This window comes from Enterococcus sp. 6D12_DIV0197 (genome assembly GCF_002174385.1).
Classification (GTDB): domain Bacteria; phylum Bacillota; class Bacilli; order Lactobacillales; family Enterococcaceae; genus Enterococcus_D; species Enterococcus_D casseliflavus.
In genome coordinates, this window is record NZ_NIBN01000001.1 from 142,214 (window position 1) to 199,884 (window position 57,671).

At 44.3% G+C, this 57,671-nt stretch carries 56 protein-coding genes and 2 other annotated features (2 of these 58 running past the window's edge); of the genes, 34 read left to right on the forward strand and 22 right to left on the reverse strand.

The window, feature by feature from the left end; translation table 11 throughout:
* Window positions 1-468: 468 nt before the first annotated feature.
* From A5867_RS00665 to A5867_RS00680, 4 genes are all read left to right on the forward strand, one after another.
* Window positions 469-1,158: a response regulator transcription factor gene (locus tag A5867_RS00665; protein WP_008376963.1), complete on the forward strand. Its 690-nt coding sequence runs from the start codon at window positions 469-471 to the stop codon at window positions 1,156-1,158.
* Window positions 1,148-2,356: a HAMP domain-containing sensor histidine kinase gene (locus tag A5867_RS00670; protein WP_005226244.1), complete on the forward strand. Its 1,209-nt coding sequence runs from the start codon at window positions 1,148-1,150 to the stop codon at window positions 2,354-2,356. The genes A5867_RS00665 and A5867_RS00670 overlap by 11 nt, the downstream gene beginning before the upstream one ends.
* A 30-nt stretch (window positions 2,357-2,386) precedes the next feature.
* Window positions 2,387-2,590 (forward strand) — a binding site (T-box leader).
* A gap of 57 nt (window positions 2,591-2,647) precedes the next feature.
* A complete protein-coding gene (serS, locus tag A5867_RS00675) occupies window positions 2,648-3,925 on the forward strand; it encodes a serine--tRNA ligase (protein ID WP_074535542.1) in 1,278 nt (425 codons plus the stop codon).
* Window positions 3,926-4,215: 290 nt separating this feature from the next.
* Window positions 4,216-5,736: a polysaccharide deacetylase family protein gene (locus tag A5867_RS00680; protein ID WP_086338848.1), complete on the forward strand. Its 1,521-nt coding sequence runs from the start codon at window positions 4,216-4,218 to the stop codon at window positions 5,734-5,736.
* 71 nt (window positions 5,737-5,807) lie between these two features.
* Here A5867_RS00680 and A5867_RS00685 read toward each other — a convergent pair whose 3' ends face one another.
* Window positions 5,808-6,434 carry a TetR/AcrR family transcriptional regulator gene (locus A5867_RS00685; protein ID WP_016608906.1) on the reverse strand — a complete coding sequence of 209 codons (627 nt, stop codon included), beginning with the start codon at window positions 6,432-6,434 and terminating at the stop codon, window positions 5,808-5,810.
* Window positions 6,435-6,519: 85 nt separating this feature from the next.
* On the opposite strand from A5867_RS00685, the gene A5867_RS00690 reads away from it, so the two are divergent.
* A complete protein-coding gene (locus A5867_RS00690) occupies window positions 6,520-7,221 on the forward strand; it encodes an ABC transporter ATP-binding protein (protein WP_010748457.1) in 702 nt (233 codons plus the stop codon).
* A gap of 9 nt (window positions 7,222-7,230) precedes the next feature.
* The gene (locus A5867_RS00695; protein ID WP_087626674.1) at window positions 7,231-9,936 is read left to right on the forward strand and encodes an ABC transporter permease; all 2,706 of its coding nucleotides are present in this window, start codon (window positions 7,231-7,233) and stop codon (window positions 9,934-9,936) included.
* Between the two features lie 157 nt (window positions 9,937-10,093).
* On the opposite strand, the gene guaB is transcribed toward A5867_RS00695, so the two are convergent.
* The 11 genes from guaB to A5867_RS00750 form a co-directional block, all read right to left on the reverse strand.
* Window positions 10,094-11,578 carry an IMP dehydrogenase gene (guaB, locus tag A5867_RS00700; protein ID WP_087626675.1) on the reverse strand — a complete coding sequence of 495 codons (1,485 nt, stop codon included), beginning with the start codon at window positions 11,576-11,578 and terminating at the stop codon, window positions 10,094-10,096.
* A 202-nt stretch (window positions 11,579-11,780) separates the two neighbouring features.
* Window positions 11,781-12,473 (reverse strand): DUF1129 domain-containing protein, encoded by a 693-nt coding sequence (locus A5867_RS00705; RefSeq protein WP_005226251.1) that lies wholly within the window; start codon window positions 12,471-12,473, stop codon window positions 11,781-11,783.
* 71 nt (window positions 12,474-12,544) lie between these two features.
* Window positions 12,545-13,645, reverse strand: a complete 1,101-nt coding sequence (gene ychF, locus A5867_RS00710; protein WP_005226252.1) for a redox-regulated ATPase YchF — start codon at window positions 13,643-13,645, stop codon at window positions 12,545-12,547.
* An 8-nt stretch (window positions 13,646-13,653) separates the two neighbouring features.
* Window positions 13,654-13,842 carry a DUF951 domain-containing protein gene (locus A5867_RS00715; RefSeq protein WP_005226253.1) on the reverse strand — a complete coding sequence of 63 codons (189 nt, stop codon included), beginning with the start codon at window positions 13,840-13,842 and terminating at the stop codon, window positions 13,654-13,656.
* A 10-nt stretch (window positions 13,843-13,852) separates the two neighbouring features.
* Window positions 13,853-14,743, reverse strand: coding sequence for a ParB/RepB/Spo0J family partition protein (locus A5867_RS00720; protein ID WP_005226254.1), 891 nt, complete (start codon window positions 14,741-14,743; stop codon window positions 13,853-13,855).
* Complete coding sequence (locus A5867_RS00725; protein WP_005226255.1) at window positions 14,733-15,497, reverse strand: AAA family ATPase; 765 nt, start codon at window positions 15,495-15,497, stop codon at window positions 14,733-14,735. The genes A5867_RS00720 and A5867_RS00725 overlap by 11 nt, the downstream gene beginning before the upstream one ends.
* A gap of 11 nt (window positions 15,498-15,508) precedes the next feature.
* Window positions 15,509-16,225 (reverse strand): 16S rRNA (guanine(527)-N(7))-methyltransferase RsmG, encoded by a 717-nt coding sequence (gene rsmG / locus A5867_RS00730; protein WP_005226256.1) that lies wholly within the window; start codon window positions 16,223-16,225, stop codon window positions 15,509-15,511.
* A 297-nt stretch (window positions 16,226-16,522) separates the two neighbouring features.
* Complete coding sequence (locus tag A5867_RS00735; protein WP_010748461.1) at window positions 16,523-17,293, reverse strand: Asp23/Gls24 family envelope stress response protein; 771 nt, start codon at window positions 17,291-17,293, stop codon at window positions 16,523-16,525.
* A gap of 25 nt (window positions 17,294-17,318) precedes the next feature.
* Window positions 17,319-17,510, reverse strand: coding sequence for a DUF2273 domain-containing protein (locus A5867_RS00740; RefSeq protein WP_005226258.1), 192 nt, complete (start codon window positions 17,508-17,510; stop codon window positions 17,319-17,321).
* Between the two features lie 7 nt (window positions 17,511-17,517).
* A complete protein-coding gene (amaP, locus tag A5867_RS00745; protein ID WP_005226259.1) occupies window positions 17,518-18,087 on the reverse strand; it encodes an alkaline shock response membrane anchor protein AmaP in 570 nt (189 codons plus the stop codon).
* A gap of 37 nt (window positions 18,088-18,124) precedes the next feature.
* Window positions 18,125-19,018 carry an SDR family oxidoreductase gene (locus tag A5867_RS00750; RefSeq protein ID WP_087626676.1) on the reverse strand — a complete coding sequence of 298 codons (894 nt, stop codon included), beginning with the start codon at window positions 19,016-19,018 and terminating at the stop codon, window positions 18,125-18,127.
* Window positions 19,019-19,274: 256 nt separating this feature from the next.
* Between A5867_RS00750 and A5867_RS00755 the strand changes: the two genes are divergently transcribed.
* The 3 genes from A5867_RS00755 to A5867_RS00765 all read left to right on the forward strand — a co-directional run bounded on the left by A5867_RS00755 (window position 19,275) and on the right by A5867_RS00765 (window position 21,080).
* Entirely contained in the window at window positions 19,275-19,727 is a 453-nt protein-coding gene (locus tag A5867_RS00755; RefSeq protein ID WP_087626677.1) for a DUF2188 domain-containing protein, read from the forward strand.
* 350 nt (window positions 19,728-20,077) lie between these two features.
* Window positions 20,078-20,545: a DUF5626 family protein gene (locus tag A5867_RS00760; RefSeq protein ID WP_034695231.1), complete on the forward strand. Its 468-nt coding sequence runs from the start codon at window positions 20,078-20,080 to the stop codon at window positions 20,543-20,545.
* 16 nt (window positions 20,546-20,561) lie between these two features.
* Window positions 20,562-21,080 (forward strand): helix-turn-helix domain-containing protein, encoded by a 519-nt coding sequence (locus tag A5867_RS00765; RefSeq protein ID WP_005226263.1) that lies wholly within the window; start codon window positions 20,562-20,564, stop codon window positions 21,078-21,080.
* A gap of 106 nt (window positions 21,081-21,186) precedes the next feature.
* Here the strand turns inward: A5867_RS00765 and mnmG are convergent, their stop codons facing one another.
* Both mnmG and mnmE read right to left on the reverse strand, forming a co-directional pair.
* Window positions 21,187-23,079, reverse strand: coding sequence for a tRNA uridine-5-carboxymethylaminomethyl(34) synthesis enzyme MnmG (gene mnmG / locus A5867_RS00770; protein ID WP_087626678.1), 1,893 nt, complete (start codon window positions 23,077-23,079; stop codon window positions 21,187-21,189).
* A gap of 33 nt (window positions 23,080-23,112) precedes the next feature.
* Window positions 23,113-24,510: a tRNA uridine-5-carboxymethylaminomethyl(34) synthesis GTPase MnmE gene (mnmE, locus tag A5867_RS00775; protein WP_074535553.1), complete on the reverse strand. Its 1,398-nt coding sequence runs from the start codon at window positions 24,508-24,510 to the stop codon at window positions 23,113-23,115.
* Between the two features lie 238 nt (window positions 24,511-24,748).
* On the opposite strand from mnmE, the gene A5867_RS00780 reads away from it, so the two are divergent.
* Entirely contained in the window at window positions 24,749-25,078 is a 330-nt protein-coding gene (locus A5867_RS00780; RefSeq protein WP_016608917.1) for a heavy metal-binding domain-containing protein, read from the forward strand.
* Between the two features lie 204 nt (window positions 25,079-25,282).
* On the opposite strand, the gene jag is transcribed toward A5867_RS00780, so the two are convergent.
* The 4 genes from jag to rpmH all read right to left on the reverse strand — a co-directional run bounded on the left by jag (window position 25,283) and on the right by rpmH (window position 27,519).
* The gene (jag, locus tag A5867_RS00785) at window positions 25,283-26,041 is read right to left on the reverse strand and encodes an RNA-binding cell elongation regulator Jag/EloR (protein ID WP_087626679.1); all 759 of its coding nucleotides are present in this window, start codon (window positions 26,039-26,041) and stop codon (window positions 25,283-25,285) included.
* Window positions 26,042-26,058: 17 nt separating this feature from the next.
* Window positions 26,059-26,883, reverse strand: a complete 825-nt coding sequence (locus A5867_RS00790; RefSeq protein ID WP_010748469.1) for a YidC/Oxa1 family membrane protein insertase — start codon at window positions 26,881-26,883, stop codon at window positions 26,059-26,061.
* 18 nt (window positions 26,884-26,901) lie between these two features.
* On the reverse strand, window positions 26,902-27,237 hold the full coding sequence (gene rnpA, locus A5867_RS00795) for a ribonuclease P protein component (protein ID WP_015510644.1): 336 nt from the start codon (window positions 27,235-27,237) through the stop codon (window positions 26,902-26,904).
* A 147-nt stretch (window positions 27,238-27,384) separates the two neighbouring features.
* On the reverse strand, window positions 27,385-27,519 hold the full coding sequence (rpmH, locus tag A5867_RS00800) for a 50S ribosomal protein L34 (RefSeq protein ID WP_002356012.1): 135 nt from the start codon (window positions 27,517-27,519) through the stop codon (window positions 27,385-27,387).
* Window positions 27,520-28,030: 511 nt separating this feature from the next.
* Between rpmH and dnaA the strand changes: the two genes are divergently transcribed.
* The 14 genes from dnaA to A5867_RS00875 all read left to right on the forward strand — a co-directional run bounded on the left by dnaA (window position 28,031) and on the right by A5867_RS00875 (window position 44,306).
* Entirely contained in the window at window positions 28,031-29,368 is a 1,338-nt protein-coding gene (gene dnaA, locus A5867_RS00810) for a chromosomal replication initiator protein DnaA (protein ID WP_015508676.1), read from the forward strand.
* 159 nt (window positions 29,369-29,527) lie between these two features.
* Entirely contained in the window at window positions 29,528-30,658 is a 1,131-nt protein-coding gene (dnaN, locus tag A5867_RS00815) for a DNA polymerase III subunit beta (RefSeq protein WP_005226354.1), read from the forward strand.
* A gap of 222 nt (window positions 30,659-30,880) precedes the next feature.
* Window positions 30,881-31,120, forward strand: coding sequence for a S4 domain-containing protein YaaA (gene yaaA / locus A5867_RS00820; RefSeq protein ID WP_008376781.1), 240 nt, complete (start codon window positions 30,881-30,883; stop codon window positions 31,118-31,120).
* On the forward strand, window positions 31,107-32,219 hold the full coding sequence (gene recF / locus A5867_RS00825; RefSeq protein WP_005226357.1) for a DNA replication/repair protein RecF: 1,113 nt from the start codon (window positions 31,107-31,109) through the stop codon (window positions 32,217-32,219). The genes yaaA and recF overlap by 14 nt, the downstream gene beginning before the upstream one ends.
* Window positions 32,220-32,224: 5 nt before the next feature.
* Window positions 32,225-34,174, forward strand: a complete 1,950-nt coding sequence (gene gyrB / locus A5867_RS00830; protein WP_005226359.1) for a DNA topoisomerase (ATP-hydrolyzing) subunit B — start codon at window positions 32,225-32,227, stop codon at window positions 34,172-34,174.
* A 23-nt stretch (window positions 34,175-34,197) separates the two neighbouring features.
* Window positions 34,198-36,723, forward strand: coding sequence for a DNA gyrase subunit A (gene gyrA, locus A5867_RS00835; RefSeq protein WP_016608933.1), 2,526 nt, complete (start codon window positions 34,198-34,200; stop codon window positions 36,721-36,723).
* Window positions 36,724-36,986: 263 nt separating this feature from the next.
* Window positions 36,987-37,286 carry a 30S ribosomal protein S6 gene (gene rpsF, locus A5867_RS00840; RefSeq protein ID WP_005226363.1) on the forward strand — a complete coding sequence of 100 codons (300 nt, stop codon included), beginning with the start codon at window positions 36,987-36,989 and terminating at the stop codon, window positions 37,284-37,286.
* A gap of 43 nt (window positions 37,287-37,329) precedes the next feature.
* Window positions 37,330-37,854 carry a single-stranded DNA-binding protein gene (gene ssb / locus A5867_RS00845; RefSeq protein WP_005226365.1) on the forward strand — a complete coding sequence of 175 codons (525 nt, stop codon included), beginning with the start codon at window positions 37,330-37,332 and terminating at the stop codon, window positions 37,852-37,854.
* A gap of 23 nt (window positions 37,855-37,877) precedes the next feature.
* Window positions 37,878-38,114, forward strand: coding sequence for a 30S ribosomal protein S18 (rpsR, locus tag A5867_RS00850; RefSeq protein WP_005226367.1), 237 nt, complete (start codon window positions 37,878-37,880; stop codon window positions 38,112-38,114).
* Window positions 38,115-38,354: 240 nt separating this feature from the next.
* Window positions 38,355-39,803 carry a DHH family phosphoesterase gene (locus tag A5867_RS00855; protein ID WP_015508681.1) on the forward strand — a complete coding sequence of 483 codons (1,449 nt, stop codon included), beginning with the start codon at window positions 38,355-38,357 and terminating at the stop codon, window positions 39,801-39,803.
* A 15-nt stretch (window positions 39,804-39,818) separates the two neighbouring features.
* Window positions 39,819-40,271 (forward strand): 50S ribosomal protein L9, encoded by a 453-nt coding sequence (rplI, locus tag A5867_RS00860; RefSeq protein ID WP_005226371.1) that lies wholly within the window; start codon window positions 39,819-39,821, stop codon window positions 40,269-40,271.
* A 108-nt stretch (window positions 40,272-40,379) separates the two neighbouring features.
* Complete coding sequence (gene dnaB / locus A5867_RS00865) at window positions 40,380-41,750, forward strand: replicative DNA helicase (protein WP_005226374.1); 1,371 nt, start codon at window positions 40,380-40,382, stop codon at window positions 41,748-41,750.
* A gap of 247 nt (window positions 41,751-41,997) precedes the next feature.
* The gene (locus A5867_RS00870; protein ID WP_005232916.1) at window positions 41,998-43,290 is read left to right on the forward strand and encodes an adenylosuccinate synthase; all 1,293 of its coding nucleotides are present in this window, start codon (window positions 41,998-42,000) and stop codon (window positions 43,288-43,290) included.
* A 140-nt stretch (window positions 43,291-43,430) separates the two neighbouring features.
* Entirely contained in the window at window positions 43,431-44,306 is an 876-nt protein-coding gene (locus A5867_RS00875; protein WP_005226378.1) for a DegV family protein, read from the forward strand.
* A gap of 100 nt (window positions 44,307-44,406) precedes the next feature.
* Here A5867_RS00875 and A5867_RS00880 read toward each other — a convergent pair whose 3' ends face one another.
* Entirely contained in the window at window positions 44,407-46,029 is a 1,623-nt protein-coding gene (locus A5867_RS00880; protein ID WP_005226380.1) for an ATP-binding cassette domain-containing protein, read from the reverse strand.
* A gap of 208 nt (window positions 46,030-46,237) precedes the next feature.
* Between A5867_RS00880 and A5867_RS00885 the strand changes: the two genes are divergently transcribed.
* Entirely contained in the window at window positions 46,238-47,056 is an 819-nt protein-coding gene (locus A5867_RS00885) for a ZIP family metal transporter (protein ID WP_016608938.1), read from the forward strand.
* Window positions 47,057-47,111: 55 nt separating this feature from the next.
* On the opposite strand, the gene A5867_RS00890 is transcribed toward A5867_RS00885, so the two are convergent.
* Window positions 47,112-47,315, reverse strand: a complete 204-nt coding sequence (locus A5867_RS00890; RefSeq protein WP_010748476.1) for a hypothetical protein — start codon at window positions 47,313-47,315, stop codon at window positions 47,112-47,114.
* A 150-nt stretch (window positions 47,316-47,465) separates the two neighbouring features.
* Here A5867_RS00890 and A5867_RS00895 point away from each other — a divergent pair, with 150 nt between their 5' ends.
* Window positions 47,466-47,867 carry a DUF4809 family protein gene (locus A5867_RS00895; RefSeq protein ID WP_087626680.1) on the forward strand — a complete coding sequence of 134 codons (402 nt, stop codon included), beginning with the start codon at window positions 47,466-47,468 and terminating at the stop codon, window positions 47,865-47,867.
* 104 nt (window positions 47,868-47,971) lie between these two features.
* On the opposite strand, the gene A5867_RS00900 is transcribed toward A5867_RS00895, so the two are convergent.
* Complete coding sequence (locus A5867_RS00900; protein ID WP_077453230.1) at window positions 47,972-49,216, reverse strand: glutamate-5-semialdehyde dehydrogenase; 1,245 nt, start codon at window positions 49,214-49,216, stop codon at window positions 47,972-47,974.
* Entirely contained in the window at window positions 49,213-50,028 is an 816-nt protein-coding gene (proB, locus tag A5867_RS00905) for a glutamate 5-kinase (RefSeq protein WP_087626681.1), read from the reverse strand. Before proB ends, A5867_RS00900 begins: the two co-directional genes overlap by 4 nt.
* A gap of 189 nt (window positions 50,029-50,217) precedes the next feature.
* On the opposite strand from proB, the gene A5867_RS00910 reads away from it, so the two are divergent.
* The gene (locus A5867_RS00910; protein ID WP_010748479.1) at window positions 50,218-50,727 is read left to right on the forward strand and encodes a hypothetical protein; all 510 of its coding nucleotides are present in this window, start codon (window positions 50,218-50,220) and stop codon (window positions 50,725-50,727) included.
* 44 nt (window positions 50,728-50,771) lie between these two features.
* On the forward strand, window positions 50,772-52,142 hold the full coding sequence (gene radA, locus A5867_RS00915; RefSeq protein WP_005226394.1) for a DNA repair protein RadA: 1,371 nt from the start codon (window positions 50,772-50,774) through the stop codon (window positions 52,140-52,142).
* Between the two features lie 155 nt (window positions 52,143-52,297).
* Window positions 52,298-53,437: a PIN/TRAM domain-containing protein gene (locus A5867_RS00920; RefSeq protein ID WP_005226396.1), complete on the forward strand. Its 1,140-nt coding sequence runs from the start codon at window positions 52,298-52,300 to the stop codon at window positions 53,435-53,437.
* Window positions 53,438-53,606: 169 nt separating this feature from the next.
* On the forward strand, window positions 53,607-55,064 hold the full coding sequence (gene gltX / locus A5867_RS00925) for a glutamate--tRNA ligase (RefSeq protein ID WP_016608945.1): 1,458 nt from the start codon (window positions 53,607-53,609) through the stop codon (window positions 55,062-55,064).
* Window positions 55,061-55,259: a binding site (T-box leader), on the forward strand. Its footprint overlaps the gene before it by 4 nt.
* A gap of 65 nt (window positions 55,260-55,324) precedes the next feature.
* The gene (epsC, locus tag A5867_RS00930; RefSeq protein WP_026008130.1) at window positions 55,325-55,861 is read left to right on the forward strand and encodes a serine O-acetyltransferase EpsC; all 537 of its coding nucleotides are present in this window, start codon (window positions 55,325-55,327) and stop codon (window positions 55,859-55,861) included.
* Window positions 55,854-57,266 carry a cysteine--tRNA ligase gene (gene cysS, locus A5867_RS00935; RefSeq protein ID WP_016608947.1) on the forward strand — a complete coding sequence of 471 codons (1,413 nt, stop codon included), beginning with the start codon at window positions 55,854-55,856 and terminating at the stop codon, window positions 57,264-57,266. The genes epsC and cysS overlap by 8 nt, the downstream gene beginning before the upstream one ends.
* Window positions 57,263-57,671 carry the 5' portion of a Mini-ribonuclease 3 gene (locus A5867_RS00940; protein ID WP_005226405.1) on the forward strand. The gene runs 14 nt beyond the window's last position, so 409 of the gene's 423 nt are visible here — the first part of the coding sequence; its start codon is at window positions 57,263-57,265; the stop codon falls past the right edge of the window. Before cysS ends, A5867_RS00940 begins: the two co-directional genes overlap by 4 nt.
* On the forward strand, window positions 57,651-57,671 hold the beginning of the coding sequence (gene rlmB, locus A5867_RS00945; RefSeq protein WP_005226411.1) for a 23S rRNA (guanosine(2251)-2'-O)-methyltransferase RlmB. Its footprint extends 819 nt past the window's final position; the window shows 21 of its 840 coding nt (coding positions 1-21); the start codon lies at window positions 57,651-57,653; its stop codon lies off the right edge, out of view. Before A5867_RS00940 ends, rlmB begins: the two co-directional genes overlap by 35 nt.

A 57,671-nucleotide genomic window follows, 5' to 3' on the forward strand; every position in this document is an offset into this window, starting at 1 on the left:
CTCAGCGACTTAATTAGAATAACAAATGATTTGTTATTTGTCAACAACTTTTTTCAATTAATTTTGTTGATGTATCAACATCAATTAACTGTTTTAAAATTGCGACTTCGTTATAATATCATCTGTCGAGCTGTGCGTCAACTACTTTTTTCAATTCTTTTTAGGAATTCATTTAGTCATTTGGCACATGTAATAATATACCAAGACTTGTGCTATTCGTCAACCATAAAATGATTGATAGACCAACGTTTCTAGTTACTCCGTTTCCAAAGATGATTCGTGATTTTTAGTCCGTGATTTCCGCCTTTTTTAAGGACTTTTTCCGTTATTATTAGCCTATCGTTCGTCTTTTTCCTTTTTGTGTTTTCTTAATTCCTATCATTCTTATAAATTTAAGTATGATTTTATCTATTTTGTGGAATATTTGCTAAAATGGAGAAAAGAATATTGTTCCTAGGAGGACCCAGTATGAAAATACTTGTAGCAGATGATGACAAAGAGATCGTAGAACTATTAAGCATTTACTTACACAATGAAGGCTATGAATCGGTCAAAGCATACGATGGAAAAGAAGCACTGACCAAGATTCGCACCACTTCTGATATCGAGCTATTGATCTTAGATATCATGATGCCTGAAATGGACGGCATGCAAGTCGTCAAAGAATTGAGAAAAGAATCCCAAATCCCCATTATTATGTTGACCGCTAAAACAACCGATATGGATAAGATTCGTGGATTGGTCGCCGGTGCTGATGATTATGTCACTAAACCTTTCAATCCATTAGAAGTCATGGCACGGGTAAAATCGTTATTGAGAAGAACCAAGATGCAGGCTGCTTCAAATCAACCAGAGATTCTGGAAGTAAGCTCCCTTATCATCAACCGCGATTCCCATGAAGTAAAAACGGTGGATGGCAATGAGATCCAATTGACCGCATTAGAATTTGGCATCCTCTACTTACTAGCATCGCATCCGAACCGTGTCTTTAGCGCCGATGAGATTTTTGAACGAGTTTGGAAACAAGAAAGTGTCGTTTCTGCCAAAACAGTGATGGTCCATGTCAGTCACTTGCGAGATAAGATCGAAGAAGCCACGGATGGTGAAAAAGTCATCCAAACAGTATGGGGGGTCGGCTACAAAATAGATGCGAAGTAAACCAACTGAAAAAAAGCGCAACACACCAATCGAAAAAAAGAAACGGATCACGTTGACCTCAAAGGAAATCAGTGAGTTATTTGCGGAAGGAATTGTAACGATTGTTCTTTTACTTCTATTAAATGTCGCTATTTTGGTCATCTTGACCTCAATACGAGAAAACTCACCGGTTTTAGTCGAAGCGATCTATGAATCGAAGAATGCGTTCACGGCTGCCTTCAACACAGATATCTTCCGCAGTGGTCGCAACTTCATTCTACCGATGTTCTTCCTATTAGATGTGATCGTCTTATATTGGCGTTTGATTCGTCGTTACCATCAAATGCAGCTACGTCACATTATCAGCGAGCTGCACTTTATCGCAGAAGGCAACTACGATCATCGCATCCCCTTCGAGTTACGGGGCGATTTAAGTCGGATCGTTTCTAATATTAATGGCTTAGTCGACAGTACGGTGGCGGCGATCGAAGATGAACGGCGGATCGAGCAATCCAAAGATGAGCTGATCACCAATGTCAGTCATGACATTCGGACACCATTGACTTCGATCATCGGCTACTTAGGTCTAATCGAAGATCGACAATACCATTCGGAAGAAGAATTGCTGAAATATACTCATACGGCGTATGTCAAAGCCAAACAAATGAAATCCCTCGTCGATGATTTGTTTGAATACACGAAAGTGCGTCAGCCTAGCGTGCCCATTAATGTGATGGAATTTGATATGGCTCAGCTAGTGGAACAATTGGCGGCAGACTTTGAATTAGAAGCTAGTCGAAAAGGCATCAAGATCGAAACCTACACCCGTCCAGAGCATATCGAAATGGATGGCGATACCGAAAAACTGGTGCGAGTTTTCAACAACCTGCTGTCAAATGCCTTGAAATACGGCAAAGGCGCCGATAAGATCCGCATGGAGGTCGAGAAAGTCGGGACCGAAGCGATCTTAACCGTCAAAAACAATGGACAAATGATTCCTAAGCAAGCCCTTGATTCTCTATTCGACCGTTTCTACCGAGTGGAAGAATCCCGCTCTCAAGAAACAGGAGGAACTGGCTTAGGTCTAGCGATCGCTCAAAGCATCGTCGCCTTACATGGCGGCTATATCTATGCCAAATCAACGCCAGAATGGACGTCCTTTATTATTCATCTCCCGTTGAAGCGCAACAATTTGTCCAACACACAAACCTATGGTTGACGCCCCAACATTTTTTGGGTATGCTAAAGAAAATAATCAAGGCACAGAACCTAGTATATTTTTTTCATCTAGTAAAGAGAGCTGATGGTTGGTGAAAATCAGTGTTGGAAAAAATAGAATCCAGTTCTTTAACGTGTATTTTTCGAAAGAAAAATCGTTGGCTCACGATACGAGCAGCAAGGGCAGCGCAAGCTGAACTTGGGTGGCACCGCGAATGGTCATTTCGTCCCAAGCAACACGGGATCGGAATGGCCTTTTTTCTATGGAAAAATCAAAGGAGGATGTATCACTATGTTAGATGTAAAAATGATTCGCCAAAATTTTGCTGAAGTACAAAGCAAACTCGCAACACGAGGCGTGCAAAAAGAAGTATTGGACCGCTTTTTAACGCTTGACGAACGTCGCAGAGAACTCTTAGTCCAAACGGAAGAACGCAAGAAATTGCGCAACGATGTTTCTGGTGAGATCGCTGCCTTGAAACGGGCAAAAGAAGACGCGGCAGATAAAATTGCCCAAATGAAAGAAGTCGGCAGCCAAATCAAGCAATTGGATGAAGAGATTGCTCAAATTGATGAAGACATCAAAGAGATCGCCACGACATTGCCGAATTTGCCAAATGATTCTGTTCCAGTGGGCAAGGATGAAGACGACAATGTAGAAATCCGCCGCTGGGCAGAACCAAAAGCCTTTGCCTTTGAACCAAAACCCCATTGGGAGATCGCTGAAGAGTTGGGGATCCTCGACTTTGAGCGGGGCGCCAAAGTTTCTGGCAGCCGCTTTGTTTACTACAAAGGCTTAGGTGCTCGTTTGGAACGTGCCTTATACAACTTCATGCTGGATCAGCATGTCTATGAGCATGGCTATACCGAGATGATCACCCCTTATATCGTCAATAGCCAAGCAATGTTTGGCACGGGGCAATTTCCAAAGTTCAAAGAAGATGTTTTCCAATTGGCAGACACGGATTTGACTTTGATTCCAACTGCTGAAGTACCTTTGACCAATTACTATCAAGGGGAGATCTTAGAACAAGAACAGCTCCCTGCCTACTTCACTGCCTTGAGCCCATCATTTCGTTCAGAAGCTGGCAGCGCTGGTCGTGATACCCGCGGCTTGATTCGTCTGCACCAATTCAATAAAGTTGAAATGGTGAAATTCAGTGATGCTGACCATTCTTATGAAGAATTAGAAAAGATGACGGCTAATGCCGAAGATATTTTGCAAAAACTCAACTTACCTTACCGAGTGCTTAGCTTGTGTACAGGAGATATGGGCTTTTCTGCGGCGAAGACCTATGATTTAGAGGTATGGATCCCTGCTCAGGAAATGTATCGTGAGATCAGCTCTTGCTCAAACTGTGAAGATTTCCAAGCACGCCGTGCCATGATCCGTTACCGCGATCAAGAGGGCAAGATTCACTACATGCATACACTAAATGGTTCTGGTCTGGCTGTCGGTCGGACGGTAGCCGCAGTGCTTGAAAATTATCAAAACGAAGACGGCAGTGTAACGGTACCAGAAGTTCTGGTTCCTTACATGGGCGGACTGACAAAAATCGAAAAAGCCTAAGCCTTAGTACCCTTAATTGCACCCCCTTCGTAACAGTCACTCCACGTGATCTGTTACGAAGGGGTTTTCTAGTTCACCTAATAGATAGTGGTTGCAAAAGACCCCCTAACGCCCTTGATCATTTCTTGCAAGAGAAACAACGCAACAAGGCTGTAATTTTTAAATGAATAATTAGAAAAATCCCTTCATCTTTTTAAGTCTCTATCAGAAACCGGGCATGATCGTTGAAAGTACCTGTGACTTATGGTAACGTGGGCATAATTTAGGATGGAATGAAGGGAGCTTCACCAATGCCCGAACGAAAGACCTATGCCCGTCGGAGTGACTTGCACAAGAAACCAAACAATAATCAAAAACGAACAGCGTCAGCTGAAGAAAGACCGAAAGGACCACCCTCGAGAAAGAAGCCGTATCGAAAAGCAATTTTTTCCTTATTCGCCTTATTATTGATCGTTTTGATCGCGACGGCTGGCTCAGTCCTTTACACGTTACACCAGCAAGAAGTCGCAGCCCAAGAAAAATATGAGGCGGCTGCGGAGAAATTACTGGCATCAATCCAAGCAGAACAAAGTCAAAATGGGTTAAAAACAACGCCTGAAGTGCTCTCCAAAGGCGCAACCAAAGAATTGATCTACCGCCCGCAAGACCTTGATACGTTTCCCATCAAAGATATCAAAGAACGGTTGACACAAGCCGCTGATCACTTGCGTAAAAAACAAACGAAAAAAGAAGTCGTCACCGTTGCCCGCATCCAAGCACAAGCAGCGGCGTCAAAGGTGTCTACTTATTCATTGAAAGCCGACAGCTATGTGTGGAATCGAGAAACCGGACGTTTTGAAGATGCGGACAGCCTAACGGATGCACCGATCTTCGTATCAGAGAAGACGCAAACCGAATTGTCTTTGAAAGAACTGGTTCCTGATGAAGGCAGCTTATTAGGTATTCAACAAGTCATTCAGCAGAAACTGCTGGATCAAGCCAAAGAACCCGCCAAAATCATCGACGCCGTCTTGGCCATGGAGCGGATCACCTTCGATTCGAAATTTACTTACGATCCAGAGAAGCTGACCATCGAATTGCCAAAAAATCAGACGGGAGCGACGGAAATCACCCTGTCTTACAGCGAGATCGCCCCATTCATTGATCCTGATCTCGTGGCTGCTGACCAACTCAACAATGCCTTGCCAAGTTTAGACCCCAATAAAAAATACGTGGCATTGACCTTTGATGATGGACCCAACAGTACCTCCACCATGGATCTGTTGAACATCTTACAAGAAAATGACGTTAAAGCGACCTTCTTTATGCTGGGACAAATGGTAGAGCAATATCCGCAAGCTGCTAAAAAAGTCCAAGAAGCTGGACACGAGATCGCCAGTCATTCTTACTCTCATCCGCAGCTGAATACTCTTTCAGCGGAAGATTTGCAGGCAGAAGTCACAAAAACCAACAAAGCCATTTATAATGCGACGGGTTTACTACCTAGAAATTTACGGCCCCCTTATGGCGCTATCGACAAACAAAGCGCACAAACCATTGGCATGCCGATCATTCAATGGGACATCGATTCTCAAGACTGGAAATTGAAGGATCCGAAGAAGATCAATGCCTTGGTGCAACAAAATGTCTTTAATGGTGCCATGATCTTGATCCATGACATTCACCCGAAATCTGTGAAAGCCGTACCGGGAGTCATTAAAATGCTCAAAAACGAAGGCTACGAATTCGTGACTGTCGATCAATTATTAGAAGCACGGCAAAAACCATTGCATCAATACTTTGGGATGAACGACGAGCGCCTCGTTGACTAAATAAAAAAAGGAACGCAGCAAATTGTCTCTTGCTGCGTTCCTTTTTGGTTATTGGATCGTTCCCTCTTTTTTTAGCTCTTCTTATCCTCATATACATTAGTCACAAAAATTTGGATCAACAGTTCAGCGACAGCTTTTGGCGACATCGTTGAGAAATCTTTGAGCCAGCGTTCGATCAACCCGATAGACCCGCAGACAAAAAAGCTAAGACACAGTTCCAATTCTTCCTCGGAAGCATCTTGAAAGTATTGGGCAAACCGTTTCAAGGTCTCCGGTTTGATCTCTGACAACAAAAGATTCAGCAAATGGCTGTTGTTTAACAAAATCAAATGGGTCGTACTAGGATTCTCATACAAAATCGTCAACAGCTTTTCCAACCAAAGATCCAATGACAAATTTTCCTGCTGCAAGTTCGATGCGATCTGCTCAACAAGCTCCCCTTCGATCTCCTCCAACAACGCGGCCGTATCCTTATAATATTTATAAAATGTTCCTCGGTTGATATCGGCTCGTTCCGCAATCTCTTTGATCGTGATTTTGCGGTACTCTTTTTCCAACAATAACTCCTGAAAGGCGCGTCGGATCACTTTTTTCGAGTAGATCGTTCGACGATTCCCCACAGTCCCCACCATATCGTTTCCCCTTTTCTCTGTACATTTGATCAATATTTGTCTATTTAATGACAAATACGTAAGCATTGAGGATTGCTCTTACTTTTCTTTCTTAGTATACTAACACCATGTGATTAAATCAACACGTGTTTAAAAAATGGAGGCTTTATTAATGAGTTATGTTGAAGTAAAGAATGAATATAAACGCTATCAGATGGGCGAAACCACCATCACTGCCAACAACGATCTTTCCTTTGCCATTGAAGAAGGCGAATTAGTGGTGATCCTTGGCCCCAGTGGTGCAGGAAAATCGACCGTTTTGAATATTTTAGGTGGGATGGATTCGCCAGATGAAGGACAAATCATTATCGACAATGTCGATATCGCGAAGTTTAACGACAAACAGCTGACGGAATACCGCCGCAAAGACGTCGGGTTCGTCTTCCAGTTTTATAATTTGGTGCCGAACCTGACAGCGAAAGAAAACATTGAATTGGCAACAGAAGTCTCACCGAATGCACTCGATCCTGATGAAGTCTTAGCACAAGTCGGGTTAGAAAACCGTAAAAACAACTTTCCTTCGCAGCTCTCTGGTGGGGAACAGCAGCGGGTATCGATCGCTCGGGCGTTAGCCAAAAACCCGAAATTGCTATTATGCGATGAACCAACCGGTGCGCTGGATTTTGAAACAGGCAAACAAGTGTTGAAGCTTTTGCAAAACGCCAGTCGGAAAAACGGCAATACGGTGTTGATCATTACCCATAACAGCGCCATTGCCCCGATCGCCGATCGGGTGATCCATATCAACGATGCCACCGTCCGTTCCATTGAAGAGAATCCTCATCCAATCTCGATCGATGAAATCGTTTGGTAGGAGGATCTGATGAAAAATAAAACCTATCTTAAAGCAAGTTTGCGGGAGATTCGCCAATCAAAAGGTCGCTTTATCGCAATCACCTTGATCATTTTTTTAGGAACGTTTCTCTTTGTCGGTGTCAAAGCGACGGGACCGATCCTGAATCATTCCGCGAGTGAATATGTCAACGGTCAGCATTTAGCAGATCTGCAAGTCACTTCCACGCTGGGATTGACGGAGGACGACATTGATGCGGCGGAAAAAAGCGGTGCGCACACAGAAGCCGCCTATCAATTTTATTACGCTGCCAATTCAGATGAAGTCGTGCAAGTGACCTCTTATGATCCCTCACAGGAACTCAACCAGCTACTGGTGAAGGACGGCCGACTGCCAGAAAAAGCCGATGAAATCGTGCTGGACACCGAAGCAAAAAATTATGGCTGGCAAATAGGGGATACTTTTACGATCGATGATGCCGATAATCTGTCGGACAAAGACTATACGATCGTTGGGTTCGCCACCTCTCCCATTTATATCAGTGCTGCCGAACGTGGCTATGCGAATGTCGGCAGCGGTGTCGTGACGTATTTTGCTTATGTACCGGAAGAACAGTTCAAGATGGAGGTCAAATCGATCCTTTATCTCGCCTTTGATGATGTCGCAGGCCTTGAAACATACTCCGATGCGTACACCGACAAGATGGCAGCCCATCAAGAAACGATTGAGGAACTGTTTGCGGATCGCCCTAAAGAACGCTTAGCAGAAATTCAGCAAGATGCTTTTGATGAATTAGCGCCTGCAGAAAAAGAAGTCCGCGATGGACAAAAACAGTTAGCTGATGGACAAGCCCAACTGGATCAGGCCAAAGCGGAACTAGAACAACAGCAAGCCGCCTTGGCACAGCTGCCGCCCGTACAACAAGCAGCCCTCGAAGGCCAATTGACCGCTGGGGAAGAAGAGTTGACACAGCAGCAAACCCAATTAGAGGAACAGCAACAAGAACTAACCGATGCCCAACAAACACTGGCAGAAAAACGTGCAGAGATCGAAGACTTGGCAGAACCTACGTATCTTTACAACCAACGCAAAGACAACCCCGGTTTCCAAGAGTATGGCGGGCTGTCTGATCGCATCGCAGCGATCGCCAATGTGTTTCCTGTCTTCTTCTTCTTTATCGCTGCGTTGATCACCTTTACGACACTGACGCGGATGGTAGAAGAAAACCGCAAAGAGATCGGGACCTTAAAAGCGATGGGCTATGGCAAAGTCGAGATCTCCCTTAAATATTTGATTTATGCCCTCCTGTCTTCGGCCATTGGCATTATCAGTGGTGCCGTATTAGGGACGGAACTGTTGCCGCGTTTGATTTATTTTCTATCCAGCGAACGGTATCTTTTAGACGGGATTCGCGTCTATTATGTCTGGTCGCCAATTATTTTGGCCGCGATCGCCTTTTTACTGGCGACGCTTGGTGCTTGCCTCTTTGTTTTGATCAAAGAATTGCGGGAAAAACCTGCCCAGCTACTGCAAGTTCGGGCGCCAAAACCTGGGAAACGGATTTTATTAGAGGCCATTACACCCTTATGGTCACGCTTAAGCTTCAATCAAAAAGTCAGCTTCCGTAACATCTTCCGCTACAAATCGCGAATGATCATGGCAATCATTGGCATCGCCGGCTGTACGGGACTGATGGTGGCAGGCGTTGGGTTGAAAGATTCCTTAAGTGCTGTGACTGCGAAACAATTTGGGCCCATTACGGATTATCAAGCCGTCGTGACCTTAAATGATGCGAAGGAAGAAACCGTTGCTGCCGCTGAAACGGTTTTAACAGACGATCCTCTTGTGACCCATTCGATGCTAGTCTACAATGAAACGATCGAGATTCGACCGGCTAACCAAGGAAAACAAAGTTTGACCTTGATGGTCCCTGCAGATCAAGAAGCTTTTACCGACTATGTCCATTTGAAAACGACGGAAGGGCAGAAGCTGCCATTAACAGAAGGCGCCGTACTGACTATGAAATACGCAGAATTGTATGATCTGCAGGTTGGGGATACATTGACCTTCTATACTAGCGATCAAGAAGCTTTTGAAGTACCTATCAGCGGCATCGCAGAAAACTATTTAGGCAATTCTCTGTATCTGTCACCGACTCTTTACGAAGAAATCACCGACAGTGCCTTTGAACCGAATGCGTTCTTAGTCAAAAGCAAGACGATGACGAAAAAACAAGAGGAAGCTTTATCAACAGCCTTGTTAGATACCGACAAAGTCAAAAACATGACGTTCCTTTCCACTCAGATCAAAATGCAGGATGATTCGATGGGCAACTTGAACTCCATTGTCTTGATCTTAGTTGTACTATCAGGGGCATTGGCCTTTGTCGTCTTGTATAACTTGACCAATATCAACGTTTCCGAGCGGATTCGCGAGCTTTCTACTATTAAAGTATTAGGGTTTTACAATAAAGAAGTCACCATGTACATCGTACGGGAAAATATCGTCTTTACGTTATTTGGGATTCTCGCAGGTTACGTGGTAGGTTACTTCTTGACTGACTTTATTTTGATCCAAGCTTCGATGGAAAACATGGTCTTTCCATTAGTGATCAATTGGCCGGCCTATGCTTTAGCCGGCGGCATGACGATTCTCTTTACGATCATCGTGATGTACGTCACCCATGTGAAACTGACTCATGTCAACATGATCGATGCGTTGAAATCAAACGAATAAGCTGCTGCTAAAGCGATTTGCTGATCATCAAGCAGCGATTTTAAAGAAAAGAACGCCACTCTTGCCTAGATAGCTGAGAGTGACGTTCTTTTTTGAACAAATAATCCCCTCTGTCCACTTTTGAACAGAGGGGGCGTTGGTTTTCACGTGAAACATTTTATGATTTTACAGAGTAGTTTGGTGCTTCTTTCGTGATTTGAACATCGTGGGGATGTGATTCTTTTAGTCCGTTGCCGCTCATTTGGATGAATTGTGCTTCATCACGTAATTGCTGTAGATTGCCAGCACCGACATAACCCATCCCTGATTTCAACCCGCCGATCATTTGGAAGATGATATCAGAAACGCTGCCTTTATAAGCGACACGCCCTTCAATGCCTTCTGGAACCAATTTGTTGGCTTCGTTTACGCCACCTTGGAAGTAACGGTCGCTGGAGCCTTTTTCCATTGCCCCCAGTGAACCCATTCCGCGGTACGTTTTGAAGCGACGGCCTTGGTAGATTTCAAATTCACCTGGTGATTCATCGGTTCCTGCCAACATGCTACCTAGCATTACGGCATGTCCGCCAGCTGCTAAAGCTTTGACGATATCCCCAGAGTATTTGATCCCACCATCGGCAATGATTGCTTTGCCGTATTGACGTGCCACAGAGGCTGCATCATAGATCGCGGTCAATTGAGGAACTCCGACACCGGCTACCACCCGAGTAGTACAGATCGAACCTGGACCGATCCCGACTTTTACGACATCGACACCAGCATCATACAATGCTTTCGTGCCTTCTGCAGTGGCAACATTTCCAGCAATCAATGTCGCTTCTGGGAAATGTGCACGAATTTCAGAGATTTTGCGTAAAACACCCGCACTGTGTCCGTGGGCAGTATCAATGACGATCGCGTCCACGCCTGCATCCAATAATGCTTGTGCTCGTTCAAAAGTATCGCTGGTAACGCCGACTGCCGCTGCCACTAATAGGCGTCCATGCGTGTCTTTGGCTGCATTCGGGAATTCGATCACTTTTTCAATATCTTTGATAGTGATCAAACCGCTTAAGATCCCTGCTTCATCAACGATCGGTAATTTTTCGATCTTGTGTTGTTGTAAGATTTTTTCAGCGTCTTTCAACGACGTACCGACAGGTGCTGTGATCAATTGGTCTTTGGTCATCACATCATTGATCGGCATCGTATAATCCGTGACAAAACGCATGTCGCGGTTCGTGATGATACCGACTAATTTGCGGTTTTCCATCGTTTCTACGATCGGTACCCCGCTGATGCGGTACTTGCTCATCAAATGTTCTGCATCAGCAACTAAGTGGCTTGGTGTTAAGAAAAACGGATCGATGATCACGCCGCTTTCAGAACGTTTTACTTTGCGCACTTCATCTGCTTGCGCTGCGATACTCATGTTTTTGTGAATTACGCCAAGTCCGCCTTGACGCGCCATTGAGATCGCCATTTTACTATCAGTTACGGTATCCATACTGGCACTTATGATTGGAATATTTAGTGTAATATTCGAGGCAAGCTGCACTTTCATATCCACGTCATTTGGCAAGACGTGACTTTCTGCCGGAATCAATAAGACATCATCAAACGTTAACCCTTTTTTTACAAATTTGGTTTCCCAGTTGGACATTTTTGTAACCACTCCTTAAAGTTTTTAGGTATTTTAAAAAAAATAGCAAAGATTTTTTCATAAGTCAACCATTCGGAAAGCTTTCTTAATAATCCTCTTCAAACCTTTGGTCAAATCTCATAATTCGGCATTTTTTCTAAAAAAACACGCTGATCGTACGGTCTTTTTTAACAAAAGAAGGCGCACGATCAACGTGTAGCCATCAGCCTCTAGGAACAGACAGACTGCTGATGATATTGTATTTGCGTTTCAAGTAGTACTTCGCGGCTAATGCCACTGCCCCGATCAAGGCTTCGATCACAGGATCCACTTGTGGATTCAATGGTGGTTGGATCATCGCAGAAAGCGAGATCACAACGATCCATAGCATGAAGGCTGCGACTAAAATCAAAATGATCTTCCACATCTTCGGCCGTTTGCTCTTATCGGCACCTGGGCGTTCATATTGATACATGTATTTGTACATCAAGTAGAAGACCCAACCAGCAAGCATCGCCATCAAGAAGAGGGTCAATAAGCCATAAGGTTGTGCTTGTCCTCTAGTAAAGATCCCCATGACCCCTAACATCAAGCCAAAGATCCCTAAAATCAGCAAGGTGTTATCCAACCACATCAAGAAGGGGCCGGATTCTTTTTGCTCAACGGGTTTGTTGATGATGGCTTCGGTGCGTTCAGACACTGTACCAAATAATTGGCGGGCTGTTTTGCCGCCTTTTTGTTCTTTGACTAAGACCGGCAACATCTCATGCAAGGCAATCGTTTTTTCTTCTTCAGAAAGGTTGGCTGCCTCTAGCGATTTTTTTAAATCAAATATATATTGTTGGTTTCGTTTTGTTAATTGTTGTTCTAATTCACGATTTTCGGAAACATAATTTCGCAGAGTTTCTGGTTCCATGAATTGATTCTCCCTTCTGCGTTTTCTTCACAATGGACATTTTACCACAAATTCACTGGGAAGAAAGCCCTTTATACGTTAAAACGGAACAACATCACGTCGCCATCTTGCACGACATAATCTTTTCCTTCCAAACGTACCCGACCGGCTTCTTTGGCCGCTTGCATCGTGCCGTATTGGTTCAGATCTTCAAAGGAAACAGTTTCCGCACGAATAAAGCCGCGCTCAAAGTCCGTATGGATGATCCCCGCTGCTTGCGGTGCTTTGATGCCTTTACGGAACGTCCACGCACGCACTTCTTGTTCACCAGCGGTAAAGTACGTTGCTAAACCCAGTAAATCATAGGCAGCACGAATCAATTGATCCAACCCTGATTCTTCAATTCCTAATGCTTCTAAAAACTCTGCTTTGTCTTCTTCTTCCAGCTCAGCGATCTCTTCTTCGGCACGAGCACTGATGACGATCACTTCTGCATTTTCGCTCGCTGCAAATTCCTTCACTTTGTTGACATAGTCATTGGTTTCATAGTCTGCCACGTCTTCTTCTGCTACGTTGGCAACGTATAAAACTGGTTTGGTCGTTAGTAAAAACAAACTTTTGACGATGCGCTGTTCTTCATCTGTAAATTCGATCGAACGAGCTGAGATCCCTTCTTCTAGGACCGGTTTGATTTTATCAAGAACGGCCAATTCCGCAACCGCATCTTTGTCTTTGGTTTTGGCAATTTTAGCGACCCGAGTATAGCGCTTGTTGACGGATTCTAAATCTGCTAAAACCAACTCCAAGTTGATGGTGTCGATATCAGCTAATGGGTCCACGCGGCCTTCCACGTGGGTGATGTTGTCGTCGTCGAAACAACGAACGACATGACAGATCGCATCCACTTGGCGGATATGGCTCAAAAATTGGTTACCTAATCCTTCCCCTTTGCTGGCACCGCGGACGATTCCAGCAATATCCGTAAATTCAAAGGTGGTTGGGACTGTCTTTTTCGGACGGACTAATTCTGTTAAACGCTGTAAGCGCCAATCTGGCACTTCCACCATTCCTACATTCGGATCGATCGTCGCAAACGGATAGTTTGCGGCTTCTGCTCCTGCTTTGGTTATTGCATTAAATAAAGTAGATTTGCCCACATTTGGCAATCCAACGATTCCGGCAGTTAACGCCATGCTTCACTTCACTCTTTCTCTTTTTTTTCTAGGATTTTCTTCATCTTTTTATCAAATTCTCGGCGCGTCATCATGACGATGTGGCCGCAATTCGTACACTTTATTTTGATGTCTGCCCCCATGCGGATGATTTCCCAACGATTGGCTTTGCAGGCATGCGGTTTTTTCATTTCGACAATATCCCCAAGATCATACATCTTTATCACCTCAAGCTTCATCAAATTGAATGTTCAATAAATCTAAAATACGGGTTAAATCTTTTTGTGACAGGTATTCGATCTCGATTTTGCCTTTGCCTTCTTTTTCGCGGATCTCGACATTCGTGCCAAATTTATCCATCAACCGTTCTTCGCTTTCTCGTAAATAGTACGGTTTTTCCCGAATCAGACGCGGAACTTTTTTCTTTTCGTTCTTCGTGTCGTTCATCTCAGCGACCATTTGTTCTAATTGGCGGACTGTCAGATTTTCTTTGACACACCGATTGGCTAATTTTAAGATCTGTTCTTTGTTTTTCAACCCTAATAACGTCCGGGCTTGCCCCATAGACAAACGGTCATCTTGAACCATTTCTTTGACGAGTTTCGGCAAGGACAGTAACCGCAAATAATTGGCGATATACGGGCGGCTCTTCCCTAAGCGTTCAGCAACTTGTGCTTGGGTCAATTTCAAGTTCTTCATCAGCATGTCATAGGCTTCTGCTTCTTCTAAAGGATTCAAATCTTCCCGCTGCAAGTTTTCTAAAACGGCGACTTGCATCATCGCTTCTTCATCAAAATTGCGGATGATGGCTGGGATCGTTTCCTTGCCAGCTAGTTTGGATGCTCGAAACCGGCGTTCACCCGCAATGATCTCATAGCCTTTGACGGATGATTGCCGCACGATGATCGGTTGAAAGACCCCCGAATGCTGGATCGAATTGGCTAGTTCTTGTAATGAAAGCTCATCAAAGGTTTTTCGCGGTTGATAAGGGTTGGGTCTTAATTCGTTTAAAGGCAGTTCAACGACTTTTTCTGTCTTGATATCGACTTCTTCTAACCCTTGCAGGTCTTGAAACAACGCATCGATCCCACGCCCTAATCCTTTCCCTTTATTCTTCACGGGCTAACACTTCCTTTGCTAACGTCTGATAGACTTCGGCTCCTTTTGAGCGTGGATCATAATCAATGATCGACAATCCATGACTAGGTGCTTCAGACAACCGGATATTCCGCGGAATAATGGTTTCATATACTTTTTCTTGGAAATAGCGGCGGACTTCTTCCACGACTTCCGCGCCTAAGTTCGTACGGGCATCATACATCGTCAGTAAGACCCCTTCGATCTCTAACTCAGGGTTAAAATGTTTTTGTACTAAACGCACGGTATTCAATAGTTGGCTCAGCCCTTCTAATGCATAGTACTCACATTGGACTGGGATCAAAATCGAATCACTGGCGGTAAAGGCATTGATCGTCAAATGACCTAAAGATGGCGGACAATCGATAAAGATATAATCGTATTGTTCTTTGATTTCATTCAAAGCTGATTTCAATCGAGATTCCCGTGCCATCATGGAGGTCAATTCAATTTCCGCACCAGCTAATTGGATCGTCGCTGGAACGATATCCAAGTTTTCTCGGCTGCTAGGTAAAATCGCTTCAACGATCGGTGTTTCATTGACTAATACATCATAGATGTCTTGTTCCACATCTGGTTTGCGAATGCCGACACCGCTTGTGGCGTTGCCTTGGGCATCAATATCTACGAGTAACACTTTTTTGCCGACAAATGCTAAGGACGCACCTAGGTTCACCGTTGTGGTGGTTTTGCCTACGCCGCCTTTTTGGTTTGCAACAGAAATAATACGGGCCATTGATTTTCCTCCTATTTAATTGGTTGTTTCGCTGGCATTCCCGGTTTGCGGGGGTATTTCTTTGGCGTTTCTTTTTTCTTTTGAATGATCAAAAGATGGCGTTCATCGCCGCTGACCGGTAAGGTAAAGCTTTTTTCTTCAATAAATTTGCCGCCTAAGAGTGAGATGGCTGGTTTGGCTTCAACCAGTTCTTCCTCGCTTTTGGCAGCTTTGAGCGCATAAAAATAGCCTGCTTTTTTCACCAATGGCACACAGAGTTCCGTTAACACATTCAAACGGGCAACCGCACGAGCAGTCACATAATCGAATTGCCCACGAAATTGCGGGTTTTGACCAAATGTTTCTGCACGGTCATGGTACAAGTGGACATTTTCCAATTGTAGATCCGTCACAAGGGTTTGTAAAAAGGTGATGCGCTTATTTAAAGAGTCGACGATCGTCACTTCTAATTCAGGAAACACGATTTTTAGTGGAATACTTGGAAAGCCAGCACCTGAACCGACATCACACAAATGACTTTGCGGGTCAAAGGCGGTTTCAAAAGCTAAGGAAACAGAATCGTAGAAATGCTTCAAATACACTTCTGATTTTTCCGTGATTGCGGTTAGATTCATCTTCTGATTCCATTCGACTAAACGCTCGAAATAGACAGCGAATTTTTCCATTTGTTCTTCGGTTAAAACGATCCCGTTTTTGCGTAATTCTTCATGAAATTCTTCAGGTAGCATAACGAATCCTTTCTATTTTGTGAAACAGAAAAATGTTTCACAGACTAGTTCCTACTTTAACGCAAAAAGCAATGTGATGCAATAGCCAGACATTGCTTTCTAGGAGAATTTACCATTTTTTAACTGGGGCTTTAAGGTTGGTTTAAGGCAGAGGAATTATACTCATTTCAATCCAAAAAACTTTTTTCATTTTTCCTTGACCAGCGAGGCTGCCAACCCTCCTGGTCAGCTTTTTTCTCAAAAAAACAAGCATTGATCACAGGATCAATGCTTGTTTTTGTTTCATATGAAACTTTTTTATTTCACCCGAGGCTCGTTGTATTCTTCGATACGATCAGACGCGCGGGAAGCCGCATGTTTGGCTTTGTTGGTTTGACGTGAAGCAAAGTCGCCGGTTTTAGATGCAGCTGACGATACTTTGTCTTGAACCGTTTCTTGTTCCTCTTCGTATTCAGCGATCGTTTTTACATCCACAACATTGATGTTGACTTCGATAACTTCTAATTGGGTCATTGTCGTTACTTCTTTTTGGATAACTTCTTTGACTTGGTCAGCGATTTCTGGGATGTTGCGGTCATATTCAACCACGATATCTAAATCAACGGCTACTTGTTTTTTCCCAACTTCGGTATTGATACCGGCAGTCACATTGTCTGTATTGACTAATTTTTCCGCAATGTTAGAGAAGAAACCACCATCGACCGTCAACAGACCATCCACGTGTTCTAATGCGATACCGATGATTTTTTGGATCACTTTGTCATCATAGGTCAATGAACCATGAACAGGTGCGTCGCCAGTTGGTCCTTCAAAATCGTTGTGACCAGGTTTTGGCGGTGCTGGATGATGTCCTGCTGGATTTGGATTTCCTGGTGCTGGATGATCCCCTGGTTTTGGTCCGTTTTGTTGTCCTGCTACTGCTTTTTCAGCATTTGGTACCACTGGATCTGGTGCTTCAGTCATTGGAATCGCATTTTCATTTGCTTGATGATTGGTGTTAGGAACCACTGGATCTGGATGTGCGCTGACTTTTTTATCATTGTTTAATTCGTTTTTATCGTTATTCATTAAAAATTCCTCCTATTAAAATGCGTTATTGTTGGTTAAAAAATTCGTCGATGATACCGGTACGTTGGAGATACAATCCTAACGCAAAACCCAAACCTGTTAGGAGTAGAATCAGCAATGTTTTGAAAAAACCGATCGTTACAAACAACACAGCCAGAACAAGGCCGATTGCTCCAAAAATCAATGGGATTTTGTATTGTTGTAGTTCGTTCATCATAGCCCTCCTATTCTACTCGCGGGTTTTCCGGAGTCTCATTTTGTTCAAAATTCGCGTAGTTGACTTCGACTTTGACTTTCTCACTTGAACCAAGCACTCGTTGGACATCTTGTTGGATTTCCGCCATTAAGTTTTCGGTTTTGCCGACTAAGGCAGACGTCCGTTTCAAGCGTCCTTTGATTTTAATCAAAATTCGATTTTTGGTCGCCTTGACATGAACTTTTGGTCCTTCAACAAATTCTTTTTCATTTACTTTCGTACGTACAAGTCCTTCGATTGCTTTCTTATCGATCGTCAATGCGCCCTTATCCTCTTTCAAAACAAAGGTCGTTTTGGTTTTTGGATAAAAAAGCACGACTAAGATCACAATCAAGAATAAGGCGATCAAGACAACAGCTACCCAAAACATATATTGACGCATAAACAAGTTGTCAAAGAAATACGTGACGACATTGCCTCTGCTGTCCAAACCAAATGGCAGCTGCATATAAGGATTACTCATTAATACGATTGGTAATAAGACAGTGATAAAAATCAACGAAACGATGATTGATACGATTTTCCACCCTTTACTCATAGGACACCTCCTCCTTTTTCTCCAATTTTCGATAAGCTTACAAGTTGATGGCTTCTCCGCCGGTAACACCATAAATCTGTGCTGTCACATAGCTAGCTTTATTCGAAGCTAAAAAGACATAGACAGGTGCTAGCTCAGCTGGTTGTCCTGCCCGCTCAAGTAACGCTTGCTGACCAAATTCAGGCAGCTGGTCTTGCGGTTGGCCATGATCTAACTGTAATGGTGTCCAGATCGGTCCTGGGGCTACCCCATTGACGCGAATTCCTTTTTCAGCAAATTGTTTCGCCAAGCTGACTGTAAAACTAGCGATCGCCGATTTGGTTGCCGCATAATCCATTAAATGGGCACTTGGACTAAAGGCTTGGACAGAAGTTGTTGTCACGATCGCTCCCCCAGCCGGTAAGTGCGGCTCAGCAGCTTTGACTAATGCAAACATGGAGATAATGTTTACCATAAAGGTATCTTTCACTTGTTCAATCGGTAATTCTGCAATCGATGGCCGCGTGATTTGCTGTGCTGCGTTCAATACTAATGTATCTAACCCACCTAATGCTGCCACCGCTTTGTCAACGATCTCTTGTGGTGCCGCTTCGTCTCGCAGGTCATAGGGTAGCAAGATCACTTTGCGCCCAGCTTCTTTGATGTACCCTGCAACTTCTTCGGCATCTTCTTCTTCTCCTGGGAAAAAGTGTAAGGCAATGTCTGCTCCTTCACGGGCGAAGGCAATCGCTGCTGCACGTCCGATCCCAGAATCCCCACCGGTGATCAGTACACGCCGGTTTTCTAACTGCTGACTTCCCTCATAAGATTCTTCACCACAATCAGGTTTTGGTCGCATTTCTTCTTGTAAAGCAGGCGTATCTTGTTCCTGTTTGCTGTATTTACCCGTGTGATAAAGTTTCCGTGGATCAGTCAAAATAGGTTCACTCATTCTTACGTCCTCCTTTTCTCTATAATAAAATTCTAAACCATTCATTTTTTTTTGGGAAATATAACGCTTTGTTAACAAAAATAAATCATCGTTTATTAGAAAATGAAAAAAGAAAGTGCCCTCATTTTTGACCAGAAATCAAATAATTTCCCTTTTTTATAGAAGGGGGTAAACTAATAAGTAGTAACTGGTAGTACCTGTAAAAGGGAACCCCTAAGAAAATGACCTTGGATCAAGAAAAAGGAGGAAACAAAGAATGCCTTGGAATGTCCGTGATTATCCTGCGTCAATGAAGAATCTAGACCCCTTAGTTCGTAAAAAAGCGATCGATATCGCCAATGCCCTGCTAGCCGATGGCTATTCCGATGATCGGGCAATCCCGATCGCCACGAGTCAAGCAGAAAAATGGTATGAAAATGCAGATGAAGAGGAGAAGAAAGCTTTTCAGAAAGAAAAAAATCCGCAAAAAGACGATACTCATCAAACCAATAAGAATGCGGAAAAATTAATGGATGCGGATGTAGAAGTTGTGTATGAAGACGACCAATGGCAAGTCCGTTCTAAAGGGGCGAAACGTGCCAGTGACCATTTCGACAAGAAGGCAGATGCCATCGCCCGTGCCAAAGAAATCGCCGAAAACAAAGAATCCGTGGTGAACGTTTATAAGAAAGACGGCGACCATCAAAAGGATATTGATTTGAGAGAATAAAATTGGCTGCAAAAAAGCGGAAGGAGGTCTTACGTTTGTCGTTTTATCGGCGCGAAACGTTGCTTACTCTTTCGCTTTTTTGTTTCCTTTCACAGCTAGGTTTGATTAAAACTAAAGCAACCGTTTCTTTGACGTTTCTTTTAAAAAGCTAAGGTTCGTTGTAATAAACCTAAAAAACGAAGACCTTTTGAATGAACCATCACTTTTAAAATTTCTCGACATCCTAAAAAATAAGTCTATGAAATGCTGATCTAGCAACAGTTGTGAACCAGCCGTTACCCCTGTAAACTAGCTTGTACTTTCTTTAACTAAATAAACCTTGTATACTTGAATTATTAAAAGTACAAGGAGTGGTGTTTGTGAAAAAATTATTTTTTGTGCCGTTTATTTTTCTTTGTTTCCTCTTTGCTCTCCCAGCTGCCGCCCAGACAGTGGAAGAACCTGAACTCGTTTATGACTTAGCATCAGATAGTCCCTATGAGCAGCTGGTCACGGTAGATGAAGAAGGCAACGAGGTGATTTTGACCATTGAAAAATTGCCGTCATTCCGAGCAAATCTGGCAGCGGGAACGTATCGTGTGTCAAAAACATCCACAGGTAATTGGACTGCTAGTTATAATGTAACGGTCAATAGCCGCAATCAATTTACAGGCACTTCGAATTTAAGTTTAGTTGCTCACAGAGGAAGTATCACTTCTAGTTCATTAACTCACACGTCCACCAAAGCCACCTGTACGTTTAAGCAAAAAGCAGGTATAATCACTACCAATGGGAGTGTCGTAACCACGATCTCAAATGGGAAGCTAGTTGTTAAATAGCAGATAGGAGCATACATTGGCTTTAGCAGAACAATTAAAAAGCTGTCGCGAGTCTTCCGGATTGTCGCAAACAGCTGTCGCAGAAAAATTACAGATTTCACGCCAGTCGATTTCAAAATGGGAAAATGGGCGCGGCTATCCAGATATTGAGAATTTGATTTTGTTGAGCGATCTCTACCAAGTCTCGATTGATGAGCTTTTACGTGAGAACGAAGCCTTAAAAGAGCGGATCGAAACCAACAATCAAGAAATCAACGACAAGAAAGAAAAATTGTCGTTACTCCAAAGAACGATGGCAGCAGATAAAGATGAAAGTCTGCTCTTGCTACTGTTAGCTGGAATCGGCTCCTTTCTTTTTCCTTTAGGACTGATCTTAGATGGCTTTGTTTTATGGCGTAACAAAAAAGCCAATAATTTTTATGTATTGATCTATATCGTCTGTGCCTTCTCGATTTTCTTGAATTTGTACGATGGCTATGTCCATCTCAGCAACATCATGAATTGGGGAACCACTACGATTGAAAAAGTGGAATAACTTTATTATTAAGAAAAAAAAGCCCGCTGCGAATTGTTTTCGCAGCGGGCTTTTGACACTCTATTTACCATTTATAAATTGGTTTTTCAAAGAATATTAACCGTCTTTAGTTAACCTTGGCAATCTTCCCTTGTTCGATATACACCATCAAAATACTAATATCTGCTGGGTTTACTCCGCTGATACGGCTCGCTTGGGCGATGGTTTCGGGTTGGATTTTTTGCAGTTTTTGTTTGGCTTCTGTTGCCAAGCCATTGATAGCGGCATAGTCGATGTTTTCAGGAATGCGTTTGGCTTCCATCCGTTTGAGTTTCTCCACTTTTTCGAGGGCTTTTTTGATATAGCCTTCGTATTTGATTTGGATCTCGACTTGCTCGATCTCTTTTGGCTTCAATGCTTCATTGGCTTCGATAAATTGTAGCATTTCGGCATACGTCACTTCAGGCCGACGCAAGAATTCATTTGCTAAAACGCCATCTTTCAAGGTAGCCGTCCCTTTAGCAGTCAAATACGCTTGTACTTCTGGCGTTGGTTTGATGCGGATCTTAGATAAACGTTTGATTTCTGCTTCAACAGCTTCTTTTTTCGCTACATACGCTTCGTATTGTCCTTCTGGGACGAGCCCGATTTGATGTCCCACTTCGGTCAAACGCAGATCCGCATTATCATGACGCAGCAATAAGCGGTATTCAGCACGAGAGGTCAATAAGCGGTAAGGTTCATTGGTTCCTTTGGTCACCAAATCATCGATCATCACACCGATATAACCGTCGCTGCGTTTCATAATGAAGGGTTCTTTGCCTTGAATTTTCAAAGCGGCATTGATGCCTGCAATCAAGCCTTGACCGGCCGCTTCTTCATAGCCGCTGGTTCCGTTGGTTTGTCCTGCCGTAAAGAGGTTTTCGATGACTTTGGTTTCTAATGTTGGACGCAATTGATGAGGCACCACGACATCATATTCAATGGCGTAGCCCGTCCGCATCATTTCCGCTTTTTCTAAACCTGCGATGGAATGCAGCATTTGGACTTGGACATCTTCTGGCATAGAAGTAGAAAGCCCTTGAACATACACTTCTTCGGTGTTCAACCCTTCTGGTTCCAAGAACAGTTGGTGACGAGATTTGTCTGCAAAACGCACGATTTTGTCTTCGATAGATGGGCAATAACGGGCACCTACTCCTTCGACGATCCCTGTAAACATCGGCGCCCGGTGTAAATTCTGGTTGATGATTTGGTGCGTCCCTTCGTTCGTATAGGTCAACCAGCAAGGTTCTTGGTTTTGATTGTAGGCTTCATCGGGTGTGCTGTAACTAAAGTGATTCGGTTGTTCATCGCCAGGCTGGATCTCCGTTACCTCATAGTTGATGGTGCTGGATTTCACCCGCGGTGGTGTACCCGTTTTAAAACGAGCGATCTCTAGGCCAAGCTCTTTCAAATGATCGGCTAGTCCAATCGATGGCTGGGAGTTGTTTGGTCCAGAAGAATACTTCAACTCTCCAATGATGATCTCTCCTCGCAACGCTGTTCCCGCAGTGATCACTACAGCTTGGGCTTGGTAACGAGCGCCTGTAGAGGTCACGACGCCACGGCATTCGCCTTCTTCAACGATCAGCTTTTCAACGATTCCTTGGCGCAGTGTCAGATTGGCTTCTTTTTCGATCGTTCGTTTCATTTCAGCCGCATAGGCATGTTTATCGGCTTGCGCCCGCAAGGCCCGCACAGCGGGACCTTTTCCTGTATTGAGCATCCGCATTTGGATGTAGGTTTTGTCGATATTTTTGCCCATTTCTCCGCCTAAAGCATCGATTTCGCGCACCACGACGCCTTTTGCTGGTCCGCCGACGGAGGGATTACAAGGCATGAATGCGACCATGTCTAAGTTGATGGTCAGCAAGAGGGTTTTTGCCCCCATTCGGCTGGCTGCTAAGGCAGCTTCTGATCCGGCATGGCCGGCACCAACAACGATCACGTCATAACTTTCTGCTTGATATTCTTGCATGGTGTTCTCCTTTTTACGCCAGTGGCGCATTCTTTATTTTCCTAAACAAAACTGACTGAACAATTGGGTGATCAACTCATCTTGGACACTGTCGCCGACAACTTCTCCTAGATAGTCCCAGCAGCGTGTCATATCGATTTGAACCAAGTCGACAGGCATTCCTGCTTCGATCCCTTGGATGACCTCAGACAACGACTGAACGGCATTTTCTAATAAGGCAATGTGGCGAGTGTTAGAAAGATAGGAAGCATCCTTATCAGTGGTCTTGCCCCCAAAGAATAGATCGGCAATGGCTTGTTCCAGTTGATCCAAGCCTTCACTCGTCAACACAGAGACAGAAAAAATCGGTTCATCTGCTGCGTACTGCGCTAGCTCAGCGGGTGCTAATTTTGGCTCAAGGTCGGTCTTATTCAATAAGATGATCCGACGGCTGCCAGCAGTCAGCTCCAGCAATTGTTTGTCTTCCTGGGTCAATCCTTCGCTTTGGTTGAGAACCAGCAAAATCAACTCCGCTTCTGCCAATGCTTTGCGGCTGCGTTCGACCCCGATTTTCTCAACGACATCTTCTGTTTCGCGGATACCAGCCGTATCGATCAGTTTCAACGGTACCCCGCGAACATTGACATACTCTTCAATGACATCTCGAGTCGTACCAGCAATGTCTGTCACGATGGCTTTTTCTTCCCTTAATAAATGGTTCAATAAGCTGGATTTACCGACATTCGGCCGACCGATGATCGCAGTACTCAAACCTTCTCGCAAAATTTTTCCTTGTTGGGCAGTCGCTAATAAGGCTTGGATCTGCCCTTTGACCATCGTGGCTTTTTCTAACAATAAGCGGGTCGTCAATTCTTCCACATCATCGTATTCAGGGTAATCGATATTCACTTCAACTTGTGCCAGCGTCTCTAAGATCTCTTGGCGTAAGGTCCGAATCAAGTGGGAAAGATTGCCATCCAGCTGATTGACTGCGAGATTCATCGCCTTATCGGTCTTGGCACGAATTAGGTCCATCACCGCCTCGGCTTGAGAAAGGTCAACCCGTCCGTTTAAAAAGGCCCGCTTGGTGAATTCTCCCGGCTCAGCCAACCGTGCGCCTTGTCGTAAAACCAGCTGCAAGAGTTGATTGACGACAACAATCCCGCCGTGGCAGTTGATCTCGACGACATCTTCTCGGGTAAAGGTCCGCGGCTTTTTCATCACTGATAGCATCACTTCATCCATCAAACGGTTTTCTTCTGGGTCCACGATATGACCATAATGGATCGTATGACTAGGGACTTGGGCGAGGGTTTTAGTGCCTGCTTGAAAAATCCGATCCGCAATTGCGATCGCTTCTTCCCCGCTTAATCGCACAATACTGATGGCCCCCTCGCCTGGCGGGGTGGAAATCGCGGCAATCGTATCAAATTCTTGCGTTATATTCGCCATGTTGCTTGCTCCTCCTATTTTTTCACATAAAAAAAGTGCCCACTCCACCCGTCAAATTGATTGAAAATCAATAAAAACGAGTAGACTTAGCACTTTGACTGCTTGTCAATTAAATTCTGGAAATAGATTAGCACATTTTTGCGTGAGTCGCAAGCTTCCTTCAAAAACTTTTAAATTTTGCATCTGTCCGCAAAAACCTTTAAAATAAAAGCAAAGAATAAGAAAAGAGGGATCTATTATGGAAACCATCAAATCATCAAACAGCGCTGCTCGCATTAAAGAAATCATTTTATCGACAGGAAACGTGAATCGGCCTTACGTCGTGCGGGATATCGTCTTTGCGGCAGACAAAATCGAAGTAGATCTATTTGATACATCTGTGAATTTGAACGACCTGTTGGCAGATGTGACCTATCGCTTAAAAGAAACCGCCCACAGCTACGGAGCGAATGCAGTGATCAACTGTCATTTCGAACATGACCGCATCGTCGAAGGCGACAAAACCTTCCTTGAGATCTTTGCCTATGGTACAGTGGTTCAATTTACTCAATCAACCATCGGCGGCTAATTGCCTCTATCATCAAAGAAAAATACAAAAAAGAGTCCGCGGCATACGGACTCTTTTTTGATACCAAAGGCTGACCTACGTAACGTATGTTGACTTTGATAAGAATGATTTCTAGTCAAGGATACTTGGTTTTAAATTTGTTGTCAATCGCTTTTTCCCATCAAAAAAGGGAAAGGCTTGTCAGACCGCCTTTCCCTTTTTTCATTAAATTCGTTTGTCCGCAGGTTCCACTACTAAGTAGCGATACGGTTCATCCCCTTCAGAATGAGTTTGAACATACGCATCTTTACTCAAAACTGAATGGATCTGCTTTCTTTCAAACGCCGGCATCGGTTCTAAAAAGACTGGGCGGCCTGTTCGTTTGACTTTTTCAGCAGTACGGCTAGCCAAACGTTCTAAGATCGCTTGACGTTTTTCACGGTAATCTCCGACATTCACTACAATCGACAATTTGTTTTTCGCGATGCGGTGAATATACACTTGCGCCAAATATTGCAGTGCATTCAAGGTTTTGCCGTGCTTCCCAATCAAAATGCCTTGTTTTTGCGTTTCTAAATGAAAGACGACCACGCCGTCTTGACGAGCGGTTTTTACTAAGGCGGGTGCATTCAATGCTTTTGAAATATTTGTCAGATAGAGTCCCAGCTGAGCCAGCGCTTCCTCATCTGAAAGATCCGTCAGCAAAACAGGTTCGCTCGCTGCTGCTTCCATCACACTGCTTGCATCCTCTGTCGTCACAGGATCTGGTTCTACCAGCGGTTTTGCTGGTACTTCTTCAACGGGTGTCGGTTCTTCAACGATTCGTTTTTCAATGGAGACCCGTGCTTGTTTTTTTCCTAGACCCAAGAAGCCTTTTTTTCCTTCATCCAGGACTTCGATTACTGCTTGATCTTTGGTGATACCAAGGACTTGCAATCCCTCTTGAATTGCTTCATCTACTGTCAGATTTTCATAAATCGGCATTGCAGTGCAACCTCCTCTTATTTTTTCCGTTTCTTTTTAGGACTCATTGCTTTTTTCAGCGCACGTTCACGCTCGCGTTCTTTGCGGGCAGCTTCTTCTCTTTCTTGGCGAATCTTGAATGGGTTATTTAAGATCATTGTTTGCACAACTTGGAATGCATTGGAAACGACCCAGTACAAGGAAAGACCGCTGGCAATGTTGATCCCCATCAGTAAGATCATCATCGGCATAGCGAAATTCATGATTTTCAGACTCGCATTTGATTCCACTTGGCTCATACTTGATAAGTAAGTACTTGCAAAAGTAAAGAGCGCCGCTAAAATCGGCAAGATGAAGTATGGGTCACGATCACCCAGCTGCAGCCATAAGAATTTTCCTTCTTGCAGAGCAGGAACCCGTGAGATCGATTGCCACAAGGCCATCAAAATCGGCATTTGTACCAATAATGGCAGACAGCCGGCATAAGGATTGACATTGTTTTCCGCATACAAACGTTGTGTTTCTTCTTTTAACTTGCTTTGTGTTTCCGTATCTTTTGACGCATATTGCTGCTGCAGCGCTTTTAGCTTCGGTTGTAATTCTTGCGTTTTGCGCATGCTTTTGGTTTGGAAGTGCATCAACGGCATCAAAATGACCCGAATGATCAATGTAAAGAGGATGATCCCGATCCCGGCATTGCCGAAGGAGAGGGCTTTGATCGCCTCTGCAAAATAATAAACGATGTAACGGTCCCATAGACCAGTACTTTGTGCATTTACTTCACCTGTTGCACCGCAGGCAGATAAGACAACTACTAATGAGAGAACTCCCAAAAATAGTAAGACGCGTTTCCCTTTTTTCACGTAACTAATTCCTTTCCATTAATGAATAATTTTGGCAAGTTTTAAGACATGCTCTAAATTCGAGTAGATTTCCTTTGAGGAACAAGTGGCGATACTTGGACGGGCGATCACGATGAAATCGACCGCTGGTTCGATTCGCGGCTTCATTTCCGTTAAACTTGCACGGATTTTGCGCTTGATCTCATTTCGCTTCACTGCATTACCGACTTTTTTCCCTACAGATAAACCAACTCGAAAATGTGATTGCTCTTTAGGTAAGACATACACCACGAACTTCCGATTTGCAAAAGAATTTCCTGCCTGAAAAACTTTTTGAAAATCTTGCTCTGTTTTTACTCGATAGGATTTTCTCATCTTCGGTTCCTTCACTTCTTTCAATTAAGCTTCGCGAAACGGATTGAATCCGTAACCACTCACCTGTCAATAATACCATATTTGCCAAAAGTCAGACACTATATTCCGCAAAAACGGCATAAAAAAAAACCACTGGCATTCAGTGGCTTACGCAGAAATAACCTTTCTGCCTTTACGACGACGGCTAGCTAAAACACGACGTCCATTTTTTGTACTCATACGTTTACGGAATCCGTGAACTTTTTGACGTTTACGTTTATTTGGTTGATACGTTCTTTTCATTTATTTCCACCTCCATCAGGATAATGCTTATGCGCACAGACATACTTTGATAGTATAACGAGTCAAGTACTAGTTTGTCAATAAGAAGTTTGCTCAAAATCAGGCATTCTTTATCCACAATCCCTTTGATTTGTGTGGGTTTGCTGTTTATAGCCAATTTTTGTGGATAACTTTTTCCCCAGAGTTATTTTGGCTTTTTCCACAAACAAACAGCCTGTAGAAAAGTTTTCCACAATCACTTTTTTAGCTGTTGATAACTACTCTAAAACCTAGTGTTACCAAGGCGTGATCTTCACATCAATCTGTGGATAAAGGAGATGTTTTTATAGTTATGCACATTCTTTTTCTACCTGTGGATAGTCGGATTTCGAACATGTGCATTTCCATTTTTCTTTTATCCCGTTTTGTGGAAAAGTATTTTTTTCTAACCTTTTTTATCGTAATCTGTGGAAAACTTTTTCAATCCGTGCTATTTTAGTTATATCTATTCTTAGTTATAGGAGGACAATTTATGCCATCTGCTGATTCTATTTGGCAAGATCTTCAACGTTCCTTTAAAGAAGAGCTGAATCCGGCCAGTTATAGTGCTTGGATCGAGACTGCCAATGTCTTGTCGTTTGAAAAAAATCAGCTGCTGATCGAAGTACCCAGCGATCTTCATAAATCTTATTGGGAAAAAAATCTAGCTGCCAAAATTGTTGAAATGGGATTTATGAAAACTGGTGAAGAATTGATTCCTAGTTTTGTGACTGTCGAAGAAGCAGAAGCTTTAAAAACAGCCCCTTCTACTATTCAAACAGCTGCAGAAGAAAACGAGCGGCCGCCGAAATCGATCTTAAATGAAAAATACACATTTGATACCTTTGTCATCGGGAAAGGCAATCAGATGGCCCACGCTGCTGCTTTAGTTGTTGCAGAAGATCCTGGGTCTATTTATAATCCGCTGTTCTTCTATGGTGGCGTTGGTTTAGGGAAAACCCACTTGATGCACGCGATCGGTCATCAAATGTTGCTGAAACGCCCCAATGCCAAAATCAAGTACGTTAGTAGTGAAAATTTCACCAATGATTTCATTACTTCTATTCAAAAGAACAAAATGGAAGATTTTCGAAACGAATACCGCAATGTTGATCTTTTGCTGGTGGATGATATTCAATTCTTAGTCAATAAAGAAGGAACCCAAGAAGAATTCTTTAATACTTTCGAAGAACTGTATCGCAATAATAAACAGATCGTCCTGACAAGTGATCGTTTGCCAAATGAGATCCCGACTTTGCCGGAACGTTTGGTTTCCCGTTTTGCTTGGGGCTTATCCGTTGATATCACCCCGCCGGATCTAGAGACGCGGACTGCGATTTTGCGGAAAAAAGCCGAAGCCGAACGCTTGGAGATCCCCGACGATACCTTAAGTTATATCGCTGGGCAGATCGATTCGAATATCCGAGAACTTGAAGGAGCACTCGTGCGGGTGCAAGCTTTTGCTACGATGCAAAACTCAGATATTACAACGAGCTTGGCAGCTGAAGCCATCAAAGCCTTGAAATCAAGCCATGGCTCGACCCAAGTTTCAATTTTGCAAATCCAAGAAGAAGTCGCAAAATACTATCACATTCATGTCAATGATCTAAAAGGGAAAAAACGGGTCAAAGGCATCGTTGTCCCACGCCAGATCGCGATGTATCTCTCTCGAGAATTGACCGATAGTTCTTTACCAAAAATCGGCGGCGAATTTGGCGGCAAAGACCATACAACGGTCATTCATGCCCATGAAAAAATTCAGCATTTAGTCGAAACAGATCCCACGATCAAAAATGAGATCGCTGAAATCAAACAAATCCTCTTCAGCTGATCTGTGGATAAGAAAAGAAGAACCAAAAAAGTTGTCCACAAGTTATTCACAGGCATTTTCGTTAGTCTAATCACTCTTTTCTCGAGTTATCCACATTACTAACAAGCCTATTACTACTATTACTTTTATTTAATAACTATAAATTAAAGGAGTATCGCTATGAAGCTAACTTTAAACCGAACAGAGTTCATGCAAGAATTACAAACTGTCCAACGGGCGATTTCAACCAAAACCACCATCCCGATCTTAACTGGAGTAAAATTATCCCTTTCTGAAAAAGGATTGACCATGACTGGGAGCAACGCCGATATTTCCATTGAAACTTTTTTAAGTGTGGAAAACGAAAAAGCGCAAATGCAAATCGAAAAAACAGGAGCGATCGTTTTACAAGCACGTTTCTTCAGCGAAATTGTTCGTCGTTTGCCTGAAAGTACCTTAACGTTAGAAGTTTTAGACAATAATCAAGTAGCGATCACTTCTGGAAAAGCCAACTTTACCGTCAACGGCTTGGATGCCGATAGTTATCCACATTTACCAGTTGTCGAAAGTCAAGATTCGATCGAAATTCCAGCGCACGTATTGAACAAGGTCGTTAGTGAAACAGTCTTTGCGGTTTCGCAACACGAAAGCCGTCCGATCTTGACTGGGGTCCACTTTGTCTTAGAAAATCAAAAATTATTAGCTGTTGCGACCGACTCACACCGTTTGAGCCAACGGGTGATTCCATTGGAAAGCGGAGAAACAGCCTTCAACATCGTAATTCCTGGCAAAAGCTTAACGGAACTTTCTCGTTCCTTAACAGATGAAGAAGAAGCGATCCAAATCAGCATTATGGATAACCAAGTGTTGTTCCAAACGAAAACCATGAAATTCTATTCTCGTTTATTGGAAGGAACTTACCCAGATACCAACCGTCTGATTCCTTCAAGCTTCAATACTGAGATTGAATTTTCTGTCCCAGAATTGTTACAAGCCATCGAACGGGCGTCATTGCTTTCTCATGAAGGCCGTAACAACATCGTTCGTTTGGCGATCTCCGAAGAAGCCGTTGTCTTATATGGAAACTCACCAGAAATCGGGAAAGTCGAAGAAGATCTTTCTTTTGAAAAAGTGACCGGCGACCCATTAGAGATCTCTTTCAATCCTGACTATATGAAAGCAGCCCTCCGAGCCTTTGGTGACACGAGCATCGTGATCCGCTTTATCTCAGCGATCCGTCCCTTTACATTGGAGCCAACAGAGAGCAAAGGCAGCTTTATCCAGCTGATCACACCGGTGCGAACCAACTAGTTTTTCATGTCTTTTGAAAAAAGTTGAAACAATCATCTGAAAATGAATAAATGAGTTAAAAGGGCTTAAAATCGTTTTTAAGCCCTTTTTTCTATTTAGGCTTCTTTTTTGTCTAAAAGCAGTAAGTCTTCTGAGAATGAAAAATATGCCGATGAATTTGTTTTCTTGGCAAAAAAAGAGTATAATAGAGCTAAACGCTCTTTGATAGAATTGAGGGGAATTATGAAAATGCAAATACCGTTAGAAACGGAATACATGACACTTGGACAAATGCTCAAAGAAGTCAGTGTGATCAGCAGCGGCGGCCAAGCGAAATGGTACCTTGCAGAGCACACCGTTTTTGTCGACGGCGAGCCAGAAAATCGACGAGGGCGCAAATTGTATGCGGGAATGCGTGTTGAGCTACCTGATGAAGGTACTTTTTTTATGGTGAAGAAGGAAGACGCCGATGCGGCTGAATGAGTTGCATTTAAGCAATTATCGGAACTATGATTCGCTGACACTGACTTTTGAGAAAGGTCTGGTCATTTTTTTAGGCGAAAACGCGCAAGGAAAAACCAATATTTTAGAAAGTATCTATGTATTGGCGATGACCAAAAGCCACCGCACCTCCAGCGAGCAAGAGCTTATCCGCTGGGACACAGAAGGGGCGCGGATCTCTGGCAGTGTCAGTCGGGGACGCTCAACGATCCCGTTAGAACTGTTTTTGTCAAAAAAAGGACGAAAAACGAAAGTAAACCACATTGAGCAAAAAAAGCTCAGTAGTTACATAGGGCAGTTGAATGTCATTTTATTTGCTCCAGAAGACCTCTCCCTTGTAAAAGGAAGTCCCCAAGTCCGCCGCAAATTTCTCGATATGGAAATTGGGCAGATCGATCCAATCTATCTCTATGATCTCGTTCAATACCAATCCGTTTTGAAACAGCGCAATCAATACTTAAAACAGCTGAATGAAAAAAAACAGACCGATGAGATCTATTTAGATGTTTTAACGGAACAGCTGGTGGCTTTCGGCAGTAAAATCATTTTAGCCAGACAACGATTTGTTCAGCGCTTGGCGTATTGGGCAAATCAGCTGCACCAAAAGATCAGCCAAGGAAAAGAAACCTTGCAGATCGACTACTTATCGAATGTGCCCGGTGAGGCGAGTACGCTGGAGGAGATCCAACAGCAATTTGTCAAAGCCTTGGCACAAGTCAAAGACCGTGAACGATTTCGGCAAGTCACGTTGGCAGGTCCCCATCGAGACGATCTGGATTTTTTGATCAATGAGAAAAATGTTCAGACCTTTGGTTCGCAAGGACAGCAGCGAACGACCGCCTTAAGTGTTAAATTGGCAGAAATCGATTTGATGAAAGAAGAAACGGGGGAATATCCCGTCCTTTTATTAGATGACGTCATGAGTGAGCTGGATGATTCCCGACAACTGCATTTATTGGAGACCATTGAAGGAAAAGTTCAGACCTTTCTGACAACGACGACATTAGAACATGTGAAAGACAAAATGTCTGTGGAAGCAGAGATTTTTTATGTAGAGCAAGGACATATTAAAGGAGAATAGACTGAATGACAGAAGAAGAAAAAAGCTTAGTTGAACGTGCGAAAGCCTATGATGCCAGTCAGATCCAAGTGTTGGAAGGACTAGAAGCCGTCCGCAAACGACCTGGGATGTACATTGGTTCTACCAGTTCAGAAGGTTTGCACCACTTAGTATGGGAAATCGTCGATAACTCGATCGATGAAGCACTAGCAGGCTTTGCCTCAAGTATTCAAGTGATCATTGAACCAGATAATAGTATTACGGTCGTCGATGACGGTCGGGGGATCCCCGTTGATATCCAAGCCAAAACAGGCCGTCCAGCGGTAGAAACCGTCTTTACGATCCTGCATGCCGGCGGGAAATTCGGCGGTGGCGGCTACAAAGTATCTGGTGGACTGCACGGGGTAGGGTCCTCCGTCGTTAATGCGTTATCCACGACTTTAGACGTAAAAGTCTATAAAGAAGGCAAAGTGTATTATCAAGAATACCATCGTGGGGCAGTCGTTGATGACTTGAAAGTGATCGATGAAACCGACCGCCACGGAACGACCGTCCACTTTGTTCCAGATCCAGAGATCTTTACGGAAACAACCGTATTCAATTTTGATAAATTAGCGACACGGGTTCGGGAATTAGCCTTCTTGAACCGTGGCTTAAAAATCTCGATCGAAGACAAACGGGAAGAAAAACCCGTCTTGAAAGAATATCATTACGACGGTGGGATCAAGAGCTATGTGGAGCATTTGAATGCAAGTAAGACAGTGATTTTCCCAGATCCGATCTACTTAGAAGGAGAACAACAAGGAATCACGGTTGAAGTTTCCATGCAATATACCGATAGCTACCACAGCAATCTGTTGAGTTTTGCCAACAACATCCATACCTATGAAGGCGGAACCCATGAATTCGGGTTTAAGACTGCCTTGACACGGGTGATCAACGATTACGCCCGCAAGTCAAAATTGATGAAAGAAAACGACGAAAACCTGACCGGAGAAGATGTTCGGGAAGGATTGACGGCAGTTATCTCTATCAAGCATCCAGATCCTCAGTTTGAGGGACAAACGAAAACCAAATTAGGAAATTCCGAAGTGCGGACAGTCACTGATCGTCTTTTTTCCGAACATTTCACGAAATTCTTGATGGAAAACCCGAATGTGGGTCGTCAAGTCGTGGAAAAAGGACTTTTGGCATCAAAAGCCCGTCAAGCAGCCAAACGTGCCCGAGAAATGACTCGCCGAAAAGGTGCGTTAGAAATCAGTAACTTACCTGGGAAATTAGCCGACTGTTCCAGTAATGATCCAGAAAAATGCGAACTGTTTATCGTCGAAGGAGATTCTGCCGGCGGTTCAGCAAAACAAGGCCGCAGTCGCGAATTCCAAGCGATCTTACCGATCCGTGGGAAGATTTTAAATGTCGAAAAAGCCAGCATGGACAAAATCTTAGCAAACGAAGAGATCCGTTCATTGTTTACAGCAATGGGAACTGGGTTTGGTGCTGATTTTGATGTAGCAAAAGCCCGTTACCACAAGCTAGTTATCATGACCGATGCCGATGTCGATGGTGCCCATATCCGGACCCTGCTTTTGACGCTTTTCTATCGTTATATGCGTCCAATCGTTGAAGCTGGTTATGTCTATATCGCACAACCGCCATTGTACGGTGTCAAACAAGGGAAAAATATCCACTATATCCAACCCGGCAAGAATGCCGAACAAGATTTGAAAAATACGATTGAATCACTGCCTGCGACACCAAAACCAACGGTTCAACGCTACAAAGGTCTAGGGGAAATGGATGACCACCAGTTATGGGAAACCACGATGGACCCTGAAAATCGGATGATGCTGCGGGTCAGCGTTGATGATGCCATAGAAGCCGATCAAATTTTTGAAATGCTGATGGGGGATCGCGTCGAACCAAGACGGGCCTTTATCGAAGAAAACGCGCACTACGTGAAAAATCTTGACATCTAGCCAATCGTAGAGGAGGAAACAGCTTGAGTGAAGAAGCAAAACAAAATATTCATGACGTCAATCTGACCAGTGAAATGCGCGAGTCCTTTATCGATTATGCAATGAGTGTAATTGTTGCTAGGGCTTTACCAGATGTGCGGGATGGCTTAAAGCCGGTTCACCGCCGAATTTTATATGGAATGAATGAATTAGGGGTCACACCAGACAAGCCCCATAAAAAATCAGCCCGGATCGTCGGCGATGTCATGGGGAAATACCATCCCCATGGGGACAGTGCGATCTATGAATCAATGGTGCGGATGGCACAGCCCTTTAGCTATCGCTACATGCTAGTCGATGGCCATGGAAACTTTGGTTCAGTCGATGGTGACGGTGCCGCTGCGATGCGGTATACCGAAGCCCGCATGAGTAAACTGGCGATGGAGATGCTGCGGGACATCAACAAAGATACCGTTGATTTCCAAAGCAACTATGATGATACAGAACGAGAACCAGCGGTATTACCTGCCCGCTTCCCGAACCTTTTGGTCAACGGGACGACTGGGATCGCTGTTGGGATGGCGACCAATATCCCGCCTCATAACTTGAATGAAGTCATTGCAGCCATCGATCTATTGATGGAAAATCCAGAAGTCACAACGAGTGAATTGATGGAAGTCCTACCAGGACCAGACTTCCCAACTGGCGGGATCGTGATGGGAAAATCCGGTATTCGCCGTGCCTATGAAACAGGGAAAGGTTCGATCACTGTTCGCGGAAAAGTCGAAGTGACTGAAATGCCCAACGGCAAAGAACGGATCTTAGTGACTGAATTGCCATATATGGTCAATAAAGCGAAGTTGATCGAACGGATCTCTGAGCTGCACCGTGACAAACGGATCGAAGGAATCACCGATCTGCGGGATGAATCGTCTCGTGAAGGCATGCGGATCGTGATCGACGTTCGTCGCGACGTCAGTGCGTCGGTGATCTTAAATAATCTCTACAAAATGACTGCACTGCAATCTTCTTTTGGCTTTAATATGTTAGCCATTGAAAAAGGCGTGCCGAAGATTTTGAGCTTGAAACGAATTTTAGAAAACTACATCGAGCACCAACAAGAAGTGGTGACTCGTCGGACACAGTTTGATAAAAACAAAGCAGAAGCTCGTGCCCACATCTTGGAAGGATTACGGATCGCATTGGATCATATCGATGAGATCATTGCTTTGATCCGAGCATCAAATTCTGATGATGAAGCAAAAAATAGCATGATGGAGCGCTTCAAATTGTCCGATCGCCAAGCGCAAGCGATTTTAGATATGCGTTTGCGTCGCTTGACTGGTTTGGAACGCGACAAGATCGAAAACGAGTACCAAGGTTTGTTAGAATTTATCGCTGATTTGACAGACATTTTAGCAAATCCACAACGAGTCCTAGAGATCATTCAAACGGAGTTGCAAGAATTAGGCCAACGCTTTGGTGATGATCGCCGGACTGAATTATTGGTTGGGGAAGTCTTAAGTCTTGAAGATGAAGATTTGATCGAAGAAGAAGAAATCGTCATTACCTTGACGAACAATGGGTACATCAAACGAGTAGCTAAGTCTGAATTCCGTGCACAACGCCGCGGCGGACGTGGCGTTCAAGGAATGGGGATCCACGATGAAGACTTCGTGAAGACGTTGGTTTCTTGTTCGACTCATGACACATTACTGTTCTTCACCAATAAAGGGAAAGTTTACAAAGCCAAAGGCTATGAAATTCCTGAGTATGGTCGGGCAGCCAAAGGGATCCCTGTGATCAATCTCCTAGGGATCGATTCTAGCGAACGGATCGAAGCGATCATTTCGGCTTCTGGTGGGCCTCAAGAAGGACGCTACTTGTTCTTCACGACGCGTCTAGGTGTGGTCAAACGGACCTCAGTGACGGCCTTTTCAAATATCCGTGCCAATGGTCTGATTGCGATCGGTCTTCGGGAAAATGATGAGTTGGTCAATGTAATTGAAACCCACGGCGAAGATGTCGTGATCATCGGAACCCACGATGGCTACTCTGTGACCTTCAAAGAAGCCCTTGTTCGGGATATGGGCCGAACAGCTGCTGGTGTGCGAGGCATTCGTCTAAGAGACGGAGACTACGTAGTAGGCGCTGCAGTGATCACAGAAGACAGTGAAGTCTTGGTCATCACTGAGAACGGCTATGGCAAGCGTACCAAAGGCTCTGAATACCCAATCAAAGGTCGTGGCGGAAAAGGGATCAAAACAGCCAACATTACGGCGAAAAATGGTCCATTAGCCGGCTTGACGACGGTCAGCGGTGAGGAAGACATCATGGTGATCACCGATAAAGGCGTCTTGATTCGTTTCAATGTAGCGACTGTTTCCCAAACTGGTCGGGCAACCTTAGGGGTTCGTTTGATGAAGATGGAAAATAATGCCAAAGTAGTGACGATGGCAACAGTTGAACCAGAAGTCGAAGAAGAACTAGCGACTGCTGAAGAAACAGCGGTACAAGACGTGCCAGATGTGGAAGAAACAACGGAAGACACCACGGATACACAAGAATAAGCAATACGTTTTCTAGGAAGACAGCAACCTGTGAACCTGCAGCTTGCTGTCTTCCTATTCTTTTTCAAAAAATCGGCAGCAGCTGACGTATTTATCAGTGTAAGCGATTGTTTGCGGTGATGGGTAGATGCAGGGACGCAAAAAAACAGCTTGCAGTAAGGACGAAAAAAGTGTATAATAATTATTTGTGAGTAGTCTAATTAGACCACTCTCTCTGCTCCTAGAAAACTAGGGGCCAAAGTCCACAGGGAGGTGAAAAATCAATGGAAAACACGAAATATGAGATTTTATATATCATTCGTCCAAACATTGATGAAGAAGCAAAAGCCGCATTGATCGCTCGTTTTGACTCAATCTTAACTGATAACGGCGCTGAAGTTATCGAATCAAAAGATTGGCAAAAACGCCGTCTAGCGTATGAAATGGATGGATTCCGTGAGGGTATCTATCACATCGTTAAAGTTTCTTCTTCAACAACTGCAAGTGCAATCAACGAGTTTGACCGTCTTGCGAAAATCAATGATGACATTATCCGTCACATGATTGTCAAAGAAGAAGCATAATATTGTTTCACATGAAACAAAAGCGATGAGGAGATGATGAACTTTGATTAATAATGTTGTACTAGTAGGAAGACTAACCAAAGATCCTGATTTACGTTACACTTCTAATGGCACTGGTGTCGCAACCTTTACCTTGGCGGTAAACCGCAATTTTACCAACCAAAGTGGAGAGCGCGAAGCTGATTTCATCAACTGTGTTATTTGGAGAAAACCAGCGGAAACATTAGCAAACTATGCACGCAAAGGAACTTTATTAGGGGTTACTGGACGTATTCAAACCCGTTCATACGACAACCAACAAGGCCAACGTGTTTATGTAACAGAAGTCGTTGCTGACAACTTCCAATTATTAGAGTCGCGGAATGCTTCCGAGCAAAGACGCACAACTGATAGCGGATCTGGCAGTAACAATACGTATAACTCAAACAGTTCTTCTGGATTTGGTAACAATAACTCAAATCAAACTCAATCCTCTCAACCATCAGGAATGCCTAATTTTGATCGAGACAACTCCGATCCATTCGGAAACTCATCAATCGACATTTCAGACGATGATTTACCATTCTAAGAAATTGATAGGAGGGAAATAGGATGGCACAACAAAGAAGAGGCGGACGCAAACGTCGTAAAGTAGACTACATTGCTGCAAACCATATTGAACATATCGATTATAAAGATATTGAATTACTAAAACGTTTCATTTCAGAACGCGGTAAAATCTTACCACGTCGTGTAACTGGTACTGGTGCGAAAAACCAACGCAAACTTACCATTGCAATCAAACGTGCGCGTATCATGGGATTACTTCCATTCGTAGGCGAAGAATAAATCGAATGATTTTTATTGACAAGTTTCTTTTGAAGCTTGTCAATTTTTTTATCCATCGAAGAGTAACTTGTTATTTTATATATAGATAGAATAACGAATGATAGAAATTTTTTCCTGGTTGGTTCACCAAAAAAGTTTCACGTGGAACTTTTTTGCATCAATCGCCTATTTGATTGTTTTGTGGTAAAATAAGGAACAAAGCTTCAAAAAAATGGGATGATACATTGAGGGGTAAAAAAGATGGCAGCAATTGGGTTGATTTCAATTGATAATTACGATGATTTGATTGAGAAAAAAGACGACAAACAAGTTTCTTATTTGAACTCGCTGATCACGACATTGATTTCTGATTGGGCAAGTGAGAATCATGTTTTTTACAAACGAATCAATTCCGAGCGGTTTCTTTTCGTCGCGAAGTATTCAGATATTGAGCGGATGAAGGAAGAAAAATTCCAATTTTTGACTAGAGTACGGCAAGTTGCGGAAAAAAATGATCTGCCATTAACGATCAGTATGGGGATCTCCTATGGGGAAGAGTCTTTTGAAGAGATCGGGGAAGTGGCACAAAACAATCTCGACATTGCGTTAGTTCGCGGCGGTGATCAAGTCGTTTTAAAAGAAGCCAAAGAAGAAGCGAAACCGCAATTCTTTGGTGGCAATACAGACGGCACACCCAAGAGAACGCGTGTTCGTTCTCGTGCCATGAGTACGGCGTTGAGAAAGATTTTTGCTGAAAACCAGCGGATCTTTATCATGGGTCATCGTTACCCAGACATGGATGCCTTAGGTTCGGCTTTTGGGGTGGCATACATGGCGATGATGAGCGACAAAGAATGCTACATCATTTTAAATCCAAAAGAGATCACCGCAGACATTCAGCGGGCATTGGAAGAATTGAAAAAATACCCCGAGCTGGAACGATTTGTGATCACTGGGGAAGAAGCAGTTAATTTATCAAATGAAGAAAGTGTGCTAGTGATGGTAGATTACCATAAGCCATCGATGTCGATCTCGCAAGCGGTCTATGATGAATTTGACAAAATCGCAGTGATCGATCACCATCGTCGCGGGGATGAGTTTCCCGATAAGCCACTATTGACGTATATTGAATCTTCCGCGTCTTCGGCATCGGAACTGGTAGCAGAATTGATCCAGTATCGTGCTTCTCGCAGATCGCAAGTCCCGAAATTTATTACGACTTCTTTATTAGCGGGCATCTACGTGGATACGAAGAACTTCACGGTGCGAACCACTGGTCGGACCTTTGATATTGCTGGTTATTTGAAAAACCAAGGCGCAGATACGTCATTGGTTCAATACATGTTGAGTACGGATCTCGATTCCTATTTGATGATCAGTGAACTGGTTTCTCGCAGCCAGCATTTCCGAGAAGATATCGTGATTGCTGCAGCGGATGAAGATCGGGTGTACGATAGTGTCACCGTTGCGAAAGCGGCCGATACTCTGCTATCGATCAATGGGATCCATGCCGCATTTGTCATTACGAAACAACCAGGAGATTTGATCGGTATCAGTGCTAGAAGCACTGGTAAAGTCAATGTACAAACCTTGATGGAGGCATTAGGCGGCGGCGGACATTTTACCAACGCAGCCACGCAAATAAAGAACAGCAGCATTGGTGATGTAGAAAACCAGCTGCGAGCGGAATTAACGAAAAATGAACAATAACAAGGAGTGACCAAGATGAAAGTTATTTTCTTACAAGATGTCAAAGGCAAAGGCAAAAAAGGCGATATCAAGGAAGTCCCTAATGGCTACGCACAAAACTTTCTGATCAAAAACAACTTAGCCAAACCTGCCAACAATGAAAGCATGGCAGAATTAAAAGGCAAACAAAAAGCCAAAGAAAAACAAGACGCAGAAGTCTTAGCAGAAGCGAAAGAGTTAAAAGCACTTCTTGAAAAGGAAGAAACCGTTGTGAAGATCAATGCCAAAGCAGGGGAAGATGGCCGCTTATTCGGTTCGATCCCATCAAAACAAATCGCAGATGCCTTGAACAAGCAATACAAAATAAAGATCGACAAACGCAAAATCGAATTGGATCAGCCGATCCGTGCATTAGGCTTTACGCAAGTACCTGTAAAATTGCACCCACAAGTAACAGCAACGATCAATGTTCATACCATCCAAGAATAAGCATTACTCCCAACAGTCACATGTTGGGGTTTTTTTCGGCAAACGTCCAAGCAATCTTGTACTTTGGATGGGAATCTTGTAGAATGAATGGACGAAGGAGCGAATGGCATGAATGAAGTTTGGCAAAATCAAGTTCCCCCACAAGATATTGAAGCGGAACAAGCGGTCCTAGGGGCAGTCTTTTTAGATGCCGATGCGATCATCGATGCAATGGAAGTAATCGCCCCAGAAGATTTTTATCGCCGCAGCCATCAAATAATTTTTCAAGCAATGATCCAGTTGAACGACCGTAGTGAATCGATCGACTTGATTACGTTGAAAGCAGAAATTGAAAAAAGCAACAGTCTTGAAGATGTTGGCGGCCTGACGTATCTGACTGAATTGAGTCAAGCTTCACCATCAGCAGCAAGTATTGCTTATTATGCGAAGATCGTTGACGACAAAGCCACGTTACGCAATCTGATCCAAACAGCGAGCCGCATCGTAACCAAAGGCTTTGAACAAGATGAAGATGTGCAGTCGATCATTGATCAAGCAGAAAAAAGTATTTTAGAAGTATCCGAAAAGCGCAATAGCAATGGCTTCCAATCGATAGCGGAAGTCTTGAATCGGACGATCGAAACGATCGATCAGTTGGCGCAAAACAATGAAGAAATCACCGGATTACCTACGGGTTATGCGGCTTTAGACAAAATGACGGCGGGGCTGCAAAAAGAAGAGCTGATTATTCTCGCTGCCCGCCCCGCGGTAGGGAAAACCGCGTTTGCCTTGAATATCGCGCAAAATGTCGGAACGAAAACCGATCGTTCCGTAGCGATCTTTAGTCTGGAAATGGGGGCTGAATCATTGGTCAATCGGATGCTGTGTGCGGAAGGCTCGATTGAGGCCAGTCACTTGCGGACGGGGCAGCTCTCAGAAGAAGAGTGGCGCAATTTGATCGTTGCCATGGGCAGTCTTTCTAACGCCAATATCTATATCGATGATACCCCTGGGATCAAGATCTCTGAGATTCGGGCACGTTGTCGGAAACTGGCGCAAGAAAAAGGTAATCTCGGCTTGATTTTGATCGACTACTTGCAGCTGATTGAAGGAACGGGTCGCGAAAACCGCCAACAAGAAGTCTCTGAGATCTCTCGCCAATTAAAGAAACTGGCGAAGGAATTAAAAGTGCCAGTGATCGCACTGTCTCAGCTTTCTCGGGGTGTGGAACAACGACAAGACAAGCGTCCTGTTTTAAGTGATATCCGAGAATCAGGATCGATCGAGCAGGATGCCGATATCGTTGCTTTCTTGTACCGAGATGACTACTACCGCAGCGAAGGCGATGATGACGATGAACCAGAAGAACAACAAAACAACAATGTGATCGAAGTCATTATCGAGAAAAACCGGAGTGGTGCCCGAGGGACCGTCGAACTTCTATTTATCAAAGAATACAATAAGTTCTCCTCGGTCTCGCCGCGAGAAGAGTTCGGGTAAGACACCAACGATGTGAGAAACCAAGGCTCCTGCTGCCGTCTGCATTGCGCTGATGGCAGCAGGGCTTTTTTTATGTGCTGACTTTATTCGTTTTTACGTGTATAAATAATTATTGAGAAGAAAATAGTTCGTTTTTTACCCCTGAAAAATGAGAATTTAAAACGATTATTCGATTTTAGATTGAAAGAGCTTGCGAATCTTGTTACAATACTTAAGGAATGCACTAATTAAAGAAAGAGGTCATTATATGTCATCTGTAGTAGTAGTAGGTACACAATGGGGCGATGAAGGTAAAGGAAAGATTACGGACTTTTTGAGTGAAAACGCGGAAGTCATTGCACGTTATCAAGGTGGAGACAATGCCGGCCATACGATTAAATTTGACGGTGTGACCTATAAACTGCATTTGATTCCTTCTGGGATCTTTTATGCAGATAAAATCAGTGTCATTGGAAACGGGGTCGTTGTGAACCCGAAATCATTAGTTAAAGAATTAGCATACTTGAAAGAAAACAATATAATAACAGAAAACTTAAAGATCTCTGATCGTGCTCATGTTATTTTACCTTACCATATCCATTTGGATCAGCTGCAAGAAGATGCCAAAGGTGACAACAAGATCGGTACGACGATCAAAGGGATTGGACCAGCCTATATGGATAAAGCTGCCAGAGTCGGCATTCGGATCGCTGATCTTTTAGACAAAGAAATTTTTGAAGAACGTCTGCGTATCAACTTAGAAGAAAAAAATCGTCAATTCGTGAAAATGTTTGACGCAGAGCCAATCGCCTTTGAAGACATTTTTGAAGAGTATTACGAATATGGCCAACAAATCAAAAAATATGTGACGGATACTTCGGTGATCCTTAACGATGCCTTAGATGAAGGCAAACGGGTTTTATTTGAAGGGGCACAAGGCGTGATGCTGGATATCGACCAAGGAACCTATCCTTTCGTGACATCATCCAACCCCGTTGCTGGGGGAGTCACTATTGGTAGTGGTGTGGGTCCTTCAAAAATCAACAAAGTCGTTGGTGTCTGCAAAGCTTACACCTCTCGGGTAGGAGATGGTCCTTTCCCAACGGAACTGTTTGATGAAACAGGTGAACAAATTCGTAAGATCGGTCGTGAATACGGAACAACGACAGGACGTCCTCGCCGTGTGGGCTGGTTTGATACCGTCGTGATGCGCCATTCAAAACGGGTCTCAGGGATTACAAACCTATCCCTTAACTCGATCGATGTTTTGAGCGGTTTAGAAACCGTGAAGATCTGTACCGCTTATGAACTAGATGGTGAATTGATCTATCATTACCCAGCAAGCTTGAAAGAGTTGAACCGCTGCAAACCAGTCTACGAAGAACTTCCTGGCTGGTCTGAAGACATTACTGGCTGCAAAACATTAGCAGATCTGCCAGAAAATGCACGCAATTACGTTCACCGCATCTCTGAATTAGTCGGTGTCCGCATTTCGACCTTCTCTGTAGGACCAGACCGCAGCCAAACCAACATTTTAGAAAGTGTTTGGGCGCAAATCTAATCTGACGCAAAAGCTTCAGAACAAGACGAAGAACTCCTGTGTCAAAAGCAGTCAACGATAAGTTTGGCTGCTTTTGATGAGAATTTCTTCTGTCTTGTTCTTTTTTTGCTATAATAGGGGGTAACGAGAGGGGTGAAACCATGTTTCAAATCATGACAGATTCCTGCTGTGATTTACCAGCAGCAAGATTAGCGGAGCTAGATGTTGCGTATATTCCGATGCTGATCGAATTAGACGGCAAAGAATATATCGATGATATGGGCAAAGAATTTGATACGGAATGGTTTTTAGGAAAACTAAAAGAGCATGCGCAGCCGACAACTTCTCAAATCAATGTCGGACGTTATATGGAGTATTTTCGGCCATATGTCGAAGCGGGCACACCGGTCCTTTATTTAGGTTTTTCTTCAGGAATGAGCGGCTCATTCCAAAGTGCCGTCCAAGCCGTAGCCTTACTAAAAGAAGAATACAAAGAAGTTGCGATCACCTTGATCGATACGCGCTCTGCGAGTTTAGGCGAAGGCTTCTTAGTGGCTGAAGCAGCCCAACAAAAAGCCCAAGGACGTTCGTTGCTAGAAGTCAGCCAATGGGTAGAAGAAAACAAACTGCGTTTAGATTCATGGGTCACCGTCGACGATTTAAAACAATTGGAACGCGGCGGCAGAATCTCTAAAACGGCGGCAGCGATCGGCGGATTGTTGAACGTGAAACCAATTATTACCGTCGATACTGCGGGAAAATTACGCAGCGTTGATCGAGTGCGGGGACGCAACAAAGCGATCCAAAAAATCGTAGATCAAACCATCGCCAATCTTCACGAATCAAAAACCAATACGGTTTATTTTGCCAATGCTGGCGATGCCGAAGCGGCGGAGAAAGTCATCAAACGTTTGACCGAAAAAATTCCTGACATTATTATTCATCATTATCCATTAGGTCCAACGATCTCCAGTCATACCGGCTACGGCTGCTTGGCGCTGTTTTCATTCGGCAAAGCCCGTTTAGAACAAGCGTAACCTGCCAAAAATACCCGAAGCACCTAGGAAAAATAAAAGAAACGCTCCAGTTGCAGCCTTGGTGGCGGGCAACTGGAGCGTTCTTTTTTTCAAAAGCAGCTTATTGATTCATTTCTGCTACGCGTTTTTGGACATCTTTGTTTTCTAAGAATTCATCGTAGGTCGTTTCGGCACGATCCACCACGCCTTTGCTAGAGACCGCAATGATACGGTTCGCAAGGGTTTGAATAAATTGGTGGTCATGAGAAGCAAACAACAATGAGCCGGTGAAGGCCATCAAGCCATCGTTTAATGCGGTGATCGATTCTAAGTCCAAGTGATTGGTTGGATCATCCAATACCAATACGTTGGCTTTTGAAAGCATCATTTTCGACAACATGCAGCGAACTTTTTCGCCCCCGGAAAGAACATTGACGGGTTTTAATACTTCGTCACCAGAGAATAACATGCGACCTAGGAAGCTGCGCAAGAAGGTATTGTCGTCTTCTTCTTTGCTTGCGTATTGACGCAACCAATCAACGATCGGGGTATCCGTATCAAATTCGCTGGTCGTATCTTTTGGCAAGTAGGCATGCTGCGTGGTCACGCCCCAACGAACACTACCTGTATCAGGAGTGATTTCCCCCATGATGACTTTGAATAGCGTCGTGGTGGTGATATCGCTATTGGCAACAAAAGCGACTTTGTCGTCTTTATTCAAGGTGAAAGAGATATTGTCTAAAATCTTTTTGCCGTCGATCGTCACACTGACATTGTCGACTTGCAGCAAGTCATTCCCGATTTCACGTTCTGGTTTAAAACCGACAAACGGGTAGCGGCGAGACGAAGGTTGAATATCATCAAGAGTGATTTTATCCAACATTTTTTTCCGAGATGTTGCTTGTTTGGATTTTGATGCATTGGCACTAAAGCGTGCGATAAAGTCTTGCAGTTCTTTGATCTGCTCTTCTTTTTTGGCATTTGATTGGGATTGTAATTTCGCAGCTAATTGGCTTGATTCCAACCAGAAATCATAGTTGCCGACAAACAATTTGATTTTGCCGAAGTCTAGATCGGCCATATGGGTACAAACTTTATTTAAGAAGTGGCGGTCATGGGAAACAACGATGACGGTGTTGTCAAAGTTGATCAGAAACTCTTCTAACCAGTTGATAGATTGGATATCCAATCCGTTGGTAGGCTCATCTAGGAGCAAGACGTCTGGCTTGCCGAAAAGGGCTTGTGCCAGTAAGACTTTCACCCGTTGACCAGCAGTTAGATCTTTCATCAAGACATGATGCAATTCATCGGGAATGTTCAAGCCTTGCAAAAGAACCGCTGCTTCGGGCTCTGCTTCCCAGCCATCAAGTTCCGCAAATTCGCCTTCTAGTTCGGCGGCACGAATCCCATCTTCATCAGAAAAGTCTTCCTTCATGTAGATCGCGTCTTTTTCTTTCATCACTTCGTAGAGACGTTTATGGCCCATGATGACCGTTTCGATCACTGGAAACTCTTCGTAATCATAGTGGTTCTGCTTCAAGACAGCCATCCGTTCATCAGGACCTAAAGAAACATTCCCGGTCGAAGGTTGGATCTCACCAGATAAAATTTTTAAAAAAGTTGATTTACCAGCACCATTTGCACCAATCAAACCATAACAATTACCAGGCGTAAACTTAATATTAACATCATCAAACAGTTTGCGGTCTGAAAAATGCAAACTTACATCACTTACTGTAATCAATTCTTTTCCTCACTTTATATAAATTGACATGGAGTCTCCTAGCATTATAGCGATGAATGTTGAAACTTTCAAGTAAAGCCGAGGATTTCATCAGGAAAGGCTTAGGGCTGGTGAAAGAAAAATTTTGGCTGCTGCTGCCTTCCTAGTAGAACCTGACGGCTTCCTATGCTAGAGTATTGGTAGAATAGTTAGACAAAGGAGCAGACGAATGGTGGATTGGTTGGTTGGATTGTCGCCATGGCAGCAAGCGTTGGCGGGGACAATCTTTACGTATGGTATGACGGCGCTTGGGGCAGCGCTAGTCTTTTTCTTCAAAGAAATCAATAAAAATGTCCTGAATACGATGCTGGGGTTTGCCTCTGGCGTGATGATCGCTGCTAGTTTCTGGTCGTTATTAGATCCTGCGATCGCACGAGCCGAAGAAAATGGCGACATTCCGTGGCTTGTGGTCAGCATCGGGTTTGGATTGGGTGGTTTGTTTCTATATGCAGCAGATAAGACGCTCCCGCATATGCATTTTGGTCCGAATCATGAAACAGAAGGTTTGCCCAGTCATTTGAAGCGAACGATCTTGCTGGTCTTTTCCATCACGCTGCATAATATCCCAGAAGGCTTGGCGGTAGGGGTAGCGTTTGGGGCGGCGGCTAGTGCCGATGATCCGCGAGCAGCGATCTTAGCGGCGCTTTCGGTAGCGATCGGGATCGGGATCCAAAATTTTCCAGAAGGCGCAGCCGTTTCGATCCCCTTGCGCCAAGAAGGGTTAAGCCGAACCAAAGCCTTTATGTACGGGCAAGCGTCAGGGATCGTAGAACCGATCGCCGGTGTGATCGGAGCTTTGCTAGTAACGAGTATGTCCGCTGTCTTGCCGTATGCGTTGGCTTTTGCAGCGGGTGCTATGATCTATGTAGTGGTGGAAGAATTGATTCCAGAAGCGCAGCAAACCTTGTCTAGTCGCCGCCATTTTGCGGTCTTTGGCGTCATGCTAGGCTTTATCTTAATGATGGTTTTAGATGTAGCATTAGGCTGATCGATAAAAAAACACCTGACTTTCCAAAAGTCAGGTGTTTTTGATTTACTTGTAATTAACGATAATATTTTCTTGGCTTTTGGCGAATCGATGTTAACCAGCGAACGATCAAAACGGCTAGCAGCAAAGGAATCCCGAAACGGAAGACCAATCCGATCAACCCACCAATAATGCCTAATACAACGGATAAAACAAGGGATGCTGCGATTAAAACTGCCACGACAGTAACGATTCTTCCTAATAAACTTTCTGTATTCATTGTGACTCCTCCTAGACTTTTTTTCTTATCCCAAGCATAACAAGAAAGAAAAAGAAACACATCCAACTTAAGACGGAATAATTGCTCCGCCGTGCGCCATAGGTTTGTGATAAACTAAACATGAATGAATCATGAAAGGAGTCAAAAAGAATGAATGCAGAAATTCTCACGAGCCAAGTCATCACAGAAGGAGGGTGCAATGCCTGTTTGCCTTATGAACTCAATACCTTCACGCTGCAGCTGCCGGATGGTCGTCGTTTTTCGTTAGAAAACTTGGATGCTGCTGCATTGGTGATGCCAATTGCCCAGATCAATCAGTGGCAGACTCGCTTATTATTAGAAGAAGACGAAGGATTGATCTATCAAAAAGGAACGCAAGAAGTAATTTTCGTAGAGGGCAACCGTCAGGATACGTTTTCCAGCAAAGGAAAGACGATTTCTTGTCCGAAAAAGAGTTGCGAAGCTGACGTCTTTGCCACAACCAATCGAGTGCTGACAGAATTGTTTGGCATCGAACCGATTTCCTTCGTTCTGCGGGCTGCACAAGCATGAGAGGACGAAAAAAAGCCGCTTGCGCATGTACCGACCTTTTAAAGTTAGCTTTTTAGTCTAACTATTGGGAGTCATGACAGCAAGTGGCTGTTTTTTTCGTATCGTTACTTACGGATCTGGCCTTCGCCATAAATAATGTATTTGGTAGAAGTCAGTGCTTCTAACCCCATTGGCCCACGAGCATGGAGTTTTTGCGTCGAGATGCCGATCTCGGCACCAAAGCCAAACATAAAGCCATCGGTGAAACGGGTCGAGGCATTGACGTAAACCGCCGCCGCATCAACTTCTTTCAAGAAGCGTTGGGAAGCGAAATAATCATCGGTGATGATCGCTTCAGAGTGCTTCGTATTGTAGCGATTGATGTGGGCAATGGCTTCTTCTAGCGAAGCCACCACTTTGATCGCTAAGATATAGTCTAAAAACTCGGTTGCCCAGTCCTCTTCAGTGGCAAGCTGCGCGTTGTTCAAAAACGCCAACGCTTTTTCATCTCCTCGCAATTCGACTTGATCGGCAAATTGCTGTTCTACCATAGGCAAAAATTCTGCCGCCACTGCTTCATGGACGAGGATCGTTTCGATGGCATTGCAGACAGAAGGGCGTTGCGTCTTTGCATTCGTGACGATCGCCAGAGCCATCGGCAGCTGGGCTGCTTGGTCGATGTAGATATGGTTGTTGCCGGTGCCGGTTTCGATCACTGGTACTGTGGCGGTCTCTTTGACACGACGAATCAAGCCGGCGCCCCCCCGGGGGATCAAAACATCCAAGTAATCTGTCAGCCGCATCAGCTCAGCCGCTGTTTCGTGGCTCGTGTCTTCGATAAACTGGATCGCATGGCGGGAGTGTCCGTTGGCAGCTAATGCCTCTTGTAAAATAGTCACGAGGACTTGATTGGAGTGGAAGGCTTCTTTTCCGCCACGCAAAATCACGGCATTTCCTGATTTGAAACACAGACTAGCCGCGTCAGTAGTGACATTAGGGCGGGCTTCGTAGATGATGCCGATGACCCCTAAAGGCACCCGCTGTTGACCAATCAAAAGATCGTCAGCATTGCGCCACATTTTATCCACGGCACCGATTGGATCGGGCAATTGGGCGACTTCTCGGATGCCGTTAGCCATCTCGGTGATCCGTTGTTCTGTCAGCAACAGACGATCTAGCATCGTTTGGCTGGTTCCTTTGGCTTTTGCGGCGGTTAGATCTTGTTGATTAGCAGCTAAAATCTTCTCGGTAGCTTTTTCTAAAGCATCGGCCATCGCTGCCAGTAGGTGGTTTTTTTCACTGGCACTCAGTAAGCTTAATGCCTGGGCGCTTGCTTGTGCTTGTTGACCGATCGTTTGTAAATTGCTCATTGCTCATCCTCCGTTCGTTGATAAAAGTGGGTGCCGACAGGTTCCCCTGCGAGCAAGTCAAAAATAATTTTCGGCTGCTTGCCGTTAGCCAGCAGCATGTGACTGTTCAAGTCTAAGATACGTTGAGCGGCTTTTAATTTGCTGGTCATACCGCCGGTTCCATAAGGACTGCCTTTTCCCGTAGCTTGTTCTAAAAGTTCCGGGGTGATTTCATTGATCTCGGAATACAAAACAGCCTTAGGATCATTCAGCGGATTGGCGGAATAAAAGCCGTCGATATCAGAAAGCATGATCAAAAGCTCGGCTTTCGTCAACTGAGCGACGATCGCTGACAGCTGGTCATTGTCGCCAAATTTGGTGAGATGGTCCAATTCATCCACTGCCACCGTGTCGTTTTCATTAATGATCGGGATGATCCCCATCGTAAGTAATTGCTCTAAGGTGTTGCTAACGTTTTGACGGCTTTGGGGGAATTCGATGATGTCTCTGGTCAGCAGGATCTGTGCAGTCTGCTGGCTATAGCTTTGAAAACGCTGGTTGTAGATCGTCATCAGTTCTGATTGGCCAACGGCTGCCACGGCTTGCTGCTGCGGGATCTCCACGGGTCGTTCTTTCAAATTCAACTTGTTCATGCCAACACCGATCGCACCAGAAGAAACTAAGATGATTTCTTTGCCTTGGTTTTGCAAAGCTGCTAAGACAAAGGCTAATTCATCGATGCCAGCTAGATTGATGGCACCATTGGGATAAATCAACGAGCTGGTGCCGATTTTTACAACGATTCGGTTTTTGTTTGAAAGATCTGCGCGCATATGCCACCGCCTATTTTTTGATATTTTTTCTATTGTACTCGCAAACGGGCGTTTCGTCATGTCCTTTTTTCTTTTTGGTCTATTTTTAAACGAAGAAATTGTAAAGACTTTTCGATAATTGTGTTTTCCATGAAGAAAATAGTTCTTCCTATGCTAAAATAGCTATATGTTTTATTATTGGAGGAACCCATGAAATTACGAGGATTTGAAATTATTACAGCATATAAAGAAAAAAGCATCACCTTGCCTCAACGTGCCACCCATCATGCGGCTGGTTACGACTTTGAAGCAGCGGAAGAAATCGTGGTGCCAAGCATTTGGAAAGCGGGCGTGATCGACGGGGTCAAAGCGCTTTTTGCGAAAGAGACCGCAAAACAGTTGAAGCCAACCTTGATTCCCACGGGGATCAAAGCCTATATGGGGGAAGACGAGTATTTGCAGCTGACAAATCGTTCCAGCAATCCTTTGAAACGTTTCTTAGTCTTGACGAATGGTGTCGGCGTCATCGACAGCGATTACTATGACAATCCAGATAATGAAGGGCATATCATGTTCCAGTTTACCAATTTCGGCCCCACAGATGTCGTCATTAAAAAAGGCGAACGGATCGGCCAAGGAATTTTCTTGCCGTTCTTAAAAGCTGATCAAGATACAACCACTGCCAGCCGAACCGGCGGCTTTGGCTCCTCGAATCAGTAAATCCTGCCTGGGGGTCTGTTTGATAGAAGTAGTGGAGGAGATCAATGGCAAAAAAAGCAAAAAGTCAATTTGTCTGTCAAAATTGTGGGTATAGTTCCCCTAAATATTTAGGGAAATGCCCCAATTGCGGCAGCTGGAATTCAATGGTGGAAGAAGTGATCCAAGAAACCGCCGATCGTCGAGTACGTACGACATTGACGGGGCAAAAGATGCAGCCGACGAAAATCGCCGATGTCGTACCGAAAAAAGAACCGCGGGTCCAAACGAAACTCGCTGAGTTGAATCGCGTCTTAGGTGGCGGCGTGGTCCCAGGCTCCTTGATTTTGATCGGTGGGGATCCAGGGATCGGAAAATCGACGCTGCTCTTGCAAGTTTCCCAGCAATTAGCAGCGATCGGCGGGACGGTCTTGTATGTGTCAGGAGAAGAAAGTGCCGAACAAATCAAAATGCGGGCGCAGCGCTTAGGCGCCATCGATACAGAATTTTATCTCTATGGGGAAACGGACATGTCAGAGATCAGTAAAGCGATCGAAAACATCCGCCCAGATTATGTGATCATCGATTCGATCCAAACCATGACCCAACCGGATATCACCAGCGTGGCAGGCAGTGTCAGCCAAGTGCGAGAAACGACCGCAGAATTGCTGAAAATCGCCAAAACCAATGGCATCGCCATCTTTATCGTTGGCCACGTGACGAAGGAAGGCTCGATCGCAGGACCGCGGATGCTGGAGCATATGGTGGATACCGTCTTGTATTTCGAAGGCGAAAAGCACCACAGTTTTCGAATTTTGCGGGCCGTAAAAAACCGCTTTGGGTCCACCAATGAGATCGGGATTTTTGAAATGGAAGAAGGCGGGTTGAAAGAAGTCGCCAATCCGTCACAAGTCTTTTTGGAAGAACGCTTAGAAGGCGCAACTGGATCGGCGATCGTAGTGGCAATGGAAGGCAGTCGGCCAATCTTGGTGGAAATCCAAGCACTGGTCACGCCAACGATGTTCGGCAATGCCAAACGCACGACGACGGGGCTAGACTTCAACCGCGTCTCGCTGATCATGGCGGTTTTAGAAAAACGGGCAGGCTTGCTGCTGCAAAATCAAGATGCCTACTTAAAAGCAGCCGGCGGGGTCAAATTAAATGAACCTGCGATCGATCTAGCGATCGCTGTTAGTATCGCGTCTAGCTACAAAGAAAAAGGCACCAGCCCGACGGAGTGTTTTATCGGTGAAATTGGCTTGACGGGTGAGATTCGCCGAGTCAACGCGATCGAGCAACGGGTCAAAGAGGTGCAAAAACTAGGTTTTACGAAAGTTTATTTGCCGAAAAATAATCTGACTGGCTGGCAGCCGCCCAAAGGCATCGAAGTCGAAGGCGTGTCTACCTTAGCCGAAACCTTGCGGAAAGTCTTCCGTTAAAGTGGAGTCAATGCAAGAGCAAGGGGCAATCGCCTCTCCTCTTGCCCTGACGCTGCTGATTCATTCGTTTGAACCAACCGACCGACAGCCGTTGACTGGCGGAAGGAGCCGGATTTTTGAACAAAAGAAACCTACTGGAGTATGGAGGAACATGTATGCAGAAACGAGTCATTACCGCACTAATGGTACTTGCCGGAGCAAGTCTGGGGATCTCACTGATGCCTATCGCATGGCAAGCCATTGGGCAAACCCAAAATGAATGGCTGAATAATAACATCACTAATAGTTTGCTTGGAGCCCTTATTTTCTTTTTATTATCTTTACTATTAGCGAAATATATTGCAGCCGGTATTCGCAAAATTGAAGAAAAACTAAGTGAATTGAGCTTAACGTATCTCTTGTTTGGCGCAATTGGTTCGATCATCGGTCTGATGATCGGTGTGATCGTGTCGATTCCTTTTTACAATTGGGATATTCCTTTTATCAACGGGATCGCCCCAATCTTAGTGATGGTCCTGTTAGGGTATCTCGGTTTTCAGATCGGGACGACACGGATCGATGAATGGAAAAAAGTCTTTGCCCCGAAAAACAAAAAGGCAGAGCCCCAAGAGCAAGATGAACAGCAGATGCTGGAAAGAAAGATCGCGGACCACTTCCACAAATACAAAATTTTGGATACCAGCGTGATCATTGATGGTCGGATCTATGACATTGCTAAAACAGGCTTTTTAGAAGGCGTCTTGCTGATCCCGAATTTTGTCTTGTACGAATTGCAATACATCGCAGATTCTGGCGATAGTTTGAAACGGGTTCGGGGCCGCCGCGGCTTGGATATTTTGAATGCTTTGCAAAAAGAAGAAGGCATCGCAGTTGAGATGTATGAAGGCGATTTTGAAGACATTTCCGAAGTTGATAGCAAGCTGATCAAGTTAGCGAAGATGCTGGATGGTGTCGTCGTGACCAATGATTACAATCTAAACAAAGTTTCTGAATTTCAAAATGTGCCTGTCTTGAATATCAATGCGTTAGCCAATGCGGTCAAACCAGTGGTGATTCCAGGAGAAAGCATGCACGTCTTAGTGGTGAAAGCTGGCACGGAGCGCCAGCAAGGGGTCGCTTATCTAGATGACGGGACGATGGTCGTGGTGGAAGATGGCCAGCATTACATGAATGAACACATCGAAGTGATCGTCACCAGCGCCTTGCAAACGGCAGCTGGGCGGATGATTTTTGCCAAACCAGCCCATTCTGGTCGCGGCATCGACAACAAAGAAGGATCGAAATCAGAGAAATAATCCTAGGCAGCTGGCGTAAAATATGCCAGCTGCCTTTACTAATTGGGTTATTGATTGTACAATTCAACTTGAGGGTTCTGTTTTTTACGCGGGTCTTTCCCACTAAACTGAACAATAAGCCCCAAGCAGCTTGGCTGGCTTGGAAATCAGATGAAGGAAGAGGAAAACAATGACAAAAGTACGTGTACGTTACGCGCCAAGTCCAACAGGACATTTACACATCGGGAATGCTCGGACGGCTTTATTCAATTATTTGTTTGCTCGTCACAATGACGGTGAATTTATTATCCGAATCGAAGACACCGATCAAAAAAGAAACATTGAAGATGGTGAAAAAAGCCAGCTTGAAAACTTGCAATGGTTAGGAATGGATTGGGACGAATCACCTGAAAATCCAGGAGAATACGGTCCGTATCGTCAATCAGAACGCGGCGATATCTACCAACCACTGATCGATCAATTGCTTGCAAGCAATCGTGCGTATAAGTGTTATTGTACGGAAGAAGAACTGGAAGCCGAACGTGAAGGCCAAAGAGCTCGTGGCGAAATGCCCCATTATGCAGGGAAATGTGCCAACTTAACACCAGAAGAGCAAGCCGAAAAAGAAGCACAAGGCTTGAAACCAGTGATTCGTTTCCGTGTCTCTCGCAATACTGAATACAAATTCCACGACATGGTCAAAGGCGAGATCGTTTTTGAATCAGATAATGTCGGTGGCGATTTTGTCATCCAAAAACGTGACGGTATGCCGACTTACAACTTTGCAGTAGCAGTCGATGACCATCATATGAAAATCACCCATGTGCTGCGTGGAGATGACCACATCGCCAACACACCAAAACAGTTGATGATCTATGAAGCATTTGGCTGGCAAGCACCAGAATTCGGGCATATGACGTTGATCATCAATAGCGAAACCGGGAAAAAATTAAGCAAACGGGACGAATCGATTCTCCAATTCATCGAGCAATACCGTGAGTTGGGTTATCTACCAGACGCTATGTTCAACTTCATTGCACTTTTAGGCTGGTCACCAGTAGGGGAAGAAGAAATCTTCTCTCAAGAAGAATTGATCAAAATCTTTGATCCTGAACGGTTGAGCAAATCACCAGCTGCCTTCGATGCCAAGAAGTTGGAATGGGTCAATAACCAATACATGAAACAAATGGATCTGGATGAATTGACGGCAATGTGCGTCCCTTACTTGGTAAAAGCCGGTCGCATCGAAGAAACATTGACCGAAGAAAAAGCTGCCTGGTTGAAAAAAATCGTTTCCCTGTATCAACCGCAAATGAGTTTTGCGGCACAAATCGTCGACCTTTCGGAATTGTTCTTCGAAGAACACCCTGAATTAGATGATGCAGCCAAAGAAGTCTTAGCAGGAGAAACTGTACCGACGGTTTTGACAGCCTTTAAAGAAAAATTACAGGCGATGCCAGTCGTTGAGGCTGCGGCAGTCAAAGCAGCCATCAAAGAGATCCAAAAAGAAACAGGCATCAAAGGCAAGAATTTATTCATGCCGATCCGCGTGGCGGTCTCAGGCCAAACCCACGGACCAGAACTACCAGATACCGTTGAATTATTAGGGAAAGAAAAAGCCCTTGATCATTTGAATAACGTGTTATAAACACAGCGAATAGACGAAGTACTAGCCGATTTTTTTCAGAGAGACCACGGAAGGTGAGAGTGGTCAAAAAAGGCTAGGAAATGCACCTAGGAGTGGCTTTGGCGCAAGTCAAAGACGAAGCAGCGGACGTTACCCGCTTGAAGGCAGTGCCGAACTGCGAACAAAAGTGGGACCACGCAAAAAAGCGTCTTTTGAATAAGGAAACTTATTTGAAAGACGCTTTTTTCGTATCAAGAAGTTTGGATAAAGTAGGTGAGAAGATGACTTGGTTCAAAAAAGCAATTGCGGCAACAAAAAAACATGATCCATCGGTACGATCAACGTTGGAGATCATCATCACATACCCAGGATTTCATGCCTTGTTTTGGCATCGTTGGTCGCATTTTTTGTTTCAGCATCGCTGGTATTTTTTGGCAAAACTGACGGCCCAGTTTTGGCGTTTCTTGACTGGGATCGAGATTCATCCTGGTGCGCAGATCGGCCAAGGGGTCTTTATCGATCATGGGATGGGCGTCGTGATCGGGGAAACGGCGATCATTGAAGATGATGTCGTCTTGTTTCACGGGGTCACCTTAGGGGGAACCGGTAAAGAGCGGGGCAAGCGTCATCCCACGGTCAAAACCGGTGCGTTTCTCTCAGCCCATGCGCAGATCTTAGGCCCTGTCACGATCGGTGAGCGTGCAAAGATCGGCGCCAATGCAGTGGTTTTGAAGGATATCCCCGCAGAAGCAACTGCTGTCGGAATCCCAGCAAAGATCGTTCGAATCAAAGGAAAGAAGGTTACCCACGATGATTAAAATCTATAATACGCTGACACGAGAAAAAGAAGTGTTTCAGCCATTAGAAGAAAAAAAAGTAAAAATGTATGTTTGCGGACCCACCGTCTATAACTACATCCATATCGGGAATGGCCGCAGTACTGTGTCGTTTGATACCGTGCGCCGTTATTTTGAATACCGCGGCTATACAGTGGACTATTTGATGAATTTTACCGATGTCGATGATAAAATCATTCGTGCGGCAAAAGAATTAGGCACGACGGCCCCAGAAGTGGCAGAGCGTTTTATCAACGCCTTCAATGAAGATACCGCAGCGCTGAACGTCAAACCTGCTACGATGAATCCTCGTGTGATGGATCATATCGAAGACATCATTGCCTTTATTGCTGCTCTTGTAGAAAAAGGCTATGCCTATCCAGTCAATGGCGATGTTTATTACCGTACCCGTAAATTTGCTCACTATGGGCAATTAAGCGACCAATCCATCGATGAGCTGGAAGTCGGCGCAAGCCAGCGGACCGGTGAAGAACAAAAAATCAAGGAAGATCCGTTGGATTTTGCTTTGTGGAAAGCGGCAAAAGGCGATGAGATCGCTTGGGAATCTCCTTGGGGAGCCGGTCGTCCTGGCTGGCATATCGAATGCTCGGTGATGGCTACCAAACACCTAGGCGAGACCATCGATATTCATGGAGGCGGACAAGACTTGACCTTCCCGCATCATGAAAATGAGATCGCCCAAAGCGAGGCGAAAACTGGCAAGACCTTTGCCAACTATTGGATGCATAACGGCTATGTGACGATCGGTGAAGACGAAGAAAAAATGAGTAAGTCACTGGGCAACTTCGTCACAGTGCATGAGATGGTCAAAAAAGTTGATCCGCAGGTGCTGCGTTTCTTTTTGGCAACGACCCAGTACCGCCGACCAATCAAATACAGTGAGACTACCTTGCATGAAGCACAAACCAACCTGCAAAAATTGCGGACGACTTATGAAAATGCCAAATTCCGCTTGAATAGCAGTCATTATCAAGCCAGCGATGAGGAAATCCATGCAGCGGTTCTGGAAGAATTTGAAGAACGTTTCGTCAAAGAAATGGACGACGATTTCAATGCGGCTAACGGGATCACTGTGGTCTATGAATTGGCGAAGTGGCTGAACTTAGCTAGCGAAGACCCAGAAACAGATTTGGCTTTATTAGCCGCTGGATTAGCCAAATTCAGCGAATGGCTGACGATTTTCGGGATTTATTTTGTATCCGAAGAATTGCTGGATGAAGAAATCGAACAGCTAATCAATGAACGGATCGCCGCCCGCAAAGCCAAAGATTTTGCCCGCAGCGACCAAATCCGTGATGAGTTGAAAGAACAAGGGATCATCTTAGAAGATACCCCGCAAGGAACCCGATGGAGACGAGAAGCATGAGAGATTATAAACAATTGAATGGTTTGGCATTGGCCTATGTGGGGGATGCGGTCTATGAAGTCTATATTCGCGATTATTTAGTCGCCCAAGGCCAAACCCGCCCGAACCAACTGCACCATATGGCGACCCACTATGTGTCGGCCAAAGCCCAAGCGGCATTGATCCAAAAGATGTTGGATGAAGAGATCCTGACCGAAGAAGAACATGATTTTTACCGCCGCGGCCGCAATAGTAAAAGCCATACGGGCGCCAAAAATGCCGATGTCACGACGTATCGTATCGCTACTGGCTTTGAATCGCTGATCGGGTATTTGCACCTCACGCAGCAACAAGAACGCTTAGACGAGCTAATAGACTGGTGTATAAAGAAAGTAGGAGAAGAAGATGCGAGAAAAACCGCAAAGA

Coding starts and splice junctions, on each gene's coding strand:
- A5867_RS00665 (WP_008376963.1), top strand. CDS start 469: ATGAAAATACTTGTAGCAGATGATGACAAAGAGATCGTAGAACTATTA.
- A5867_RS00670 (WP_005226244.1), top strand. CDS start 1,148: ATGCGAAGTAAACCAACTGAAAAAAAGCGCAACACACCAATCGAAAAA.
- serS (WP_074535542.1), top strand. CDS start 2,648: ATGTTAGATGTAAAAATGATTCGCCAAAATTTTGCTGAAGTACAAAGC.
- A5867_RS00680 (WP_086338848.1), top strand. CDS start 4,216: ATGCCCGAACGAAAGACCTATGCCCGTCGGAGTGACTTGCACAAGAAA.
- A5867_RS00685 (WP_016608906.1), bottom strand. CDS start 6,434: ATGCTTACGTATTTGTCATTAAATAGACAAATATTGATCAAATGTACA.
- A5867_RS00690 (WP_010748457.1), top strand. CDS start 6,520: ATGAGTTATGTTGAAGTAAAGAATGAATATAAACGCTATCAGATGGGC.
- A5867_RS00695 (WP_087626674.1), top strand. CDS start 7,231: ATGAAAAATAAAACCTATCTTAAAGCAAGTTTGCGGGAGATTCGCCAA.
- guaB (WP_087626675.1), bottom strand. CDS start 11,578: ATGTCCAACTGGGAAACCAAATTTGTAAAAAAAGGGTTAACGTTTGAT.
- A5867_RS00705 (WP_005226251.1), bottom strand. CDS start 12,473: ATGGAACCAGAAACTCTGCGAAATTATGTTTCCGAAAATCGTGAATTA.
- ychF (WP_005226252.1), bottom strand. CDS start 13,645: ATGGCGTTAACTGCCGGAATCGTTGGATTGCCAAATGTGGGCAAATCT.
- A5867_RS00715 (WP_005226253.1), bottom strand. CDS start 13,842: ATGTATGATCTTGGGGATATTGTCGAAATGAAAAAACCGCATGCCTGC.
- A5867_RS00725 (WP_005226255.1), bottom strand. CDS start 15,497: ATGGCCCGTATTATTTCTGTTGCAAACCAAAAAGGCGGCGTAGGCAAA.
- rsmG (WP_005226256.1), bottom strand. CDS start 16,225: ATGCTACCTGAAGAATTTCATGAAGAATTACGCAAAAACGGGATCGTT.
- A5867_RS00735 (WP_010748461.1), bottom strand. CDS start 17,293: ATGAATAACGATAAAAACGAATTAAACAATGATAAAAAAGTCAGCGCA.
- A5867_RS00740 (WP_005226258.1), bottom strand. CDS start 17,510: ATGATGAACGAACTACAACAATACAAAATCCCATTGATTTTTGGAGCA.
- amaP (WP_005226259.1), bottom strand. CDS start 18,087: ATGAGTAAAGGGTGGAAAATCGTATCAATCATCGTTTCGTTGATTTTT.
- A5867_RS00750 (WP_087626676.1), bottom strand. CDS start 19,018: ATGAGTGAACCTATTTTGACTGATCCACGGAAACTTTATCACACGGGT.
- A5867_RS00755 (WP_087626677.1), top strand. CDS start 19,275: ATGCCTTGGAATGTCCGTGATTATCCTGCGTCAATGAAGAATCTAGAC.
- mnmG (WP_087626678.1), bottom strand. CDS start 23,079: ATGCAAGAATATCAAGCAGAAAGTTATGACGTGATCGTTGTTGGTGCC.
- mnmE (WP_074535553.1), bottom strand. CDS start 24,510: ATGGCGAATATAACGCAAGAATTTGATACGATTGCCGCGATTTCCACC.
- A5867_RS00780 (WP_016608917.1), top strand. CDS start 24,749: ATGGAAACCATCAAATCATCAAACAGCGCTGCTCGCATTAAAGAAATC.
- jag (WP_087626679.1), bottom strand. CDS start 26,041: ATGCCGATTTATGAAAATCTGACAGTAGATGAAGCAATTCAAGAGGGA.
- rnpA (WP_015510644.1), bottom strand. CDS start 27,237: ATGAGAAAATCCTATCGAGTAAAAACAGAGCAAGATTTTCAAAAAGTT.
- rpmH (WP_002356012.1), bottom strand. CDS start 27,519: ATGAAAAGAACGTATCAACCAAATAAACGTAAACGTCAAAAAGTTCAC.
- dnaA (WP_015508676.1), top strand. CDS start 28,031: ATGCCATCTGCTGATTCTATTTGGCAAGATCTTCAACGTTCCTTTAAA.
- dnaN (WP_005226354.1), top strand. CDS start 29,528: ATGAAGCTAACTTTAAACCGAACAGAGTTCATGCAAGAATTACAAACT.
- yaaA (WP_008376781.1), top strand. CDS start 30,881: ATGAAAATGCAAATACCGTTAGAAACGGAATACATGACACTTGGACAA.
- recF (WP_005226357.1), top strand. CDS start 31,107: ATGCGGCTGAATGAGTTGCATTTAAGCAATTATCGGAACTATGATTCG.
- gyrB (WP_005226359.1), top strand. CDS start 32,225: ATGACAGAAGAAGAAAAAAGCTTAGTTGAACGTGCGAAAGCCTATGAT.
- rpsF (WP_005226363.1), top strand. CDS start 36,987: ATGGAAAACACGAAATATGAGATTTTATATATCATTCGTCCAAACATT.
- rpsR (WP_005226367.1), top strand. CDS start 37,878: ATGGCACAACAAAGAAGAGGCGGACGCAAACGTCGTAAAGTAGACTAC.
- A5867_RS00855 (WP_015508681.1), top strand. CDS start 38,355: ATGGCAGCAATTGGGTTGATTTCAATTGATAATTACGATGATTTGATT.
- rplI (WP_005226371.1), top strand. CDS start 39,819: ATGAAAGTTATTTTCTTACAAGATGTCAAAGGCAAAGGCAAAAAAGGC.
- dnaB (WP_005226374.1), top strand. CDS start 40,380: ATGAATGAAGTTTGGCAAAATCAAGTTCCCCCACAAGATATTGAAGCG.
- A5867_RS00870 (WP_005232916.1), top strand. CDS start 41,998: ATGTCATCTGTAGTAGTAGTAGGTACACAATGGGGCGATGAAGGTAAA.
- A5867_RS00875 (WP_005226378.1), top strand. CDS start 43,431: ATGTTTCAAATCATGACAGATTCCTGCTGTGATTTACCAGCAGCAAGA.
- A5867_RS00885 (WP_016608938.1), top strand. CDS start 46,238: ATGGTGGATTGGTTGGTTGGATTGTCGCCATGGCAGCAAGCGTTGGCG.
- A5867_RS00890 (WP_010748476.1), bottom strand. CDS start 47,315: ATGAATACAGAAAGTTTATTAGGAAGAATCGTTACTGTCGTGGCAGTT.
- A5867_RS00895 (WP_087626680.1), top strand. CDS start 47,466: ATGAATGCAGAAATTCTCACGAGCCAAGTCATCACAGAAGGAGGGTGC.
- A5867_RS00900 (WP_077453230.1), bottom strand. CDS start 49,216: ATGAGCAATTTACAAACGATCGGTCAACAAGCACAAGCAAGCGCCCAG.
- proB (WP_087626681.1), bottom strand. CDS start 50,028: ATGCGCGCAGATCTTTCAAACAAAAACCGAATCGTTGTAAAAATCGGC.
- A5867_RS00910 (WP_010748479.1), top strand. CDS start 50,218: ATGAAATTACGAGGATTTGAAATTATTACAGCATATAAAGAAAAAAGC.
- radA (WP_005226394.1), top strand. CDS start 50,772: ATGGCAAAAAAAGCAAAAAGTCAATTTGTCTGTCAAAATTGTGGGTAT.
- A5867_RS00920 (WP_005226396.1), top strand. CDS start 52,298: ATGCAGAAACGAGTCATTACCGCACTAATGGTACTTGCCGGAGCAAGT.
- gltX (WP_016608945.1), top strand. CDS start 53,607: ATGACAAAAGTACGTGTACGTTACGCGCCAAGTCCAACAGGACATTTA.
- epsC (WP_026008130.1), top strand. CDS start 55,325: ATGACTTGGTTCAAAAAAGCAATTGCGGCAACAAAAAAACATGATCCA.
- cysS (WP_016608947.1), top strand. CDS start 55,854: ATGATTAAAATCTATAATACGCTGACACGAGAAAAAGAAGTGTTTCAG.